This window comes from Geodermatophilus sp. SYSU D00705, assembly GCF_054050135.1.
On sequence record NZ_JBJGYT010000002.1, the window covers coordinates 1 to 55969 of the forward strand.

Consider the following 55969-nt stretch of genomic DNA (forward strand, 5'->3'; position numbering starts at 1 on the left):
CGCCCGACGGGACCCCCGGTTGGCCCTGGGGGGGCGGGCGGCACCGGCGGGGCCCGACCGGCACCGCACGCTGCGCGCGACGATGGCGTGGAGCGCGGACCTGCTCGACCCGCCCGAGCGGGTGCTGTGGCGGCGCGCCGCGGTCTTCGCCGCGGGGTTCGACCTGGCCGCGGCCGAGGCGGTGTGCGCGGACGGCGACCTCCGGCGGGACGACGTCCTCGACGGCCTCACGCGGCTGGTGGAGGCGTCGCTGCTCGTCGTCGACCGGACCGGCGCGGGAACGACGTTCCGCATGCTGGAGACGGTCCGGGCGTTCGGCCGCGAGCTGCTCGACGCCTCGGGGGAGTGCGACGCGGTGCGCCGGCGGCACCGGGACCGGTACGCCGAGGTGGTGGCCGGGGCGGCCGCGGAGTTCCTCGGGCCCGGTCAGGTGGCCGCGTTCGACCGGCTGGCCGCCGTCCACCCGGAGCTCGCGACCGCGCTGGAGCACTGCCTGCGGACGCCCGGTGAGGCGCCGGCGGGCCTGGCCGTCGCCGCCGACGCCTGGCTGTACTGGGCCGCCCGCGGCCGCCTCGGCGAGGGCCGGCACTGGCTGGACCTGCTGCTGCGCGCGGTGCCCGCAGCCGGTCCGGAGCGGGCGCGGGGGCTGGTGGTGGCCGGCTACCTGGCGCTCGTCGCGACCGACCCGGAGGCCGCCGTCCCCCTGCTGGAGGAGGGCCGGTGCACCGCGGCCGCGCCGGAGGTGGTCGCGCTGGCCACCCAGTACCTCGGCCAGGCGGCGCTGTTCCGCGGGGACCTGCCGGCCGCCGACCGCCTGCTGCGGGAGGCGGCCGCGGCCGGCGGGCAGACCGCGCCCTTCTGCTGGGCCGACGTCGGGGTCGTGGCCCTCCTCGCCGATGACCTCGCCGCCGCCGACACGGCGTTCGCGACGAGCCTGGCGGCCGCGGCCGACCCGTGGACCCGCTCGCACGCGCTGTGGGGCCGCGGCCTGGGCCGGCTGGCCGCGGGGGACCCTGCCGCGGCCGCCCGGCTGGAGCAGGAGGCCCTGCGGCTCATGCGGGAGGTGGACGACCGCAGCGGCATCGCGCTGTGCGTGGCCGCGCTCGGCTGGGCCGCGGCCGCGGGCGGGGACGCCGACGCCGCCGCCCGGCTGGCCGGTGCGGCGGACGCGGTGTGGCGGTCGATCCCGGCGCGGCTGCCCGCGCCGCTGACCGCGGTGGACGACCGCTGGAGGCGGGCCGCCCGGCGCGCCCTCGGGGAGCGGCGGTGGGCCGCGGGGTACGCCGACGGCAGCGCCCTGGACCGGGCGGGCGCGGTCGCGCTGGCCCTCGGCGAGACGCCGGTGACGGAGCCGGCCGGACCGTCGCCGTCCGGCCCGCTCACCCGGCGCCAGCTGGAGGTCGCCGGGCTGGTGGCGCAGGGGCTCACCGACCGCGAGATCGCCGCCCGGCTGGTCATCTCCCCGCGGACGGCGGAGTCCCACGTCGAGCAGATCCTGACCCGGCTGGGCTTCCGCTCACGCGCCGAGATCGCCGCCTGGGCGGTGACCCGGGCCTGAGCGGAGTGCCACGGGCCTGGATGGCCCTGTCCCGAGGCTCGCCGCGAGCTCGCGAGCGGTGAGGAGGACGGGTCCTCTCTCAGTCGGCCGGCTCGTCGACCCAGTCGGGGCCGTTGACCTCGCCCGGGCCGGCCAGGTCGTCGGCGTCGACGATCGTGTAGGCGTAGCCCTGCTCGGCGAGGAACCGCTGCCGGTGCGCGGCGTACTCGGCGTCCAGGGTGTCGCGGCTGACCACGGTGTAGAAGTGTGCCTGCCGGCCGTCGGCCTTGGGGCGCAGCACCCGGCCGAGCCGCTGGGCCTCCTCCTGCCGTGAGCCGAACGTGCCCGACACCTGGACGGCGACGGCCGCCTCGGGCAGGTCGATGGAGAAGTTGGCCACCTTGGAGACCACCAGGGTGCGGATCTCCCCGGCGCGGAAGGCGTCGAAGAGCTTCTCCCGCTCCCGGTTGGTGGTCGAGCCCTGGATGACGGGTGCGTCGAGGGCCTGGCCGAGCTCCTCGAGTTGGTCGAGGTAGGCGCCGATGACGAGCTTCTGCTCCTCGGGGTGGCGCTCCAGCACCCGCCGGATCACCGGCAGCTTCGACGTCGCCGTCGCGGCGATCCGGTAGCGCTCCTCGGGCTCGGCGACCGCGTAGGTCATCCGCTCCTCGTCGTCGAGCGACACCCGGACCTCGATGCACTCGGCCGGCGCGATGTAGCCCTGCGCCTCGATGTCGCGCCACGGGGCGTCGTAGCGCTTCGGGCCGATCAGGGAGAAGACGTCGTCCTCCCGGCCGTCCTCGCGCACGAGCGTGGCGGTCAGGCCCAGCCGGCGGCGGGACTGCAGGTCGGCGGTGAGCCGGAAGATCGGCGCGGGCAGCAGGTGCACCTCGTCGTAGACGATCAGGCCCCAGTCCTGCGCGTCGAAGAGGTCCAGGTGCCGGTACTCGCCCTTCCGGCGGGTGGTGATCACCTGGTAGGTCGCGATGGTGACCGGGCGGATCTCCTTGCGCTCCCCGGAGTACTCGCCGATCTCGTCCTCGGTGAGCGTGGTGCGCGCGATCAGCTCCCGCTTCCACTGCCGCCCGGCGACGGTGTTGGTCACCAGGATCAGCGTGGTCGCCTTGGCCTCGGCCATCGCCGCGGCGCCGACCAGCGTCTTGCCCGCGCCACACGGCAGGACGACGACGCCCGAGCCGCCGGCCCAGAAGCCGTCCACGGCCTCCTGCTGGTAGTCGCGCAGGTGCCAGCCGCTCTGGTCCAGGTCGATCGGGTGGGCCTGGCCGTCGACGTAGCCGGCGAGGTCCTCGGCCGGCCAGCCGACCTTGAGCAGCGCCTGCTTGAGCCGCCCGCGCTCCGACGGGTGGACGACGACGGTGTCGGCGTCGATCCGCGGGCCGAGCATCGGGGCCACCCGCTTGGACCGGACGACCTCCTCGAGGACGGCGCGGTCGGAGCTGGTGAGGACCAGCCCGTGCACCGGGTTGTTGGCCAGCGTCAGCCGGCCGAAGCGGTCCATGGTGTCGGCGACGTCGACCAGCAGCGCGTGCGGCACCGGGTAACGCGAGTAGCGCACGAGGGCGTCGACCACCTGCTCGGCGTCGTGCCCCGCGGCGCGGGCGTTCCACAGCGCGAGCGGGGTGACCCGGTAGGTGTGCACGTGCTCGGGGGAGCGCTCCAGCTCCGCGAACGGGGCGATCGCCGCCCGGCAGTCGCGGGCGAGCGGGTGGTCGACCTCGAGCAGCAGGGTCTTGTCCGACTGGACGATGAGGGGTCCGTCGTTCACGGGCACCTTCCGGCAGCAGGCGTCCTGCCGACGGGCGCGGCCAGCAGGGGTAGGCGGTCGCTCCGACCACCGCACCGAAGGTAACCGCACCCGCCGACGAGACCTTCCCGTCAGCCGCCGACCGGCTGCTCCAGCGGCTGGGGGGTGAACATCGGCGGCTCCTGGTCCGGCGTCAGGGCGGTCGGCCCGTACAGCCAGTCCACGAACGAGTAGTCGTGCACGTCGCGGTGCCGCAGGAGCTCGTTGCGGGCCAGCCGCGGGCCGTCGGTGAGGTGCCACAGCTCACCCCACGCGCGGGCCGTGGTGAGCACCCGCCGGCAGTGCTCGGGCCGCACCGCGTCGTAGGCGGCCAGCGCGGCGTCCCAGTCGAGTGCGCCCGCGGCCAGCTGCGCGCCGACGTGCTCGGACAGCACCCACGCGTCCTCGATCGCCATGACCGCGCCCTGCGCCAGGTACTGCAGCGGCGGGTGGGCGGCGTCCCCGATCAGCGCCAGCCGCCCCTGGACCCAGTGCGGGATCGGCTCCCGGTCGAACATCCGCCACCAGCGGTCGCGCCACATCAGCGGCAGGCCCGCCCGGACCTGCTCGCAGGTGTCGGCGAAGGCCGCGTCGAGCTCGTCCGGCGTGCCCCAGTCCTCGCGGCCGGCGAGGGCCTTCGGCGAGCGGAACACCGCCACCTGGTTGAACATCTCGCCCTGCCGCAGCGGGTACTGCACGAAGTGGCAGTGCGGCCCCACGTACACCACGACGTCGGACATCGAGACGTCCATCTGCGCGACCTGCTCGGCGGGGATCGCCCCGCGGTAGGCCACGTAGGCGGAGCTGACCGGCTGGTCGTCGCTGATCATCCGCCGGGCGACGGAGTACAGGCCGTCGGCGGCGAGCACGACCGGCGCGGTCTCGCGCCTGCCCTCGGAGAGCACCGTCACGCCGCCGTCCACGTGCTCGTAGCCGGTGACCTGCACGTCGGTGACCAGGTCGACGCCGGCGTCGCGGCAGGCGCGCAGCAGCGTGCCGTGCAGGTCGCTGCGGTGGATCACCACGTACGGCGACCCGTACCGCTGCCGGGCGTCGGCGAGGTCGAGGCGGGTGAGCACGGTGCCGTCGACGGCGTCCTTCATGACGAGGTTCTCCGGCTGCACGCCGAGGCGCAGCACCTCGTCGAGCAGGCCCCAGGAGTCGAGGATCCGGGTGCAGTTCGGCGCGATCTGCAGGCCGGCGCCGACCTCGCCGAACTCGGCGGCGCGCTCCAGGACGCGCACCCGCAGCCCCTTCCGGGTCAGCGCGAGGGCGTTGGCCAGCCCGCCGATGCCCCCGCCGACGACGAGGACGTCGACGTCGCTCACGACGAGGCCTCCGCGGCCACCAGGTCGTCGACCACGGGGTTCTCGCAGCGGCCGAGGCCGGCGATCTCGGTGGTCACGACCTGGCCGGACCGCAGGTAGCGGGCCGGCTTGCGGGCGTGGCCGACGCCGCCGGGGGTGCCGGTGGCGATCACGTCGCCCGGGCGCAGCGTGATGATGGTGGAGACGTACTCGACCAGGGCGACGGGGTCGAACAGCAGGTCACCGGTGGTGTCCTTCTGCACGGTCTCGCCGTCGATCCTCGTGCTGATCTCCAGCGTGGGCCGGACGCCGCCGGGCAGCTCGTCGGGGGTGACCAGGTACGGGCCCAGCGGGGTGGTCGCCTCCCAGTTCTTGCCCTGCAGCCACTCGCGGGTGCGGAACTGCCAGTCGCGGCAGGTGATGTCGTTGAGCACCGCGAACCCGGCGATCGCCTGCTCCGCCTCGACGCCCCGCGCCCGGCGGACCGGCGCGCCGATGACGACGGCCAGCTCGCACTCCCAGTCGAACTCGTCGGTCTCCGGGGGCTTGACGATGTCGTCGTTGGCGCCGACGAGGGTGTCGGCGAACTTGGAGAACAGCGTCGGGTGCTCCGGGAGGTCCCGCCCCATCTCCAGGATGTGGTTGCGGTAGTTGAGGCCGACGCAGACGACCTTGCCCGGCCGGGGGACGACGGGGGCGTAGGCGGCGCCCCGCACCTCGGCGACCCGCTCGGTGGCCGCCGCCGCCCGCTCCTCCCACCCGGGGGTGGCGAGGAACTCGCCGAGGTCGGCGGCGCCGAGGTCGACGAGGTGGTCCTCGTCCACGCGGACGGCGCGGGTGCGGCCCTCCAGGGTGCGGATGGTGGCCAGCTTCATCGGTCGGTTCCTCCCACGGAGACGCGGTCCAGGTGCAGTGCCTCGAAGATCGGGCCGTCGCTGAACCGGAACAGGTCCAGCGCGCCGGAGTCGGAGTCCGACGCCGAGGCCTCCGAGCGCACCGACAGCGGCTCCCAGGAGGGGACGACGAACAGGTCACCGCGCTCGACCCGCCAGGAGACCTCCCCGACGGTGACCGTGCCGGTGCCGTCGAAGACCTGGTAGACCGACGACCCGGCCTCGCGCCGCGGCGCGGTCTCGGACCCGCTGCGCACGCGGTGCACCTCGGCGCGGATGGTGGGCAGGACGTCGCCGCCGGTGGTCGGGTTGGTGAAGCGGACCGCGGCGTGGCCGGGCTCGACGACCCCCGGGTGACCCTCGGCCTCGAGCTCGAGCTGGTCGGTCAGCGCGGCGTCGGTGTCGACCCAGCGGTAGTTCAGCAGCGGCGTGCCGGCGGTCGCGCCGGGTGCGGACACCGGACGCAGGCCGGGGTGCCCCCACAGCCGCTGCGAGCGGGACCGCTCGGGGGTGGTGCGCTCGGCGTCGCTGATCTGCTCGCGGCCGAACTCGAAGAACTGCGACTCGGTGGCGTACTGGAACGGGATGTCCAGGCCGTCGATCCAGGCCATCGGCTTCTGCGCGGCGTTGTGGTGGGCGTGCCAGTTCCACCCGGCCTGCGGGAGGAAGTCGCCGCGGTTCATCGGGACCGGGTCGCGGCCGACGACGGTCCACACGCCCTCGCCCTCGACGACGAAGCGGAAGGCGTGCTGGGTGTGCCGGTGCTCGGGGGCGTCCTCACCCGGCATCAGGTACTGGATCGCCGCCCACAGGGTCGGGGTGGCGTAGGGCTTGCCGCCGAGGGAGGGGTTGGCCAGCGCGATCGCCCGGCGCTCCCCGCCGCGCCCGACCGGCACGAGGTGCCCGGCCTGGTCGGCCAGCCGAACCAGGTTCTGCCAACGCCACACGTGCGGGACCGCCTTGGACCGCGGGTGGGCCGGCATGAGTTCGCCGATCTCGGTCCACAGCGGCACCAGCAGCTCCTGCTCGAAGCCCCGGTACAGCTCCTCGAGCGCGGGCGTGGGGGTCGGCTGGCCGGGCGCGTCGACCGCGGTCAGCGAGACCGGGGAGGCGAGTTGGGTCATGGCGGGCATCCCTCCGATGCGGCGTTCTCCGGTGGACAGGGGCGTCGACCCTGGTCCGGTGGCCGTCCGCGGCGGCGGGGCAGCGCCGCGGCACGGACGGGCCATCACGGTCGAGGGTGCGCGCGTGCTCCGTACCCCGCCCGCACATTCTGGACCGCAGAACGCGCGGCGCCGAGGGTCAGCGCCAGTCACGCAGGCGCAGCGGTGCCTCGTCGCCGCCCGGACGCCGCACCAGCACCTGGTTGACGCCCATGACGCCCCGCTCGAAGGCCAGCGCACTGGCCGCCATGTACAGCCGCCAGACCCGGACGCGGCCCTCCGAGCTGAGCGCGACGGTGGCGTCCCAGTGCTTCTCCAGCCGCTCCACCCAGGCGCGCAGCGTCAGCGCGTAGTGCCGCCGCAGGGCCTCGACGTCGAGCACCTCCAGGCCGCCGGCCTCCAGGGCGGAGACGGTGCCGGCCAGGCTGAGCAGCTCCCCGTCGGGGAAGACGAACCGGGTGATGAAGGTGTCGGGGTCCCAGGCGGCGGTCGCCGCGTCGTTCCAGGCGATGGCGTGGTTGAGCAGCCGGCCGCCCGGGCGCAGCAGGTCGCGCAGGGTCGAGGCGTACCGCGCCATCTCGGCCGCGCCGACGTGCTCGGCCATGCCGATCGAGCTGATCGCGTCGAACGGCCCGTCCGGGACGTCGCGGTAGTCCTGCACCCGGATCTCGACCCGGTCGGCCAGCCCCGCCTCGACCACCCGCGCCCGGGCGAGCTCCGCCTGCGCCCGCGAGAGGGTGACGCCGACGACGGTGACCCCGTACTGCCCGGCGGCGTGCAGCGCGAGGCTGCCCCAGCCGCAGCCGACGTCGAGCAGCCGGGTCCCGGGGGTCAGGCCGAGCTTGCGGCAGACCAGGTCCAGCTTGGCCTCCTGCGCGGCGTCCAGCCCGGTGGCGGGGGACTCCCAGACGGCGCAGGAGTAGACCATCGTCGGGCCCAGGACCAGCCGGTAGAAGTCGTTGCTGACGTCGTAGTGGTGGGCGATCGCGGCGGCGTCCCGGGCGCGGGAGTGCCGCCGTCCGAACCGGCGCAGCCGCACCTCCTCCGGCGGGGGCGCGGGCGCCGGGCCCAGGGCGCCGAGCCGGGCGGCCGTGCCGAGCAGGTCGAGCCGCTCGCGCAGGGTGGGGGCGACGGTGGCGTGGCCGGCCGCCAGCCGCCCCGCCGACGTCAGCGCCTCCAGGGTGGCGAAGACGTCGCCCTCCACGTCGAGGTCGCCGGCGACGTAGGCGCGCCCCAGGCCGAGCTCGCCGGGTGCCCAGGCCAGCCGCCGCAGCGCGCGCGGCGACCGGACGGCGACCACCGGCGCCCCCTCGGGCCCGGCGACCGAGCCGTCCCAGGCGCGCAGCCGCACGGGCACCTCCTCGACGCCCAGGACCCTCTCCAGGGCCGTGACCAGGGCTGCGGCGGTGCTCTCCTCGCTCCCCATGGGGAGGCAGGGTGGCCGCCGCCCGCGAGCTGATCAAGCGGTTGCCGCGCACGTCACGAGGACGCGGCCGGCTCCTCGTCCTCGACCAGCGCCACGGAGGTGATCCGGTGGACGGCGAACGTGCGGCTCTCGCCGCGCCGCTCGTCGTACCCCTGGAGGAAGCCCCCGGCCAGGGACACCGGCTGGACGACGCGCTGGCTGCCGCTGCCCTGCGCGTCGACGTACCCCAGCCACACGGGCACCCCCTCGCGGACCGCGCGGGACAGCAGTTCCAGCGTGCCCGCGGTGGTCACGCCGGGCACCTGGCGCACCGCCTCGCCGCGCCGGGCGGCCAGTGCGGCGTCCCCGGCGCGGATCTCCCGCACCGTGGCGGCGACCTCGTCGCCGGTGAGCGGTCGGGGCGCGGCGGCGGTCGCGGCCCCGGGGCGGCGGCCGGCGGCGCGCGGGCGGGCCGGGGGCCGGGTGAGGACGGCGCCGCCCGGCGACTCCCCGGCAGGGGCGTAGCCGGCCTCGCGCAGCACGGTGAGCACCTCGTCGGCGCCCAGCCCGCTCACCAGCACGCCGGGTGCCAGGCGGCGCAGCTCGGCGCCGGCCGTCCGCCGGTCGTTGAGCACCTGGGAGAGCAGCCCGTGGTCGTCGGAGCGCACGTAGCTCTCGATGGCGCCCACGCGCAGCCGGCCGTGCTGGCGGGCCACGTCGTCGACCAGGTAGTCCAGCGCCTGCGGCACCGGGGTGCGGGAGGCGCGGCCGAAGAACTCGTGCAGGTCGGTGGCCGACCAGCCGGCGTCGAGGGCCCGGCGGACGCTGGCCTCCGACACCCGGAACACCGTCGCCCCGCCGGAGGACTCGACGTCGGCGACGACGGCGAGGGTGTCGGCGAGCTCGGCGACCAGGGGCCCCGGCGCGACCAGCGAGAGGTCGGGCTGGGCGAGCACGTGGTCGACCGGCTCGGGCAGCAGGCCCCGCATGCCGTCGGCCGCGCCGTCCTCGCCGGAGGTCAGCAGGCCGCGCCCGCCGGTGGACAGCACCCCGCCCATCAGCACCCCGAGCCGGGTGGCCTCGGCCAGCAGGTCGGGGACCGGGGCGAGCCGGTCGGCCCGCCGCGGGGTGCGCCAGCGCAGCAGGGCGACCAGGTCGTCGGGGGCCACGCCGCTGCCGCGCGGGTACTCGGCCAGGGCCGTGAGCGCCGAGCGCCGGATCGCCGGTGCGGTGTGCCGCACCAGGTCGGGGGAGAGCGCGTTGACCGCCTTGCCGTTCAGGTCGCGCTGCCCGGCCAGCGAGGGCAGCCGGACGGCGTCCAGCCAGCCGCCGGCCAGGGTGGCCCACCGGTCGGGGAGGTCCTGCTCACGCCACACGTCGTAGGCGCGGGTGGGCAGCCACTCGTCGCGGTGCGGCCCGCCGACGTCGAGCAGGCCCGCCACGTGCGCCAGTTCCAGCAGCCACCCGGCCTCGGGTTCGGAGACGTGCAGGGCCCGCGCCAGCCGCTTCTGGTCCCGGACGGCGACCCCGCCGCTGCGCAGCAGCCCCGCGGGCTCCTCCTCCAGCAGGGCGAGCAGCTCGCCGACCCGGCCCACCGTCTCCATGGCCGCCCCGGCCGCCTGCCGGTCCACCACCGCCGGGTCCCGGGTGACGCGGGCCGGCTCGGGGCGCACCCGCGGGGCGCCGTAGGGGCGGTCGCCGCGCAGCAGCAGCCCGATCTCCCGCGGCAGCTCGACGTTGAGCGCGTCGATCCGGGCCAGCAGGCCCTGCTGCACCAGCCGGCGGGCCGGGGAGACGCCGTTGCCGGTGGTGTCGGGCAGGTGGCCGACCGGCCGGTCGCCGGCCAGCCGCTCCAGGACCCCGCGCTCGTCGGTGCCCAGCTCGCCGATCGCCCGCGGCAGGTCCGACGGCAGCGCCAGCCGCAGCTCGGTCGCCCGCCGGCCCAGCCCGGCGGGGTACCGCACCGCCCGGCGCACCGGGTCCGGCGCGTGCAGGACGTCGTCGCCCCACAGCAGCGCCCGCGTCGCCAGCCGCTCCAGCGCGGCGGTGAGCACGTCGTCGGGCACCTCGGGCAGCGCGGCGGGCAGGTCCGCGGCGTCCACCCCGTCGGTGCCGGCCAGCAGGACCACGTCGAGCACCTGCAGCGTCGCGGCGTCGAGCTCGTCGAGCGCGCGGTCGACCGACACCGGGACCGCCAGCCGGCTGGCCAGGGCCACGACGTCGGACGGCGCCGGGCGGGCCACGTCGGGACGGGCGGCCAGCAACGCGCCGAGCTGCTCGTCGCTGCGGGTGCGCAGCCAGGCGGCCAGCGTGGCCGGGCGGTCGGCAGACATCCGGTCAAAGTTACGTCGCCCGCGCCACCCGGTGCCGCCGTGTCCCCAGGTCCTGGGCCAGCATGACCGCGTGCACCCGGCCGCCGACGACCCGCAGACCAGCAGCGCGCTGACCGGCTACCAGGCCGGGGCGCTGCGCTGGCTGGTCGGCGGCGCGATCGCCGTCGTCCTCGGGGTCCTGCTGGGCGCCGCGGCGGTCACCATCGCCCGCGACCGCGGCCAGGGGATCCCCGGCCTGGGCCTGGTCGTGGTGGTGCTGGTCATCTCGGGCACCGTCGCCGCCGTCGCCGGTGCCGGGGCGCTGGTGCGGCACCGCCGCTGGCGGCGGGCGCTGCAGACGGTGCGGTGGCAGACCGGGGTGCTGCGCATCGCCGGCCCCGCGGTGCTGGCGTTCGAGCCGGAGGGTTACGACGAGACCGACCCGCTCGCCGAGCCGGTGCGGCTGCGCCTGGAGAGCACGAACGTCTTCCGCACGCGGGCGGTCCAGCACCTGCACGACGCGGTGGTGCGGGCCGCGCCCGTGGGTGCCCGGGAGTGGGTGATCACCGCCGACGGGGTGCCCACGGTGTACGGCGCCCGGGCGGTCCGGCGCCGCTGAGCCACCCACCCGTGGCGTAGTGCGTGCGTTCTGGGTACCGCGTCCGAGAAGATGTCCAGCGACGCGGCACCGCGTGGTGTCCGCAGACACGGCAACGGAGGCAACGGCGACATGGCCAAGCGGAAGACCAAGCACGCGCACCTGGTGGAGCCCACCTGGGGCCGGTCCGACGACGGCGGTCCCCCGCTGACCGAGTTCACCGCCGAGCCGGCCGGCCCGCTCAACCCCTTCGGCGAGGACCACCAGTTCCCGCTGCCGCTCAGCCGCCTCCGGTACGCGCACCCCACCGACAAGCCCAACCGGGCCGGCGTCATGGCGGGCGAGTAGGCATGACCACTCCCGCGCTGCCGTCCTACAGCAGTGGCACCTCCACCGTCCCCCTCCTCGGGGACACGATCGGGGCGAACCTGGACCGGACGGCGGCGCGGGTGGGCGACCACGAGGCGCTCGTCGAGTGCGCCACCGGCCGCCGGTACAGCTATCCGCAGTTCGTCGCGGAGGTCGACGCGGTCGCCCTCGGCCTGGACGCCCTCGGCGTGGCCAAGGGGGACCGCGTCGGCATCTGGGCGCCGAACTGCGCGGAGTGGGCGTTCGTCCAGTTCGCCACCGCCAAGCTCGGCGCGATCCTGGTCAACATCAACCCGGCCTACCGCACCCACGAGCTGGCCTACGTGCTGAAGCAGGCCGGCATCTCGGTGCTGGTCAGCGCGCCGGAGTTCAAGAGCAGCGACTACCGGGCCATGGTGGGCGAGGTCCGCGACCAGTGCCCCGACCTGCGCGAGGTGCTGTTCCTCGGCTCGCCGGAGTGGGAGCAGCTGGTGGCCACCGGCCGGGCCGGGGACCGCGGCCTGCTCGCCGAGCGCGAGACCCAGCTGTCGGCCGACGACCCGATCAACATCCAGTACACCTCCGGGACGACGGGCTTCCCCAAGGGCGCCACGCTCACCCACCACAACCTGCTCAACAACGGGTTCTTCGTGGGTGAGGGCTGCGGCTACACCGAGGCCGACCGGATCTGCATCCCGGTGCCCTACTACCACTGCTTCGGCATGGGCATGGGCAACCTCGCGGCCACCTCCCACGGCGCGACGATGGTCATCCCGGCACCCGGCTTCGACCCGGCACTGACGCTGAAGGCGGTGCAGGAGGAGCGCTGCACCTCGCTGTACGGCGTCCCCACGATGTTCATCGCGGAACTGGCGCTGCCCGACTTCGGCACCTACGACCTCTCGTCGCTGCGGACCGGCATCATGGCCGGCTCCCCGTGCCCGGTCGAGGTGATGAAGCGGGTGGTCGCCGAGATGGGCATGACCGAGGTCACCATCTGCTACGGCATGACCGAGACCTCACCGGTCTCCACCCAGACCGGCGCCGACGACGACCTCGACCGGCGCACCTCCACCGTCGGCCGGGTGCACCCGCACCTCGAGGTGAAGGTGATCGACCCCGAGACCGGGCTCACCGTGCCCCGCGGGACGCCGGGGGAGTTCTGCACCCGCGGCTACTCGGTGATGCTCGGGTACTGGGAGCAGCCGGAGAAGACCGCCGAGGTCATCGACGCCGCCCGCTGGATGCACACCGGCGACCTCGCCGTCATGGACGCCGAGGGCTACCTCAACATCGTCGGCCGGATCAAGGACATGGTGATCCGCGGCGGCGAGAACGTGTACCCGCGGGAGGTCGAGGAGTTCCTCTTCACCCACCCGGACATCATCGAGGCCCAGGTCATCGGCGTCCCCGACGAGCGGTTCGGCGAGGAGCTCATGGCGTGGGTGCGGCTGCGGGCCGGTGCCGAGCCGCTGACCGCCGACGCCCTGCGCGAGTTCTGCACCGGCAAGCTCGCCCACTACAAGATCCCCCGCTACGTGAAGATCGTCGACGCCTTCCCGATGACGGTCACCGGCAAGGTGCGCAAGGTCGAGATGCGCGAGGTCTCGGTCGAGGAGCTGGGCCTGCAGGCGGCCGCCGCCGTCCGCAACGCCTGAGGCGCCGTCCGGCCCCGGTCGGCCTCAGGGGTGGCCGGTGGGGACGACGAGCGCGCGGTGGTCCGACAGCGGCAGCCGCACCGACTCCGCCGGCCCGGTCGCGGCGATCGGACCGCGGGCGAGCACGTGGTCCAGCTGCCGGGTCGGGGTGTCCACCGGGAAGGTGGCGGCCCGGCCCAGCGGTCGCAGGCCGCTCACCCGCACCGCCTGGGGTGCCTGCATGTTCAGGTCCCCCATGAGGATGAGCGGCTCACGGGTGCCGGTGAGCGAGCGCACCAGCTTCGACAGCTGCAGCGCACCCCAGCCGGGGACGAACGACAGGTGCGTGTTGCAGACGGTGAACTGCCCGTGCGGCCCGTCCAGGACGGCGGCGACGGCGACCCGTGGCTCGTCGCCGACCATCGTCGGGCGGGGCGCGCCGCGGAACCACACCGGCACCCGGCTGCGCAGGGCCGGCAGCCGCACCACCCGCCAGGACACGACGGGGTAGCGCGACAGCAGCGCGATGCCGTAGGTGGCCGACCCGGGCTGCTCGTCGCCGGTGGCGGCCATCCAGGTGCCCCCCGGCGTGCCGTGCAGCGCCGCCACGAACTGGGAGTCCACGGCGCCCATCGCCTCGGCGGCGACCGCGGTCAGGTCCGCGCCCATGGACCGCGGCTGGTCGCGGTCGACCTCCTGCAGGCCGAGGACGTCGGCGTCGAGGGTCTTCACCGCCGCGGCGAGGCGCTCGACGTCGACGCGGTCGTCGGCGGGGGAGCGGCCGTGGAGGATGTTGAACGTCGCGATCCGCACGCACTCCCAGTGCCCCGACCGGCGGCGTCCACACCGCCACGTTCCGACATCGCAACGCCGGGTAGCAGTTCCGCGTGCTGCCAGACGACCGGGACGAGATCCGTGACCTCCTCAAGCGCACCGCCGTCGCGCTCAAGCAGGGTGATGTGCCCTTCGCGCTGTGCGGGGGCTACGCCGCGTGGGTCCGCGGCGCACCGGAACCCGACCACGACGCGGACTTCCTCGTCCCGGCCGCGGAGTCCGAGCGGGCGGCGAAGGTGCTGGCCGAGGCCGGCCTGGAGGTCGTCGACCCGGCGGAGGACTGGCTGACCAAGGTCGTCCAGGGCAACTCGTTCGTCGACGTGCTGTGGCGCACCTGCGGCAGCCCGGTGGAGATGGACCTCATCGACCGTGCCGAGGAGCTGCCGGTGCTCTCGGTGCACATGCCGGTGCTGGAGGCCACCGACATCGTCGTCACCAAGCTGATGGCCCTCGACGAGCACTACTGCGACTACTCGCGGCTGCTGCCCGTGGCCCGCGCACTGCGCGAGCAGGTCGACTGGGCGCGGGTCCGCCGGGACGTCGCGAGCAACGACTTCGCGGCGGTGTTCCTCGTCCTGCTCGACCGGCTGGGGGTCGTGGAGGGGGTCCTCAGCGAGGGCTGAGCACCGCGACGAGCGCCGCCAGGGCCACGAGGACGACGACGGCGGTGACCAGCGCCGCCATCCCCGGCACGGCCACACCACGGTGGCGGTCGAGGGCCCGGCGTGTCTGGCGGGCGCGCAGCGGAGCCAGACCGCCGAGCACACCGAGGCCCAGCAGTGCGACGCCTCCGGACAGGGCGAGCCGACCCGGCGCCGCGGCCTCGGCCGACGAGTGCGCGAGCAGACCGGCCATGGCGAGCACGCCCAGGCCGGTGCGCCGCCACGCGAGGTCGGTGCGCTCGGGCTGTGTCTCCCGGAGCGGGCTCACCGGCCGACCACCTGGACGCCGACGAGCACCGCCACCACGACGAGGACGGCGGCCACCGCCGCGACCAGCGTGGGCAGGACCCAGCTGGACGGGAGCGGGCGGTCCGCGGCGATCGCCTGCTCGTTGCACCGCCAGCGCCGGTACCCGCCGAGCGCGGCGCCCAGGCCGGTCAGCACGAGGGCCACCGCGACCGCCGCGCTGCCCCAGCGCACGCCCAGGTCGGGGGCGAACTGGGCCACCGCCACCCCACCGGCGACCAGGGCCAACCCCGTCCGCAGCCAGGCGAGCAGGGTCCGCTCGTTGGCCAGCGTGAACCGGTAGTCCGGGTGGCCGGCGGGCTCGTCGGCGGTCGGCACCCGGTCAGGCTAGGGCGAGAGCGGAAAGGGCGCGGAGTCCCGGGACGGGGGCGGCTAACCTGGCAGGCGGCGGCCCCGTGCCGCGACCGTCCGCCCGGCCCGGTGCCGGGACCGTCCGCGACCGACTGAGGGATCAACGTGCCCACCGGCAGAGTCAAGTGGTTCAACCCGGAGAAGGGTTTCGGCTTCCTCTCTCGCGAGGACGGTCCCGACGTCTTCGTGCACAAGGACGCCCTGCCGGCCGGCACCAGCGAGCTCAAGCCCGGCCAGCGGGTGGAGTTCGGCATCGTCGCCGGCCGCCGCGGGGACCAGGCGCTGCAGGTGCGGGTGCTCGACCCGCTGCCCTCGGTCGCGGCGGCGCACGCCGAGCGGACGCGCAAGAAGCCCGACGAGCTGGTCCCGATCATCGAGGACCTCATCAAGCTGCTCGACGACGTCTCCAACGGCCTGCGCCGCGGCCGCCACCCCGACAAGGCGGTGGCCCGCAAGGTCGCCTCGGTGCTCCGCGCGGTCGCGACCGACCTGGAGCACTGAAGAAGGACCCCGTCCTCCTCACCGCTCGCAGGCTCGCGGCGAGCCTCTGGACGGGGCCGTTCCAGCACGTCACCCAGAGGGGCCGTTCCAGTACGTCACCCGGCGGGCGTCGCCGTCCCGCCGGTGGCGCCTCCGGCGCGCAGGAAGCCGACCGGCCACGCCCCGCTGAAGCCGTCGCAGTCCTCGTCGGGGTCCTCGACGACGACGAGGTAGAACGCCGGCGGGACGACGTCGGAGCTGTTGATCTCGTCGAACACCGTCGCGGCGCCCTCGACGTCGACCTCTCCGAGCTGCTCCTCCAGCTTCTCGTCGAAGACCTGCACGCTCCACCCCTGCTCGGCGACCGACTCGGGCACGGTGAGCCGGATCGTCGTGTCGGGGGAGACCTCGAGGATAGGCGGGGTGGTCGAGTAGCGCTGCCCCTGGCCGTCCAGACACGCCTGGGTCGGCGAGACGCTGACCTCCTGCGCGCCCGCCACGACCTCGACGTCCTCGGGACCGGAGGGCTCCGAGCCGCAGCCGGCCAGCAGCAGGACGCCGACGGCCAGCCCCGCCACCGGCCTCACTGCTGCCACTCCGGGGCCGGCTCGGCGGTGCCCGGCGACCACGCCTCCGGGGCGGCCGCGGTGCGGCGGCGCGGCCCCCACAGGACCAGCCCGACGGCGAGCACGAGCAGCGCGGCGGCCACGGTGAACCCGAGCCAGCCGGTGGGCGGCAGGGCGATGCCGAGAGCGCCGCCGACCACCCAGGACAGCTGCAGCATCGTCTCCGAGCGGGCGAAGGCCGAGGCGCGCAGGCTCTCGGGCACCTCCCGCTGGATGATCGCGTCGAGGGCCACCTTGCCCAGCGCGTTGGCCACGGCCGCCACGCCGGCGACGACGGCGGCCATCGTCAGGCTGTAGAAGACCGCGGCCAGCACGGTGATCGCGGCCGCGGTGCCGGCCGACCAGAGCACGATCGGGTCCGGGCTCACCCGGTGCAGCCGGGAGCCGACCGCCGTCCCGAGCACGCTGCCCACACCGGCGGCGCCGGCGATCGCGCCGAGGGCGAGGGTGGCCTGCCAGCCGTCGTCCACCGTGGCCTGCACCAGGAACGCGGAGAAGATGGTCAGGAAGCCGCCGAGCCCGCGCAGCGCGGCGTTGGCCCGCAGCGCCACGACCACGTGCGGGCTGACCGGACGCCGCCGCCGTCCGCCGGTCACCGGCTGCGGGGCGGTGGTGAGCACGTCGGCGGGCAGCTCCCCGGTCGGGACGTCGACGTGGTGCGGCAGCCGCACCGCGGCCACCGCGCCGGCCACGAACACCGCCGCGGTCGCGTACAGCAGCCACTCGAAGCCCAGCGCCCAGGCCAGCCCCGCCCCGATGCCGCCGAACGCACCGGCGGTGAGCAGCCCGAACACCGACGTCCGGGCGTTGGCCGAGGTCAGCGACATCGCACTCGGCAGCACCCGGGGGACCACCGCCGCACGCAGCACGTTGTGCGCCTTCGACAGCACCAGGACGCCGAGGGCGGCCGGGTAGAGGACGAAGTCGTCGAAGTGGGCGGCCATCACCAGCGCGAGCACGGCCCGGCCGAGCAGGCTCGCCGCCATCGCCCAGCGACGGCCGCGCTGGAGCCGGTCCAGCAGCGGCCCGATCACCGGGGCGACGACGGCGAACGGCGCCATCGTCACCAGCAGGTAGAGCGCCACGTTGCCGCGCTGGGCGTCGGTGGTCGCGGCGAAGAACAGCGTGCCGGCCAGCGAGACGGCGATCATCGCGTCGCCGGCCATGTGGAGGGCGTTGACCCACAGCAGGTGCGTCAGCCCGCTCTCGCCCGCGCCGTCGGCCCGGCTGGCCGCGCGGACCCGGCGCACCGCCGCGCCGGTCAGCTGCCGCGACCGCGCCGCGGCCACGCGGGTGACGGTCAGCTTGCGCGGCGGCAGCGGCGCGGTCGGCGGCGGGGCGGGCGGCCCCGGCGGCAGCGCGGGAGGCGGCGCACCGGCCCCCCCCGCCTGTGCCTCGGGCAGCGGCCGGGTGGCCGGCCGGGGGACGTCGATGGGGGTGGTGTCCATCCGCTCCGCGGCCGGTGGCAGCGGACGCCCGCGCAGGACGCCGCGCCGGGGCGCGGGTGGGCGGGGGCTGGGCACCCGCCCATCGTGCCGCACCCGTCTGAACAGGCGGTCGGCGAACCGCCCCCGTGCCGACGGCGGGAGCGCCCCCGTCAGGGACAATGGGGGCGTGACCGACTTCTCCGACCCCGCCCCGACGGGGAACGACGTGCTGTCCGCGGCGGTCGAGCAGGCCCGGGCGGCGGCGGTCGAGACCGCCGGCTCGCCGGACGTCGTCGGTGAGCACCTGGGCGCGACCCCCGAGGTGGGCGGAGCCCCTGAGCTCGGCGACGTGGTCACCCACTCCTTCGCCAGCCGGCTGCCGGGCTACGCGGGGTGGCACTGGGCGGTGACGCTGGCCCGGGTGCCGGGGGAGGACGCCGTCACCGTCGACGAGGTCGTGCTGCTGCCGGGGGAGCAGGCCCTGCTGGCCCCGGCCTGGGTGCCGTGGCACGAGCGGCTGCGGCCGGGTGACCTGTCGGTCGGCGACGTCCTGCCCGCGACGGAGGACGACCCCCGCCTGGTCCCGGCCTACGCGGTCGACGACGACTCCGCCGACGACCCGGAGGGCTCGGTGGTCGCCGCGGAGATCGGGCTCGGCCGGGAGCGGGTCATGTCCCGCGACGGGCGCAACGAGGCGGCCGCCCGGTGGAGCGCGGGGGAGTTCGGCCCGGGCTCGGCGATGGCCCGGCACGCACCCGGGCCGTGCGGCACGTGCGGCTTCTTCCTGCCGCTGGCCGGCTCGCTGCGGCACGGCTACGGCGCCTGCGGCAACGTCTACGCCCCGGCCGACGGGCGCGTCGTGGCGGTCGACTACGGGTGCGGCGCGCACAGCCAGGCCACGCTGGTCGCCGACGAGGCCGCCGAGGTGGTCACCTCGGCGCGCTACGACACCGGCGCCTTCGACGTCCTCTGACGTCGCGCCCCTCCGGGCCGCACGGGCTCGGCCGCTCCTGCGGTGTCCTGACCGGTCCGGCGGCGGTGCAGCACCGCAGCCGCGGGCGGAACACCGCAGGAGGGGTGAGACCGGCCGCGGGCGGGGTACCCGTCCCGGCGGCAGACCGCGAGGCGCTCAGTCCCGGCGGCGGTCCCCGAGCTGGCCCTGCCAGCGCATGATGCCGAGCCCGGCGGCGGCCAGGGCGATGCCGGCGACGCAGGTCCAGGTCCAGACCCGGTCGACGCGGTCGCCGAGCAGCAGGAGCACGAGGAGGGCGACCACCCACACCGCCGTCACGGCCAGCACCACGCGGACGGTGTCCACCCGCAGCGGGGGCGGGGCCTGCTTCGTCGGACCGGGCACCCCCCGACCCTAGGCGCTGCGCCCGACCTGCCTGCACAGCGCCGTCATCCGCGTGTGGCACTCTGTCGCCGCTCGTCCGCAGACCTCACCGGCCGGCCGGCGCGCGCTTCCCCCGCCGCTCGCCCGCCCGTCCACCCGTCCGGGAGTCGTTTCCATGGTTGAGAAGACCGGTCCGTCCACGGGCCGCATCGCCTCCGGTGACACACCGGCCGACGTCGCCGCCGGGGTGCGCACGCCACGCCGGACCGACGGCCCGCGCGTGAAGCCGAGGAACGGCCTGGACCGCTACTTCGAGATCAGCGCCCGCCGCTCGACGGTCGCCCGCGAGCTGCGCGGTGGCCTGACCACCTTCTTCACGATGGCCTACATCGTGATCCTGAACCCGATCATCCTGTCGGGCACGGACGTCACCGGCGGCACGCTGCCGTTCGCCTCCATCGCCGCGGTGACCGCGCTCATCGCCGGCGTCATGACGATCCTCATGGGCGTCGTCGGCCGGTACCCGTTCGCGGTGGCCGCCGGGCTGGGCATCAACGCGATCGTCGCGGTCTTCGCCGCCACCCAGCTGTCCTGGCCGGAGATCATGGGCCTGGTCGTGCTGGAGGGTCTGCTGATCACCGTGCTGGTGCTCACCGGCTTCCGCCGCGCGGTCTTCGAGGCCATCCCGCCGCAGCTGAAGACGGCGATCGCGGTGGGCATCGGCTTCTTCCTCACGATCATCGGCCTGGCCGACGCCGGCGTCGTCCGCCCGGGCTCGCCGCTGATCAGCTTCGGCGTCAACGGTCAGCTGGCCGGGTGGCCGCTGCTGGTGTTCGTCGTGGGCCTGCTGCTGACCGCGGTGCTCGTCGTCCGCCGGGTCAAGGGCGCCCTGCTCATCGGCATCGTCGTCTCGACCGTGCTGGCGATCGTCATCGAGGCCGTCGCCGAGATCGGTCCGCGCGTCGGTGAGGAGAACCCGCACGGCTGGGCGCTGCAGGTGCCCACGCTGCCCGAGGACGTCGTCGGCACGCCGGACCTCTCGCTGCTCGGCAACTTCTCGCTGTTCGGCGGCTTCGAGCGGATCGGCGTCGTCGCCGCCCTGCTCATCGTCTTCTCGATCATGATCGCCGACTTCTTCGACACCGTCGGCACGGTGACCGCCGTCGGCGCCGAGGGCGACCTGCTCGACGAGGACCGCAACCTGCCGAAGTCGCAGCCGGTCCTGCTGGTCGACTCGCTGGCCGCGGCCGCCGGTGGCGCGGGCAGCGTCTCCTCCAACACCACCTACGTCGAGAGCACCGCCGGTGTGGCCGACGGCGCCCGCACCGGCCTGGCCAGCGTCGCGACCGGCGTGCTGTTCCTCCTGGCGATGCTGTTCACGCCGCTGGTGCAGGTCGTGCCGTCGGAGGCCGCGGCGCCGGCGCTGGTCATCGTGGGCGCGCTGATGATCAGCCAGATCCGCAACCTCGAGTGGGACGACATGTCCCTGGTCATCCCGGCGTTCCTGACCATCGCGCTCATGCCGTTCACCTACTCGATCACCAACGGCATCGGCGCGGGCGTCATCAGTTACGTGTTGCTGCGCTCGGTCGTCGGACGGCGCCGCGAGGTGCACCCGCTCATGTGGGTCATCGCCGTCCTGTTCCTCGTCTACTTCGCCCTGGAGCCGCTGCAGCAGCTGTTCTGAGCCGCCCGAGAGACCGTTAGCTAGGCTGAGGAAGTGAGCCGGACGACGCTGGAGACCGCGGCGCTGGCCCACGACCTCCGCCTCGCGGTGATGCGGTTCTCGCGGCGGCTGCGCAGCCAGCGGGTCGACCAGTCGGTCACGCTCACCCACCTCGCGGCGCTGTCCACGCTCCAGCAGCACGGGGCGATGAGCCCGGGGGAGCTGGCGGCGCACGAGCGGGTGCAGCCGCCGTCGATGACCCGCGTCGTGGTCGCCCTCGAGGGGATGGGCCTGGTCACCCGGAGCCCGCACCCCACCGACGGCCGGCAGGTGGTCATCGACCTCACCCCCGCCGCCGAGGAGTTGCTCGCCGTCGAGGCGCGCGCCCGCGAGGCGTGGCTGTCCGGGCGGCTGCAGGAGCTGACCGCCGAGGAGCGCGCGGTCCTGCGCGAGGCGGCGGCGATCATGGGCAAGCTGGCGAGTGGGTGAGCGCTCGCACCGACAGCACGGGCATGTTCCGGTCGTTGCGCGTCCGCAACTACCGGATCTACGCCTCCGCCAACCTGCTCAGCCTCACCGGCACGTGGATGCAGCGGATCGGCCAGGACTGGCTGGTCCTGCAGCTCTCCGGTGACAGCGGCATCGCGCTGGGGCTGATCACCGCCCTGCAGTTCGGGCCCACCCTGCTGCTGAGCATGTACGGCGGGGTGCTGGCCGACCGCTACGCCAAGCGCCGCGTGCTCGTGGTCACCCAGGCGCTGATGGGCCTGCTCGCCCTCGTCCTGGGGCTGCTGGTCGCCGCCGACGGCATCGAGCTGTGGCACGTGTTCGTCCTCGCCGGGGCGCTGGGGGCGGTGTCGGCCATCGACGCACCGGTGCGGCAGGCCTTCGTGTCGGAGATGGTGGGGCCCGAGCTGCTGACCAACGCGGTCAGCCTCAACTCCACGATCTTCAACGGGGCGCGGCTGGTGGGCCCGTCGATCGCCGGCCTGCTCATCGGCGCCGCCTCGGGGGACACCGCGCCGGCCTTCTTCGTCAACGCCGCCAGCTTCGCCTTCACCATCGGCGCGCTGCTGAGCATGCGGCCCGGCGAGCTGCACCCGAGCCCCCGGCTGCCCCGGGCGAAGGGGCAGCTGCGCGAGGGGCTGGTCTACGCCTGGGCCCACCCGGACCTGCGGCTGGCCATGGGGCTGGCCTTCGTGCTGGGCACCTTCGCCTTCAACTACCAGGTGACGATCGCGCTGATGGCCCGCGAGGTGTTCGACCTGGGCGCCGAGGCGTTCGGGCTGCTGTCGACCTGCTTCGCCGTCGGCTCGCTGTCGGGCGCGCTGCTGTCCACCCGCCGCAGCACCCGCCCGCGGCAGCGCTTCCTCGTCGTCTCCGCCGCCGTCTTCGGCCTGCTGACGATCGCCTGCGGGCTGGTGCCCGGCTACTGGGCGTTCGCGGTGCTGCTGGTGCCCACCGGCGCGGCCGGGCTGGTGTTCAGCGTCGCCAACAACAGCTTCGTGCAGCTCGGCGCCGACCCGCAGATGCGCGGGCGGGTGATGGCGCTGTACTTCATGTGCTTCATGGGCGGCACCCCGCTGGGGGCGCCGACGATCGGCTGGATCTCCGAGCACCTCGGGGCGCCGTGGGGGCTGATCATCGGCGGTGCGGTCGCCGTCCTCGCCGGGTGCGTGGGTGCGGCGTGGCTGGCCCGGGGGCGCCGGGTCCGGCTGGAGGCCTCCCTCGCGCCGCCGCGGCTGCAGCTGCACGTGGGCCCGCGCGCGGTGCCGGCGCCCCCGGTGCGCGCCGCGGCGGCGGCCGCGCCGCAGGCACCCGGCCAGCGGGCGGCCAGCGGCGGGTGAGCGCGCGGCTGCCGGTGGACGCCGCCCCAACGTACCGTGACGCAGGTCCCCGTCGAGTCGTCCGCGGAGGCGACATGGCCGCGTCACTGCTGTACCTCGGGTCGATCGTGGCGGGCGTGGTCGGTGCGGTGGCCGGCCTCGGTTGGCTCGCCCGCTGGCTGTTCGGGTCCGCGCGGCTGCCGGTGTCCCACCGGCGGCGGGTGCCGGAACCGCCGGCGCCGGTGCACCGCCCGCTGGAGGCGGTTGCGGCGGACCTGCGCCGGCTGGGCCGCCAGCTGGCCCGCGTGCCGGCCGGCGTCCCCATGGCGCGCCGCCGCGGGCTGCAGGCCGCCTACGACGACGTCCTCGTCGAGGCGGCGGAGCTGCTGCAGGTGCCGCACACGATGACCGGCACCCCGCCCGGGCGGCCCCGCGACGTGGAGCGGCTGCGGGTACGGGCGGCGCTGGCCGACGCCGGCCTCGTGGAGCAGGACTGAGCGGCCTGGCGACGCGGCGGCTGTTCTTCGCGGTGACCCCGCCGCCCGCGGCGCGCGACGACCTCGACCGGGCACTGGAGCCGCTGCGCGACGCCCCCGGCGCCCCCCGCTGGACAGCTCCCGGCCGCTGGCACCTCACGCTGCTGTTCCTCGGTGCCGTGCCCGACGCGACCGTGGAACCGCTCGTCGCGGCCGCCGGGCCGGCCGTGGCCGGCACGCCGCCGCTGCGCCTGCAGCTGGCCGGTGCCGGCCGGTTCGGCTCGCGACGGCGGCCGCAGGTGTGCTGGGCCGGGCTCGGAGGGGACGTCGGCGAGCTGGGCGCGCTCGCCGTCCGGCTGGCCCGTGCCGCCCGCCGGCTGCGCCTGGCGGTGGAGGACCGGCCGTTCCGGGCGCACCTCACCCTGGGGCGCTGGCGACCGGGGCGTCCGGGGGACGGCGACCTGCCCGACCGGCTGGCCGGCTACCGCGGGCCGAGCTGGCCGGTGACCGAGGTCGAGCTGCTGGAGAGCCACCTCGGACCGGCGGCGCGCTACGACCGGCTCGCCGCCTGGCCCCTCGAGGGGTGACCGGCCTCAGACGACGGGGCCCTCCACGGGGGACGTCGCGTCGGGGTTGATCTCCTCGCCGGGCTCGAGCGGCTCGGGCTCGAGCGGCTCTCCCTCGTCGACGTGCTCGCCCTCCTCCTCGCCCTCTTCCTCCTCGCCCTCCACCTCGGGCGGCACGACCGCCCGCGGGTCGATGGCGTCGGCCCGCAGGATGAAGTGGCCCATCGTGGGGCCCGCGCTCGGGGTGTAGGTCGGCTTGGCGTTGAAGTACGAGGTGGGGTCGCAGGCCAGCAGGCCGAGGATCACCTCGGCGACGATCGTCGCGCCGACGGGGCCCAGGCGGTTGCCCCCGAGCAGCTCGGACTCCTTGAGGATGTAGAACCACAGCGGCGCCTTGCCGCCCCATCCCGGCTCGGTGAGGCCGAGCTCCGCGTTGGTGTAGACCTTCTTGGCCCCGATGGCCGTGGCGACGTCCTGGCCGGCGGGCAGCCCCAGCCGCTTCCCGCGCAGCAGGTTCCGCTCGATCAGCGAGACGATCGCGCCCGCGGTGGGGGCGACGACCGTGGGTGGCAGCTTGGTGAGCGGCAGCGACAGGTGGGTGTCGATCTTCCGGGCCATGTTGCGGTCGTCCGGCGCGCTCATGCCGGGGATGTCGAAGAAGTAGTTCCAGTCGATCCACAGGTCGGCGGGGACCGGGCGGTGCCCGCGGAGGTCCTGGTAGCCCTCCTGGGCGAAGATCGGCACGGTGCGCAGGTCCTGCACCTCGTACTCCGCGCGGATCATGCTGTGCCCGAAGCGGTAGGCCGCCCCGGAGTGCTCGATGGGCATGTAGGGGCGCTGCCGGTCGCGGGGCTTGTAGAACTTGCCCACGAACTCGATGGGGCCGCCGCGGCGCTGGGCGATCTTGCTCCGCACGACCTCGCCGCCGACGATGCGGGTCAGGAAGTCGTTGACGATCAGCCACTGGAAGTTCCACCGCAGCTCCTGCTGGGCCTGCTCGAAGGTCTTGCCCTCGTCCCGCAGCTTGTTGTGCATGCGCAGGAAGACCGCGTGCAGTTGGGCGACGATGAGGTTCTCGTCGTTGCGGGGGTCGCCCAGGTACGCCGCGCCCGTGTCGTCGCGGGGCAGGTCGTGCACCCCGTCGTGGTCGTTGACCCGGAGGTACCCCGGCCGGGCCGGGTCGTAGAGCTCCGGGCTGAGGACGGGGCCCTTGCCGTAGACGCTGGCCAGGTCGAAGCGGGGCGTGTCGTAGTTGGTGACGCCCCGGGGGTCGTACTCCTGCTCGGTCAGCGGTGTGGTGTCCAGCGTCATGTCGTGGTCGATGAACTGACCGAGGTAGATGTACCCGGCGGGGATGTTCGAGATGTCGAACTCCGCGTCGGAGAGGGCGACGTCGCTGAGCGGCAGCTTGCCGTCGTTCATCTTCGCGGCGAGCGCCGTGAGCAGCGCGTCCGGCGGGCTGAACGCCGGCAGCTGCTTGAACATGACGCCGAAGCGGGCCTCGCGGTCGCGCCCGACGCGCACCGCGATGTCCGAGCCGCGCGGGTTGCCCACCGCGTGCTCGGCGCGGGCGGCCGGTGGCAGCCGGCGCGTGGGCTGGAGCGTGGTCGTGGTCGCCGGCGCCGCGGTGGTCGCGGTCCGCCGCTCCGGTGCCGCGAACGCCGTCCCGCCCATCGCCGGGACCGCGGCCAGACCGGCCAGCCCGGCGGCCAGCACCGACCGCCGGGACAGCCGTCCGGGCGCACCCCCGTCGTCCCTGGCGCCTGCTCCGCTGAAGGGGCAGCCGCCCCCGGACCCGTCCCCGAACTCGCGCATGAACGCCCCCCGGCGCAGTGAGAGCCCGCCCCCAGCAGCAGCTCTCGGTGCCGTCGACCCTCCCTGGAGCCGAAACCGCAGGCCACACACGGAAGCGGGGGCGGGGAGCCCCCAGAGTTGGGGAGAGAGGGGACGGCGTGTCGCGCTTCGTGCTCAGCCGGTCACGATGGGTGCGGCGAACTCACCAGGCGTACTCCATGGGCGCCGCACGGTAGCCGGGGAAGATCTCGTCCAGCCGGGCCAGCTGGGCGTCGTCCAGGCGGACGTCGAGGGCACCGAGGGCGCCCTCCAGCTGCTGCGTGGTGCGCGGGCCGACGATGGGTGCGGTGACCGCCGGCTGGTGCAGCAGCCAGGCGACGCCGACGTCCGCCGGGGCCAGGCCCCACTCCCGGCAGGCGTCCTCATAGGCCTGCAGCGCCGGCCGGTGCCGCTCGACCCGCTCCTCGGCGGCGCGGCGCCGGTCGCCGCCCTCCTTCGCGAGGACCCCGGCGAGCAGGCCGCCGGCCAGCGGGCTCCACGGGATGATCCCGACGCCGTAGTGCTGCGCGGCGGGCAGCACCTCCAGCTCGACGTGCCGGGTGAGCAGGTTGTAGTGGGACTGCTCGCTCACCAGGCCGAGGAAGTGCCGGCGGGCGGCCGCCTCGTTGGCCGCCGCGATCTGCCAGGCGGCGTGGTTGGACGAGCCGACGTAGAGCACCTTGCCCTGGGCGACGAGGGTCTCGCAGGCCTGCCAGACCTCCTCCCACGGCGTGGCCAGGTCGACGTGGTGGAACTGGTAGAGGTCGATCCAGTCGGTCTGCATCCGGCGCAGGGAGGCCTCGCAGGAGCGCACCAGGTTGCGGGCGGACAGGAACGTGTCGTTGGGCCAGTCGGTCATCGAGCCGTAGACCTTGGTCGCGAGGACCGTCTTCTCCCGCCGCCGGCCGCCCCGGGCGAACCAGGTGCCGAGCACCTCCTCCGTGCGCCCCTTGCCGGCGTCGAAGCCGTAGGTGTTGGCGGTGTCGAAGAAGTTGACGCCGTCGGCCTGCGCGCGGTCCATGATCGCGTGCGCGTCGGCCTCCTCGGTCTTCCACCCGAAGTTCATCGTGCCCAGGCAGAGGCGGGAGACCGACAGGCCGCTGCGCCCCAGGTGCGTGTACTCCACGGGGGTCCACCCTGGCAGTCTCGGAGACGTGCCGCAGACCGACCCCGTGCTCGCCGCGTTCGACGCCGCCACCGCCGTGACCCGCACCGAGGGCGGCGGCCTGGCCGCGGAGCTGGACCCGGGATGGGACGTCGGGCCCGGCATCCTCAACGGCGGCTACCTGCTCGCGGTGGTGGCCCGGGCCGCCCTGACCGCGAGCCCGCACGCGCACCCGGTCGCGCTGGCCGCGAGCTTCCTGCGGGCCACCCCGCCGGGGCCGGCCACGCTGACGGTCACCCCGGGCCCGGCCGGCCGCACGCTGGCGCACTCCTCGGTGCTGCTCGCCCCGGCCGGTGGGCCGTCGCTGGCGGTCCAGGTCACCACCGCGACGCTGACCGACGAGCCGCCGGTGTACTCCGGCTGGTCCGCGCCGGTGGCCACCCCGGTGGCCGACTGCCTGCCGGCGGTGGACGACGGCACGCTGGCCCACCCGCTGCCGGAGGTCGGGCTGCGGACCCGCGTGCACACCCGGCTGGACCCGGAGACCGCCGGCTGGGCGATGGGCCGGCCCGGGGGTGAGCCGTACCTGCGCGGCTGGGTGCAGCTGGCCGACGGGCGGGAGCCGGACCCGCTGGCGCTGCTGCTGTTCGCCGACGTGCTGCCGCCGACCAGCTGGGCGACCGGGCGGTTCGGCTGGGCGCCGACGGTGCAGCTGCAGGTGCTGGTCCGCGCCCTGCCGGCGCCGGGCTGGTGCCTGGTGGAGGCCCGGGCGAACGAGGTGGCCGGTGGCTGGCTGGACGAGGACTACCGCATCTGGGACTCCACGGGCCGGCTGGTGGCGCAGAGCCGGCAGCTGGCCCGCCTGCCGCGCTAACGGACCTGCGGCAGCTCGACGTCCCCGGTCAGGTACCGCTGCACGGTCGGCCCGACGGCGGCGACCAGCTCCTCCCGGGGCGCGGAGGCCAGCGGCTCGAGGCGGAACACGTAGCGGGCCATCACCAGCCCCATCAGCTGCGAGGCGACCAGCGCGCCGCGCGCCTCCCGCTCGGCGACGGGCAGGTCGAGGGTGCCGACCACGCGGCGGATCACCCGCGCGACGAGGAACTCCCGCAGCAGCTTCGCCGTCCACTCGTTGCCGACGGCGGAGCGGATGAGCGCCAGCCCGGCCGGGCGGCCCGGGCCGTCCCACACCCGGAGCACCATGCGGACGACGGCCGCGCCGAGCTCGCCCGGGGCGGAGGCGAGTACCTCGGGCAGCAGCTCGCCGGGGTCGGCGGGCGCCTCCACCGCGGCGAGGAAGAGCTTCTCCTTGGTGCCGAAGTAGTGGTGCACCAGGGCCGGGTCGACCGCGGCGGCGGCCGCGATGCCGCGGATGGACGCACCGTCGTAGCCGCGCTCGGCGAAGGCGGTGCGGGCGGCGGCCAGCACCGTGTCGCGGGTGTCCGGGTTGCCGGGACGGCGGCCGGTGGGCCGGCGGCGGGCCTCGCTCAGCTGGTCCTCCTCCGCAGGGTCGCCGCCGCCAGCGCGAGGGCGAGCAGGGCGGCCCCGGCGACGACGCCGAGGTCGGCCCACGTGCCGCCCGTCGGCTCCGGGAAGCGCCCCACCTGCTGCACGGCGTCCACGGCGTAGGTCAGCGGCAGGACGTCGCTGACCCCCTGCAGCCAGCCGGCCATCTGCGCCCGCGGCACCAGCAGGCCGCACAGGAAGAACTGCGGCAGGACGACGACCGGCATGAACTGCACCGCCTGGAACTCGCTGCGGGCGAAGGCGCTGGCCAGCAGCCCGAGGGCCACCCCGAGGACGGCGTCGGCGACGGCGATGAGGACCACCGCCCACAGCGGGCCGGCCACGTCCAGGTCGTAGAGGGTGGTGGCGACCGCGACCGTGACCGTCGCCTGCACCGCCGCGGCGAGGCCGAACGCGATGCCGTAGCCGAGCAGCAGGTCCAGCCGGGCCAGCGGGGTGGTGAGCAGCCGCTCCAGCGTGCCGGTGGTGCGCTCCCGCAGCATGGCGATGCTGGTCACCAGGAACATGACGACGAACGGGAAGACGCCGAGCATCGTCAGGCCCACCCGGTCGAAGACGCCGACCTGCCCGGGCAGTGCCGGGACGTCGCGCCACAGCAGGTACAGGAGGCCGAGCAGCAGGCTGGGCAGGACGAGCATCATCGCGATCGTGCGGTGGTCGTGCCGCAGTTGGCGCAGCACCCGGGCCGTCGTCGCCGCCGTCAGCGACGGGCGCAGGACGCGCGGGGCGGTCGCCGTCGTCACGCCGCCACCTCCTCGGAGGCGCGGATCAGCCGGAGGAAGCCCTCCTCCAGGTCGTCGGTGCCGGCCTCGGCGCGCAGCCGGTCCGGGGTGTCGTCGAACAGCAGCCGGCCCTCGCGGAGCAGCAGCAGCCGGTCGCAGCGGGCCGCCTCGTCCATGACGTGGCTGGAGACCAGCAGGGTCGTGCCGGCGGCGGCCAGGTCGTGGAAGCGCGCCCACAGCTCCACCCGCAGCACCGGGTCCAGGCCCACCGTGGGCTCGTCGAGCACGAGCAGCTCGGGCTCTCCGACGAGCGCGCAGGCCAGGGAGACCCGCCCCTGCTGCCCGCCGGAGAGATCGCGCACGAGCCGGCCGCCGGCGTCGGCGAGCCCGACGGCGGCCAGCGCGGCGTCGGCCGCGGCCGCGCCCCGGCCGTACAGGGCGGCGAAGTAGCGGGCGTTCTCCCGGACGGTCAGGTCGGGGTAGACGCTCGGTGCCTGGGTGACGTACCCGACGCGGGTGCGGAGGGCCGGCGCGCCCGCCGGCTGCCCCAGCACGGTCACCTCGCCGGAGTGCACCTGCTGGACGCCGACGATCGCCCGCATGAGCGTCGTCTTGCCGCTGCCCGACGGGCCGAGCAACCCGGTGACGCGGCCGCGCGGGACGCCGGCGGAGACCCCGTGCAGCACGGGCCGGTGCCCCCGGTGGACCACGAGGCCGGTGAGGGTGACGGCGTCGGTCATGGTCGCCTCCTGCCGAGGAACTCAACGCCCGATGAAGTCAACGCCAGGTGACTTCGGTTGTCAACGGCTGCCGGCGTGGGGCTTGGCAGGATCAGGCCGTGTCGAGCGCGCCCGTCCTGATCACCGACCCCCGCGACGAGCGGGTCGCCGACTTCCGGGACCTCAAGGCCGGCGACCGGCCGCCGGGCACCGAGCGGGGGACCGGACCGGTGATCGTGGAGGGCGTGCCGGCGGTCGAGCGGCTGCTGGCCTCGCCCTACCGGGTGCGCGCGGTGTTCGGTGTGGCGGGCCGGGTGGCCGCCCTCGACCTGCCCGAGGGGGTGCCGGCCTACGAGGCCGACAAGTGGGTGCTCTCGGAGGTCATCGGCTTCCGGCTGACCCGCGGCGTGCTTGCCGCGGCCGACCGCCGCGCACCGGAGGACGTCGACGCGCTGCTGGCCGGGCCCGACCCGGCGGCGCCGCGGCGGCTGGCGGTCCTCGAGGCGCTCAACGACGCGGAGAACCTCGGCTCGATCGCCCGCTCGGCGGTGGCCCTCGGCGTCGACGCGCTGCTGCTGGACCCGCGCTGCGCCGACCCGCTCTACCGGCGCTCGGTGCGGGTGTCGATGGGCCACGTGCTCGCCCTGCCGTTCGCCGTCCTGCCCGACTGGCCCGGCGGGCTGGCGCGGCTGCACGACGCCGGCTACCTGACCGTGGCCCTCACGCCGGCCCCGGACGCCGTCGACCTCGGCGCGATCGACCCGCGCGCCCACCCGCGGACGGCGGTGCTGCTCGGCGCGGAGGGGCCGGGGCTCACGCCGGAGGCGCAGGCGGCGGCCCGGGTGCGGGCGCGGATCCCGATGCGGGCCGGCGTGGACTCCCTCGGCGTGGCCGCCGCCGCGGCCGTGGCGTTCGCGACCCTGCGCTGAGAGGAGATCTCTTCCTGCAGGGGCTGGTGCGGCCCCGTCCAGGGGCCCGCCCTGAGCGTGCGAAGGGCGGGGAGGACGGGGTCCTTCATCAGCGGGGCCGGACGCCGGGCAGCGCGGCGGCCGCGGCGACCGACAGCGCCCCACCGATCGCGGTCAGCCAGAAGACCCCCGTGCCGGCGCCGCCGGCCATGAGGAGGGCCAGCAGGCTCGTGCCGGTGATGCTGCCCAGGTAGCGGCAGGTCGACCACACACCCGAGGCCAGGCCGGCGCGCTCGGGCGGCAGGGCCTCCAGCCCCGCCGTCTGCACCGCGGCCGCCGCCATCCCCTGGCCGATCCCGCACAGTGCCAGCAGCACCGCGGCCGCCGGCACCTGCCGGGCGGGGTCGACGGCGACCAGCGCCACCGCCGGGACGGCCACCAGGACGCCTCCCACGACGGCGGGGCGGCGACGTCCCCAGCGGTCACTGAGCCGGCCGCCGAGGAGCGCGGCGACGCTGGCCCCCACGAGGGCGGGCAGCAGCAGCGCGACGGCCGGGCCGGTACCCACCAGGAGCGGGACGGCGAGCACGACGGTGTAGAGCGCCAGGTTGCCTGTGGCGACCGCGGCGCCGGCCGCCAGGACCGGGCGCAGCCGCAGCACCCGCACGTCGAGCACCGGCGCCGCCTGGCGCAGCTCGCGCCGGGTGAACGCGACGGCGACCAGCGCGAGCGCGCCCGCGGCGGCGCCCAGCCAGCCCGCTTGGAGCCGCCGGGCCTCGCTGAGGAGGGCTGCCCCACCGCCGAGCACGGCGAGCAGCAGGAGCGCGCCGGGGACGTCGAACGGCGCGCGTGCGGCCGGCTGCTCGCCCCGCGGGTCGGGCGGGAACCACGCCCGGACGGCCACGACGCCGAGCACGGCCACCGGCAGCGTGACGAGGAACGCGCCCCGCCAGCCGGCCAGGTGCACGGCGAGGCCGCCCAGCGGGGGGCCGGCCGCGGCCGCCGCGGTCGCGCTCGCCCCCACCGCGCCGAACGCCCGGCCACGGCGGACGGCGGGGACCGCTGTCCGGACCGTCGCCGCGGCGTTGACCAGGGCCAGGGCCCCGAACGCCGCCTGCCCGCAGCGCAGGACGCCGACCGCCGGCAGCGCCGGGACGGCGGTGGCGAGCGCGGTGCAGACGCCGAACCCCGCCGTGCCGAGCAGCGCGCAGCGCCGGCGACCCCACCGGTCACCCAGGGCCCCGGCGATGGACTGGCAGGCCGCGGTGACGACCAGGTAGGCGGTCACCAGGGCCACCACCCCGGCGACGCCGGCACCCAGGGCCGCGCCGATCCGGGGCAGCGCGACCGCCACGGAGGTCGAGCCGAGCGGGACGAGCGTGGTGGCCAGGCACGCGGCCGCCACGACCGGTCGCTCGCCCGTGCGTGCCCGGGCGGCGGGCTCCGGTCCCGCGGTCACGCCGGGGTCAGCCGGCGGTGATGGGCCGGCGCTGGAGCAGGGCCACGCCGGCGGCTCCCCAGGCCCACTCGACGTCGGAGGGGCCGCCGAACAGCTCGTCGCAGCGGCGCGCCAGCTGAGCCAGCACGGTCAGCTCGGACTCGTCCAGGCACGGCCGGCCGGCGCGCTCGGGGTCGACGTCGACCGTCGCCGTCCCGCCCCCGGGGCGGGGGACGACCGCCCGGTCCTTGCGCCCGACGACGCGGTGCAGCAGCCGGCCATCGCGGTCGAGGCGGAACAGGTCGGGGACGACCATGCCCTCGACCACGGCCTCGCCCAGTGCCCAGCTGGCCTCCACGACCAGTTCGTCGGCTCCGCTGACGGGGTCGTGGGAGAACAGCACCCCCGCGGCCACGGCGGGCACGAGGCGCTGCAGCACCACCGCGCAGCGCGGCGGGGACCGGTCGCCCCGGGCGTGGCGGTAGGCCAGCGCCGACTCGGCGCAGGCCGACGCCGCCACCCGGACGACCGCGTCGACGACGTCCTGCACCGCCACGTTGAGCAGCGACAGGTGCTGGCCGGCGTAGCTCGACGCCGTGCCGTCCTCGCCGACCGCCGAGGAGCGGACCGCCAGCGGCTCGCCCAGCTCCGCGGCCGCGGCCCGGACGGCGGCGACCGCCTGCTCGTCCCCGGCGGACACGGCCCCGACGAGACCGGCGGACAACGCCGTCCCCGGCGGGACGGGCAGGCCGCTGCGCAGCGCCCGGCCCAGGGCGACCGCCTTGCCGCCGTAGCCGTCCTCGTCCTCGACCGCGGCCAGCGGCAGCAGTGCGACGGTCACAGGACCGTGACCGTGCCGGTGGCGCCCTCGACGCGGACCCGGGCGCCGTCCGGCACCGCCCGGGTGGCCTCCGAGCAGCCCACGACGGCGGGGACGCCGAACTCCCGCGCCACGATCGCCGCGTGGGACAGCAACCCGCCGCGGTCGGTCACGATCGCCCCGAGGCGGGGGAGCACCAGGTTGAACGCCGGCCCGGTGGACGACGCGACGAGCACGTCACCGGCCTGGATGCGGGACAGCTCGTCAGCGCCTGACACCACCCGTGCGGTGCCCTCGTAGCTGCCGGAGCTGACCCCCAGGCCGTGCAGCACGCGCCCCTCCGGCGGCCGGGCCGCGTCGCGCAGCACGGCGGTGACACCGAAGCCGACGGCCTCGTGGATGCGGGCCGCCGCCGGCGGCAGCCAGGCCGGCGGTACCGGCTCGGCCGGTGGGGGCCCGAAGAAGGGCGGCATGTCCCGGTAGTCGGCGGTCCGCCTCCGGTGCACCCGGGCGGCGACCTCCTCCCGGCTCGGACCGCGCCCCTCGACCAGCAGCGACCGGACCTCCCCGGGTTCGAGGTCGACGGCGTCCTCGGCGTCCGCCAGCAGGCCGCGGTCGGCCAGCCGGCGACCGACCTCCAGCAGCGCCGTCCGTGCGGTGCTGCCCATCAGCCGGTCGCTGTGGACGGCGCGCTCGTCCCGCAGCCGGTACAGCAGCCGGGCCTCGCCGAGCAGGTCGTCGAAGGCCTCGCGGTGTTCCGGCGGGACGGCCGCCCGCACGTGGGCCTCCGCCTGAGCGGCCGCGGTGTCGTCGCGCGGGCGGTCAGGGGAGAGTGCGCCGCGGATGCGGGCCAGCACCAGCCCCGGGGCCTCCAGGGACCCGGGTTCGGCGACGGAGTCCTCACCGTCGACCGGCAGGGCCGCGAGTGCGGCGAGGTACGCCCCGGCCCGCTCGCCGACCGCACCGGGCCGGCGCAGCAACGCGCTGAGCACGGCATCCGGCTCCGCAGCCTCGTCCTGCAGCAGGGCTGCGGCGTCGGCGTCCTCGCGGAGGGCGGTGACGAGGTCGGCCAGCTCGTCGGGTGCGCCCTCGGTGACCGGGCTGGCGCCGGCGAGGCAGGCCAGGACGTCGGCGGGAGGCAGGCCCGTCCAGCGCACGGCGTGCACGGCGAAGTCCGAGACCGGCAGCAGCGCGGGCACGCTGTACCGGTGGTGCTGCTTCCACCCCTCGACGAGGGCCTGGGCGCACCGGTCGACGTGGTCGGCCAGGCCGGCGTCGTCCAGCGCGCCGAGGTCCATCGCGGACAGCGCCCGGTGCACGCCGTGCAGTGCCGGCTTCACCTCCTCGTCCCACTCCCGCAGCGCCGCCCGCCAGCGGCGCTCGGCGAGGGTCGCCTCGGCGGTGGTCATCCGGTCCCGCAGCGCCGGGTCCTCCTCCAGGAGCCGGCGGAACACCGGCTCCGGCGGCGGGCCGGCGGCGTCCGGGGGTGCGCCCACGGGCCGCAGCCGCTGGTAGAGGAACCCGCCGACGACGGCGGTGTCGAAGTGCTCCAGGAGGGTGCCGTAGCGCGCCAGGCCTTCCTCGAAGCCGGCGGAGAACCCCTGCAGGACCGCCACGGCGGTGAACCGGCACAGCGGCCTCGGGACGTGGCTCGCATCCAGCGTCCAGGTGCCCGGACCGGGGGCGACCCACGTGGGCGCGCTGTCGACCTGCTGGGCGTGGACGTCGGTCATCGTCGCCTCCCGGGCACGTGGAGGCGGAAACGGTAGGGACCGGTCCGGGGACCGGGCCAGGGCCGGAGTGCCCTGCCCGGAGCGGTCAGCCGCGCAGGGAGAACCGGGCGAGCAGGGCCCGGGCGTCCTCGGCACGGGCCGGGTTGCACATGACGTCGTAGCGGCCGGCGACGATGGCGCTGGTGCTGGTGAAGTCCCGCCGTCCCCGGGTGGCGGCGTAGCCCATGGCGCCGAACAGCAGGCCGAACAGCAGGCCGACCAGCAGGCCGGTGAGCACCGAGCCGACCCAGTTGGCGCCGTCCTCGGCGAAGATGCCCAGCAGCAGGCCGACGAACAGCCCCCACCAGGCGCCCGCGGCCGCACCGGCGGCGACCGCGCGGCCCATCGTCAGCCGGCCGGTGACCTTCTCGACCTGCTTGAGGTCCGAGCCGATGATCGTGACGTTCTCGACGGCGAACTTCTCGTCCGACAGGTAGTCGACGGCGGCCTGGGCCTGCTCGTAGCTGTCGTAGGACCCGACCTGCACGCCGCCGAGCGGCATGGACACCGACGCTGCCATGGGCACCTCCTACCCCTGGACGGACGGCGGACACGCCACGGGCGTTCCGCTGGCCGCAGCCTAGGGCTCAGCGGTGGCGGCGGACCCCGAAGACGATGTCCTCCCACGCCGGGATGCGGGCGCGCGGGTCCTCGTCCTCGCCGTCGCCGTCCCCGCCGGGGCGGCCCAGGACGACGGTGTCGTGCTCGGCGATGTCGTCGTCGAACTCGACGTCGGTGCGCCGCTCCACGTCGGTGCGCCGCTCGCCGCCGGGGGAGCCGGCGTCGGGGAGGACCGGGCGGACGTGCTCGTCGTCGTCCTCCGCGCGGTCGTCGTCGGCCAGGCGGGCGGAGGACGCCGGCGCGGCCACGCCGTCGTCGTCGGGGACGACGGCGACCGGCCGGCCGCGGTACACCGGCACCGGCCGCTCGGTGGGCACGTGCGGGACGACGCGGACCAGGCGGGTGCCCTCGGCGAAGTCGGTGGTGGTGGCGTCGACCGGGGTGACGGTGCGGCCGGGGATGTCGTAGGCCCAGAGGGTGACGCCGGACTTCGCGCCGGCCTGCCAGGCCGCGGTCACCTGCCAGGTGCCGTCGGGGGAGCGGAACGCGTCCCAGCGGACGGCGTCGAGGTCGGCGCCGAGCAGCCGCAGCCGCTCGGACATGAACTGCTGCAGCGGAACGGCAGGGGCGCCGTCGGAGAGGCGGACGCGGGCCTCGCGGGCCTGCTCGGCGACCCGTTCGCGCTCCTGCAGGACCGGGTGGGCGAAGCGCAGGATCCGCTCGACCCGGATGCCGGAGGCCTGGGCGACCTGCTCGGGGGTCTCGCCGGCGCGGATGCGGGCCTGGATCACCCGAGGCGGGAGGGTGGCGCCGATCTCGACGTCGATCTGGCCGAGGCGGCGCGCGTCGCCGCGGGCGGCGGCCCGGACCCGGTCGTCGATGGGCAGCTCGAAACGCTCACCCTCCTCACCCGGCTCGGCGCCGTCCACGGCGAGCACGAGGCTCGTGCCGTCGTCGGAGAGCGCCACGAGGCGCAGCGTGCGCATGGCGACCTCCTGGGGACTGCGGCAGCGGGTGGAGCGGCTCGGGCGAGACAGGCTGGCTCCCGAGGCTATCCGCGGACGGCGGACGGGACCGGCAGGCTCGCCCGGCGTGGCGCGATGCCGGCGGGAACGTCCCCGGTCTCCGTGTCCTCCCTCAGAGCTTCCCGACGACGAAGTCGATGCACGCGGTGAGGGCGCTGACGTCGTCCGGGTCGACGGCGGGGAACATGCCGACCCGCAGCTGGTTGCGGCCCAGCTTCCGGTACGGCTCGACGTCGACCACGCCGTGGGCCCGCAGGACCTTCGCCACCGCGGCCGCGTCGACGGACTCGTCGAAGTCGACCGTGCCGACGACGTAGGAGCGGTGGTCGGGGTCGCGGACGAACGGCGTGGCGAACGAGGACTGCTCGGCCCACCCGTACAGGCGGCGCGAGGACTCCTGGGTGCGGGCCACCGCGCCGGAGAGCCCGCCGAGCGACAGCAGCCAGCGGATCTGGTCGGCCAGCAGGAACAGCGTGGCGACCGCCGGGGTGTTGTAGGTCTGGTCCTTGCCGGAGTTGTCGACGGCGATCGACAGGTCGAGGAACCCGGGGACCCAGCGGCCCGAGGCCTTGATCTCGCTGATGCGCTGCAGGGCGTCACCGGACATGAGGGCGATCCACAGGCCGCCGTCCCCGCCGAAGTTCTTCTGCGGCGCGAAGTAGTAGACGTCGGTCTGCGAGACGTCGACCGGCAGGCCCCCGGCGGCGCTGGTGGCGTCGATGAGCACGAGGGCGTCGTCGGTGCCCGCCGGCCGCTGCACCGGGGCCATGACGCCGGTCGAGGTCTCGTTGTGGGCCCACGCATAGACGTCCACCCCGTCGGTCGCCGTGGGCAGCGCCAGGGACCCCGGCTCGGCCGTGGCGACCACCGGGTCGGCGAGGAACGGTGCCTCGGCCGCGCCGGACGCGAACTTGGCGGAGAACTCGCCGTAGGTGCCGTGCGCGCTGCGCTCCCGGATCAGCCCGATGATCGCGGCGTCCCAGAAGGCCGTCGTCCCCCCGTTGCCGAGCACGACCTCGTAGCCGTCCGGCAGGTCGAACAGCGCGGACAGGCCCTCGCGCACCTGGCGGACCAGGCCCTTGACCGGGGCCTGCCGGTGGGAGGTCCCCATCAGCGAGGCGCCGCTGGAGGCCAGCGCCTCGAGCGCCTCGGGACGGACCTTCGACGGGCCGCAGCCGAAGCGGCCGTCGGCGGGCAGGAGGTCGGCGGGGATGGTGATGCTCATCCGGGGGGTGTTGCCTCTCAGATCAGGTCAGGGCGGGGCGGTGTTCAGGCCGGCGCGGACTCGGTGACGGCCTTGGTCCGGATGGTGTCCCAGCCCTCGACCTCCTCGGGCCGGCGCGGCTCGGGGCCGATGTAGCGGGCCGACGGGCGGACCAGCCGGCCGGTGTTCTTCTGCTCGAGGATGTGCGCGCACCAGCCGGCGGTGCGGGCACAGGTGAACATCGAGGTGAACATGTGGCTGGGCACCTCGGCGAAGTCCAGGACGATCGCCGCCCAGAACTCCACGTTGGTCTCGATCGGGCGGTCCGGACGGCGCTCCCGCAGCTCCTCCAGGGCCGCCTGCTCCAGCGCCCGGGCCGCCTCGAACCGCGGCGCGCCGAGCTCCTCGGCGGCCCGGCGCAGCACGCGGGCGCGGGGGTCCTCGGCGCGGTAGACGCGGTGGCCGAAGCCCATGAGGCGCTCGCCGCGGTCCAGCAGGTCCTTGACGTACTTCTCGGCGTCGCCCTCCTTCTCCACACCGTCGAGCATGTGCAGCACCCGGGACGGCGCCCCGCCGTGCAGCGGGCCGGACATGGCCCCGATCGCGCCGGAGAGGGCGGCGGCGACGTCGGCACCGGTGGAGGCGATCACGCGGGCGGTGAAGGTGGAGGCGTTCATGCCGTGCTCGGCGGCCGACGTCCAGTAGGCGTCGACGGCGGCGACGTGGCGGGGGTCGGGCTCGCCGCGCCAGCGGACCATGAACCGCTCGACGATGGTGGCGGCCTCGTCGATGCGCTTCTGCGGAACGGCCGGGACGCCGATGCCGCGGGCGGACTGGGCGACGTAGGACAGCGCCATCACCGCGGCGCGCGCCAGCTGCTCGCGGGCCTCCTCGGAGCTGATGTCCAGCAGCGGGCGATAGCCCCAGAACGGGGCCAGCATCGCCAGCGCGGCCTGCACGTCGACCCGCACGTCACCGCTGTGCACCGGGATGGGGAACGGCTCGGCCGGGGGCAGGCCCGGGCCGAACTTCCCGTCGACGAGCAGCGCCCACACGTTGCCGAAGGTGACCTTGCCGACGAGGTCCTCGATGTCGACCCCGCGGTACCGGAGCGCGCCGCCGTCCTTGTCCGGTTCGGCGATCTCGGTCTCGAAGGCGATGATCCCCTCGAGGCCGGGCACGAAGTCGTCGGCCATCTCGCATGCTCCTCTGCGCGCGGGACACGTGCGCACACCGGTGATGGCGCACGACTGCGCCTGCGACCCTAGGCCGTGCCGACACGCCGGGCACAGCGGGGGCGGAGGCCCCGCGCCCTGCGCGCCGGTCACCCCCGCCGGTGACAGCATGGAGTCGTGCCCGACCTCTCCCGCATGCGCAGGGACTACGAGACCAGGGGTCTCCGGGAGTCCGATCTCGCCCCCACGTGGGTCGAGCAGTTCGACCGCTGGTTCGCCGACGCGGTGGCCGCCGAGCTCCCCGAGCCCAACGCCGTCGTCGTGGCGACCGCGGACGCCGACGGCGCCCCCGACGCGCGCATCGTGCTGGTGAAGGGCTACGACGAGTACGGCTTCGTCTTCGGCACCAGCTACGCCTCGGCCAAGGGCGCCCAGCTGGCGGTCAACCCGCGGGCGGCGCTGGTCTTCCCCTGGCACGCGCTGCAGCGGCAGGTGCGGGTGACCGGCCGCGTGGAGCGGGTCGGCCCCGGGGCCTCCGACGACCTGTGGGACCCCCGTCCCCGCGGTGCGCAGCTGGCCGCCGCCGCGTCGGTCCAGTCCACCGTCGTCGACTCCCGCGAGGAGCTGGTCGAGCGCCTGCGCCGGCTGGACGCCCAGACGCCCGACGGAGGGGTGCCCCGGCCCGAGGTGTGGGGCGGTTACCGGGTCGTCCCGGACCGGGTGGAGTTCTGGCAGGGCGGCACCGACCGGCTGCACGACCGGCTCCGGTTCGTGCGGGACGACGAAGAGGGCGGCGGCTGGATCGTCCAGCGGCTCGCCCCATGACCTCGCCCGTCGACCCGGTCGAGGGCGCCGGCCCGGTCGAGGAGCCGGTCCCGCTGCCCCCGCCGGCCCCCCGCCGCGCCTGGGCCATCGACACCACCCCGCTGCGCAACCCCGACTACCGGCGGCTGTTCTGGGGCGTCGCGGCCACGATGCTCGGCCAGCAGATGACGCTGGTCGCCGTCCCGTACCAGGTCTTCGCCCTCACCGGCTCCTCGCTGCTGGTCGGCGTCACCTCGATCGTGGCGCTGGTCCCGCTGATCGTGTTCGGCCTGCTCGGCGGCGCGATCGCCGACTCGATGGACCGCCGCCGGCTGATGCTCATCACCGGCGTGGGCTCGGCGGTGACCAGCGCGCTGCTCGCCGTCCAGGCGCTGCTGCCCGGGGGCGGCAACCTGTGGCTGCTGTGGCTGCTCACCGCCTGCGTCTCCGGGTTCAGCGCGGTCAACCAGCCGACCCGCAGCGCGGTCATCCCCGCGGTGGTCGGGGCGGAGGGGGTGCCGGCGGCCAACGCGCTGGCGATGACGGTCCGCCAGGTCGGCGTCATCGTCGGCCCGCTGCTGGCCGGGGTCCTCATCGCCGTGGGCGACCTGTTCATCACCTACACCGTCGACGCGCTCGGGTTCGTCATCGCCGTCCTGCTGCTGCGCGGGCTGCCCCCGTTGCCGCCGGGTCGCGTCGCCGGGCCGCTGCGGCTGGGCGCCGCCGTCCGCGGGGTGGGGGAGGGCTTCGCCTTCCTGCGCACGCAGCCGGTGCTGCTCATGACCTTCGTCGTCGACGTCATCGCGATGTGCTTCGCGTGGCCTCAGGCGGTGTTCCCCGAGCTGTCGGAGGGGCGCTACGCCGACTCGCCGAACAGCCTCGGCTGGCTGTTCGCCGGGATCTCCATCGGCGCGCTGCTCATGGGCCTGACCTCGGGCTGGGTCTCGCGGGTCGACCGGCAGGGCGCGGTGGTGCTGGGCGCGATCGTCGTCTGGGGGGTGGCGATCATCGGCTTCGGCCTCGCCCCGTCGCTGTGGCTGGCCGTGCTGTGCCTCGCGGTCGCCGGGGCCGGCGACATGGTCAGCGCCGTGCTGCGCTCCTCGATGCTGCAGCTGGCCGCCCCGGAGGAGATGCGCGGCCGCATGCAGGGCGTCTTCCTCGTCGTCGTCGCCGGCGGGCCGCGCCTGGGTGACCTGCGCGCCGGGGCGATCGCCAGCGCGGCGGGGGTCAGCGCGGCGATGGTGTCCGGCGGGGTGGTGGTCGTCGTCGCGATGGCGGTCGTCGCGCTGGTCGTGCCGTCGTTCTGGGCGTTCCGCGCCTCCCGCTCGACGTACGCGACGGTGCCCGCCGGGGAACCCCGGCCGTCCTCGCCCGCCCCCGAGAGTGGCGAGGGCCGGCCGGGGCCCGCCTCTTCCTAGCGGACCCGCCCGGTTCCGCCGGACGGGCCCTCAGGCCAGGGCGGACGCGACCACCCGGAGGTCGGCGACCAGCGCGTCGTAGGCGGCGTCGCGGGCCTCGTCCGGCGTGCGCAGGATGGCCGAGGGGTGCGTGGTGGCCAGCATCCACGTCTGGTGCGGGGCGTCCTCGTCGTCGTCGGCCGGGTCGGCGGCCTCGGTGCCCGGCGGGGTCCAGGGCACCAGCTGCCCGCGGTCCTTCGTGATCCGGAAGGACGGCGAGATCAGCGCCTTGGCCGCCGTCGCGCCCAGGCACACCACGACCTCCGGCTGGAGCACGGTGAACTCCGCCTCCAGCCACGGCCGGCAGGCGCGCAGGTGCTCCGGTCGCGGGGTCTGGTGGATCCGCCGCTTGCCCTTCACGGTGTGCGAGAAGTGCTTGACGGCGTTGGTGATGTAGGCGTCGCGGCGGTCGATGCCCGCCTCGGCCAGCGCCTTGTCCAGCAACCGCCCGGCCGGACCCACGAACGGCTCGCCCCGGCGGTCCTCCTGGTCGCCGGGCTGCTCGCCGACGAACACGATCCGGGCGGTCTCGGGCCCCTCCCCGAACACCGTCTGGGTGGTGTCCTGCCACAGCTCGCAGGCCCGGCATCCTGCGGCGGCCGTGCGCAGCCCCTCCAGTCCCACCCCGGTGGGCGGCTGGGCCGGGACGTTCTCCTCGGTCATGGAGCGATGAGACCGCAGGAACGGCGCTCGCGCAGGGCAGACTGACGCGGCCTCCCTTCCCGTCCCGCGAGGAGCCCGCCGTGCCCACCGTCCACCTCCTCGGCGGCGGCTGGGACCCGTCCGCGGCCGCGGCCCTGTACGGCCCGTTCCTGGAGTCCGCGGGCAGCACCCCGGTCGTCGCGACCGTCGTGCTGGACGAGGGGGACGGCGCCGCGCAGTTCGAGCGCTGGGCCGCGGTCCTCCGACGGACGGCGACCTGCGAACCGGTGCCCGTGCTCCTGCCGCTCGGCGGTCGGCTGGACGTGGCGGCCCTGGGCGACGCCGACGCACTGCTGGTCTGCGGCGGGCTCACCCCCGCCTACGCCGACGCGCTGGCCCCGGTGGCCGGGGAGCTGCGGGCCTGGCTGGCGGCGGGGGACCGTCCCTATGCCGGCTTCTCCGCGGGCGCCGCCGTCAGTGCCGGCCCCGCCGTCGTGGGCGGCTGGCGCGACGGCGGCGTCCCCGTCTGCCCGGAGGACGCCGCGGAGGACCTCGAGGAGGTGACGGTCGTGCCGGGTCTCGGGCTGGTGCCCTGGGCCGTCGACGTGCACTGCGCGCAGTGGGGCACCCTGCCGCGGCTGGTCACCGCGCTCGGCGGGGTGCCGGGCGGCCAGGGGCTCGCGCTGGACGAGGACACCGCCGTCCACCTCGCCGACGGCACCGGCCGGGTCGCCGGGCACGGCACGGCCTGGCGGCTGGAGCGGGCCGGGACGGCGACCACCGTGACCGCCCTGCGCGCCGGTGACCGGGTGGGACGGCTCCGTGGTGTGGACGGGGACTCGTCGTCCTGACCGATACGGTCGGCGGGACGAAGGGAGAACCCGCGCCGTGCTGGAGTTCGACGGGCTGTACAAGACCTACGGGTCCAACCGGGTGCTCGAGGGGGTGGCGTTCGCCGTCGCACCCGGCTCCATGTTCGGTTTCTGCGGGTCCAACGGCGCCGGCAAGACCACCACGATGCGCATCGCGATGGGCCTGGCCCGCGCCGACGCGGGCGAGGTCCGCTGGCAGGGCCGCGCCCTCGACCAGGCGGTGCGCCGGCGCATCGGGTACATGCCGGAGGAGCGCGGCCTCTACCCGAAGATGAAGGTCGCCGAGCAGGTCACCTACTTCGCCCGGCTGCACGGCATGGACCGGGCCGCGGCCCGGCGCGCCGCCGACGAGTGGGTCGAGGTGCTCGGGCTCGGGCCCCGCCGCGGCGACGCGGTGGAGAAGCTCTCCCTGGGCAACCAGCAGCGGGTGCAGCTGGCCGCCGCGCTGGTGAGCCGGCCGGAGGTGCTGATCCTCGACGAGCCGTTCTCGGGCCTGGACCCCATCGGGGTGGACTCGCTGGCCGGCGCGCTGCTCGGGCAGGTCCGCCAGGGCGTGCCCGTGGTCTTCTCCAGCCACCAGCTCGACCTGGTCGAGCGGCTGTGCGACTCCGTCGGCATCCTCGCCCGCGGCCGGATGGTCGCCACCGGGCCGGTCGCCGAGCTGCGCCGGCGGGAGGCCGGCCGGCTGCTGCGCGTCGTCGTCCCCGACGCGGCCCCGGGGTGGGCCGCCGACCTGCCGGGGGTGCGCGTGGTGTCCGAGCAGGCCGGCGACACCGTGCTGGAGCTGAAGGGCGACACCGACGACCAGGCGGTGCTGGCCGCGGCGCTGGCCACCGGCCGGGTCACCCACTTCGCCTGGCAGCAACCGACGCTGGTGGAGCTGTTCCGCGAGGCCGTGGCCGCACCGACCGCCCAGGAGGTGGCGGCGTGAGCGCGCCGCAGGAGGTCGGCAGCGCCGCCATGGTCCGGCTGGTCGCGAGCCGGGAGCTCTCGGCCCGGCTCCGGGACAAGAACTTCATCATCAGCTCGGTGGCCATCCTGGTGCTGCTGCTCGGCACCCTGGGCCTGCAGGTGGCGCTGAACTCCGGCAGCCAGGAGACGCGGATCGGCGTCGTCGGCGAGGTCCAGGGGCTGGAGCAGGCGCTGCAGGCGCAGGGGGAGGCCCTCGGCGTCGACGTCGTGGTCGAGCCGGTGGACGGCGCGGCGGCCGCCCGCGCCGCGATCGAGGACGGCGACGTCGACGGCGTGGTGCTCGCCGACGGCGGTCAGGAACCCGAGCTCCTGGTCGAGCAGTCGGCGGACGGGTCGCTGCAGGCCGTCGTCCAGGGCGCGGTCGGGCAGCTGGCCGTCGCCGAGCAGCTGGCCGAGGCGGGGGTGACCAACCTCGACGTCCCGGAGGTGGCGGTCACCGCGCTCGACCCCGACGCGGACCGGGACGGCCAGCGCGTCGTGGTCGCGATCATCGGCACGGGTCTGCTCTACGGCCTGCTGATCCTGTTCGGCCAGTTCGTGGCCCAGGGCGTGGTGGAGGAGAAGTCCAGCCGGGTCGTGGAGCTGCTCCTGTCGAGCATGAAGCCCTGGCAGCTGCTCGCGGGGAAGATCCTCGGCCTCGGCCTGCTGGGGCTGGCGCAGATCGTGATCATCGCGGCCGTGGGGGTGACCGGCGCGCTCGCCTTCGACCTCGTCGACATCCCGGGCGAGCTGGTCGGGACGGCGGTGTCGGTGGTGCTGTGGTTCGTCCTGGCCTACGCCCTCTACGCCTCGATCTTCGCCGTGGCCGCCTCGCTGGTCAGCCGGCAGGAGGACCTCGGCACCGTCCTCATGCCGACCACCCTGGTCCTCGTGGTCGGGTTCTTCATCGGCATCCAGGCCGCGGCCGACCCCGACGGCACCCTCGCCGTCGTCACCTCCTTCGTCCCGGGGCTCTCGCCGCTGGTGATGCCCGTCCGGATGGCGGCCGGCAACGTCGCCGCCTGGGAGGTCGGTGTGGCGGCGGTCCTGGCGGCCGTCGCGGTGGCGCTCGTCGTCCGGGTCGGCGGGCGGGTCTACGCCGCGTCGCTGCTGCGCACCAGCGGGAAGACCAAGCTGCGCGAGGCGCTGCGCGCCGAGCGCGTCTGAGGTCGGGTCACCCGGGTCGGGCGTGTCGTGCCCCCGGCCCGGGTAGCGCCGCCGCATGGCGATGCAGCTGGGCTACACGATGATGACCGAGCAGGCCGGGCCGAAGGCCCTGGTGAGCCACGTGGTCGGCGCCGAGGAGGTCGGCTTCGACTTCGCGGTCAGCAGCGACCACTACTTCCCGTGGCTGGACGAGATGGGGCACGCGCCGCACGCCTGGACGGTGCTCGGCGCCGCCGCGCAGGCCACCAGCCGCATCCCGCTGATGACGTACGTGACCTGCCCGACCTTCCGCTACCACCCGGCCGTCGTCGCGCAGAAGGCGGCGACGCTGCAGCTGCTCTCCGACGGCCGCTTCACCCTCGGCCTCGGCGCGGGGGAGAACCTCAACGAGCACGTCGTGGGCGCCGGCTGGCCCCCGGCCGACGTCCGGCAGGAGATGCTCGTCGAGGCGATCCAGATCATCGGCGACCTCTTCGACGGCGGGTACACCAACTTCCGCGGTGAGCACTTCGACGTCGAGTCGGCCAAGCTGTTCGACCTGCCCGAGAAGCGGGTGCCGATCGGGGTCGCCGTCTCCGGTGCGCAGTCCTGCCAGATCGCCGGGGAGCTCGCCGACGCGATGATCGCCGTCGAGCCGGACGCGGAGCTGGGGGAGCGGTTCGACGCCGCCGGCGGGGCCGGCAAGCCCCGGATCGGGCAGATGCCGATCTGCTTCGATCCCGACCGGGACGCCGCCGTCACCCGGGCGCACACGCTGTTCCGCTGGTTCGGCCTCGGGTGGAAGGTCAACGCCGAGCTGCCCGGCACCCAGGCGTTCGACTCCGCCAGCCAGTTCGTGCGGGAGGAGGACGTCGCCGGCAGCATCCCCTGCGGGGACGACGTCGACGCGGTGGTCACGGCGGCGAAGGCCTACGCCGACGCCGGGTTCACCCACCTCGCGCTGGTGCAGATCGGCGGCGACCACCAGGCCCCGTTCCTGGAGTGGACGCGACGGCAGCTGCTGCCCGCCTGGCGGGAGGCGTTCGGCGGGTGATCGCCGGCACCGCCTCCGAGGGGTGAGAAGCCACCGTCGGGGGACGACGCGGCGACGGCACCCGGTGATGATCACCGCATGGGGAAGGACCTCGACGGGCGCCTCCGTCGGCTGCGCGCCTGCCGGGACGCCGACGCGATCATCGAGCTGGGCTGCGACCTGGCCGATGCCGGGCGTGACCAGGACGCGGAGCGCTGCTTCCGGCGCGCGGCCGAGCTGGGTGCCGCCCTCGGGTGGTTCAACCTGGGCAACTCCCTGGCCGCCCGCGGTCGCGTCGAGGAGGCCGTCGACGCCTACGAGCAGGCGCTGGCCGGCGGGGAGGCCGAGGCGTGGGTCAACCTCGGGCTGGTGCTCGAGGAGCTCGGGGACCTCGCCGGCGCCATGCGGGCCTACGAGGGTGCCGGCGCCGCCGGGGACGCCCTCGGTGGCCTGCAGGTGGCCTTCCTGCTGCACGACCAGGGGGAGCGGGCCGAGGCGCTGACCGTCGCCGACGAGCTCGCCGCCGCCGGGGACCCGCTGGCCGCCGCCGTCGCCGCGACGTGGCGGTGGGGCGCGACCCTGGACGCCGACCTGGAGGCGGACCTGCGCGACGGCCAGGACCTGTTCCCCGGCGCCCGCGTCGCCCTCGCCCAGCTGCTGCGGGAGACCGGCCGGCCGGAGGAGGCGCGGTTCGCCCTCGAGCGGGGGGCCAAGCGCGGCGAGCTGCAGTCCTGGCTGCCCCTGGGCAACTTCTACGCCGACCAGCTCGGTGACGTGGAGGCCGCCGAGGAGGCCTACCGGGCCGGCATCACCGCCGGGGACACCTACTGCCACCACAACCTCGCCGTGCTGCTCGCCGACCGCGGCGACCTCGAGGGCGCCGTCGAGCACTTCCGGCTGGGGGCGGCCGACGGGGATGCCCTCGCCGCGCAGGCGCTGCGCGAGCTGGGGGACTGAACTCGCCCCACCGCCGCGCCGGTGTGGGGGTGCGCCCACTCCTGCGGTGTCGCGCCCACTCCTGCGGTGTCGCGCACGCTCCTGCGCCGTCGCAGCAGCGCAGGAGGGTGCGGAACGCCGCAGGAGCCGGCGTCAGACCACCTGGCGGAGGGCGCCGAGCGGCCCGCGGTAGGGCGATGCCGGCGGCCCGGTGACCCCGGCGGGCACGGTGAACAGGCGGCCGGCGTCGGGCTGGGCCGCCCGCGCCGCGTCGTCCATCCCCTCGGCCGAGGTGCTGACCACCAGCAGGTCGCGGCCGGGCCCGGCGAACGCGCAGCTCGACGTGTGGGCCACCGGCACCTCGACCACGGCGAGGAGCTCGCCCTCGGGGGACCAGCGGCGCACCTGCCCGGCACCCCACAGCGCCGTCCAGAGGCAGCCCTCGTCGTCGACGGTGAGCCCGTCGGCGACCCCGTCGTCCCCCTCGAGGTCGAGCAGGACCCGGCTCCTGCTGAAGCTGCCGTCGGCCGGGTCGTAGTCGAACGCGTGCACCAGACCGGGGCCGGAGTCGGCCAGGTAGACCGTGCGCCCGTCGGGGGCCCAGCCCAGGCCGTTGGAGACGGTGAGCGCGTCGTGCACGGTGGTCACGGTGCCGTCGAGGTCCAGGCGGTAGAGCGCGCCGGCGCCGGACCGCTGGTCGAAGGCCATGGTGCCGGCGTAGAACCGGCCGACCGGGTCGCACTTCGCGTCGTTCATCCGCGTCCCGCCGCCGGTCTCCGTGCCGCCCTCGCCGGCCAGGTCGAGCAGGACCCGCGCGGTGCCGTCGGCCGCCAGGTGCGTGAACCCGCCGCCGGCGGCGAGCAGCCACCCGCCGGCCGCGGCCGGGACGACGGCGCCGACGGTGTCCCCGCCGCGCAGGGCGGGCCCGGTCTCGGTGAGGGTGCCGTCGGCCGCGACGCCGGCGCGCCGGACGAGTCCGGCCGGGATGTCCACCCAGAGCAGCTCGTTCCGGTCGGCGTCCCACGTCGGCCCCTCCGCGTGGGCGGCGGGCGTGGGAGCGGCCGGGACGGCGGTGAGGGTCTGCACCGGCTCATCGTGGCGGACGACCGGCGGTCCCCGCCGGGGGAACGCGTGTGGCCGCCGGGGTGGGTGGGCGTACCGGCGCAGGTGCGCCCTGGTCGTCGGCGTCGCACCGACACGCACTCGACACACGGACGGTCGATACTGCAGCGATGTCCGAAGCCACCGTGGACGTCGCAGACCTGCGCCATCACGGCGCCGACGAGGGGGACGGCACCGACGCCCCGCTGCGGGAGGACATCCGGTTGCTCGGCCGCGTCCTCGGCGAGGTGATCGGCGAGCAGTCGGGGGCCGACGTCCTCGACCTCGTCGAGTCCACCCGGGTGGAGGCCTTCCGCATCCGCCGCTCGGAGGTCGACCGGGCCGAGCTCGCCGGCCGCCTGGGTGACCTCGACGTCCGGTCGGCCAACCACGTCATCCGCGCGTTCAGCCACTTCTCGCTGCTGGCCAACCTCGCCGAGGACATCCACCACGAGCGGCGGCGCCGCTTCCACCGGCGGGAGGGCTCACCGCCGCAGAAGGGCAGCCTGGCCGCCACCTTCGACCTGCTGGACGCCGAGCCGCTCGACCCCGACGTCGTCGCCCGCGAGCTCACCGGCGCACTGGTCTCCCCGGTGGTCACCGCGCACCCGACCGAGGTGCGCCGCAAGACGATCTCCCGGGTGCAGCGGCAGGTCACCGAGCTCATCCGCCGCCGCGACCTCTCCGCCCCCGGGGCGGCCGAGGACGCCGAGTGGTCCGCGCAGCTGCAGCGGGCGGTGCTCACCCTGTGGCAGACCGCCCTGCTGCGGCTGTCCCGGCTGCGGCTGGCCGACGAGATCGACGAGGCGCTGCACTACTACGACCTGTCCCTGTTCCAGGTGGTCCCCGCGCTCAACGCCGAGCTGCGCCGGGCCCTGCGCGAGCGGTGGCCGCACGCCGGCCTGATGGCGCAGCCGATGCTGCTGCCGGGGTCGTGGATCGGCGGGGACCGCGACGGCAACCCCTTCGTCACCGCCGACGCCGTCCGCCGCGCCAGCACCCGGCAGGCCGAGACGGCGCTGGCCCACCACCTCGCCGAACTGCTCGTGCTGCACGACGAGCTGTCGATGTCCGACCGGCTGGTCACCCCCACTCCGGCGCTGTACCACCTCGCCGAGGTCTCCCGCGACGACTCCCCGTTCCGCGCCGACGAGCCCTACCGGCGGGCGCTGTACGGCATCCACGCGCGGCTGGCCGCGACCGCCCAGAGGGTGCTCGGCTCGGTCCCCGGGCAGCCGCCGCACCACGAGCTCGCGCCCTACGAGGCCCCCGAGGAGCTGCTGGCCGACCTCGCCACGATCGACGCGTCGCTGCGCAGCCACGGCGCCGGGGCACTGGCCGACGACCGGCTGACCCGGCTGCGCGACGCCGTCGAGGTGTTCGGCTTCCACCTCTGCGGGCTGGACATGCGGCAGAACGCCGCCGTCCACGCCGACGTGCTCGCCGAGCTGCTGGCCTGGGCGGGCGTGTGCCCCGACTACGCGGCGCTGGACGAGGAGCAGCGGGTCGAGCTGCTGGTGGGGGAGTTGCGGATGCGCCGTCCGCTGACCCGGCCGGACGCCGAGCTGTCGGAGACGGCCCGCGGCGAGCTCGACGTGCTGATCGCCGCCGCCGAGCAGGTGGGGAAGCTGGGTCCGCGGGCGATCCCGAACTACGTCATCAGCATGTGCGAGTCGGTCAGCGACGTCCTGGAGGTCGCCGTCCTGCTCAAGGAGGTCGGCCTGCTCGACCCGGACGGCGAGGACGGCCCGACCTGCCCGGTCGGCATCTCCCCGCTGTTCGAGACGATCGGCGACCTGCAGCACGCCGCGCAGACGGTGTCCGCCGTCCTCGAGCAGCCGCTCTACCGGGCCCTGCTGGCCAACCGGGGCGACGTCCAGGAGGTCATGCTCGGCTACTCCGACAGCAACAAGGACGGCGGCTACCTCGCCGCCAACTGGGCGCTGTACCGGGCCGAACTGGCGCTGGTCGAGGTCGCCCGCCGCGAGGGCATCCGGCTGCGGCTGTTCCACGGCCGCGGCGGCACGGTCGGCCGCGGCGGCGGGCCGAGCTACGACGCGATCCGCGCCCAGCCGCCCGGCGCGGTCGCCGGCGCGCTGCGGATCACCGAGCAGGGCGAGGTCATCGCCGCCAAGTACGCCGATCCCGACCTCGCCCGGCGCAACCTGGAGGCGATGGTGGCGGCCACCCTGGAGGCCAGCCTGCTCGACGTCGAGGGGCTGGGGGACGACGCCGAGCCGGCCTACGTGCTGCTCGACGACCTCGCCGAGCGGGCCCAGGCCGCCTACCGCGCGCTGGTGCACGAGACGCCGGGCTTCGTCGACTGGTTCCGCGCGGCGACGCCGATCGGCGAGCTGGCCGAGCTGAACATCGGCAGCCGGCCGCCCTCGCGCAAGGCCGGCACCTCGATCGCCGACCTCCGCGCCATCCCGTGGGTGTTCAGCTGGTCGCAGGCCCGCATCATGCTGCCCGGCTGGTACGGCACCGGCACGGCGCTGGAGGACTGGGTGGGCGGGGACGACGCCAGGCTCGCCCGCCTGCAGGAGCTGCACCGGCGCTGGCCGTTCTTCCGCACGGTGCTGTCCAACATGGGCATGGTGCTGGCCAAGACCGACCTGGACCTGGCCGCCCGCTACGCCGAGCTGGTGCCCGACCCGGTGCTGCGGGTCCGGGTGTTCGGCGAGATCACCGCCGAGCACGAGCGCACCTGCCGGATGCTGCTGGCCGTCACCGGCGACGACCGCCTGCTGGCCGACAACCCGTCGCTGGCCCGCTCGATCCGCAACCGGTTCCCCTACCTGGAGCCGTTGCACCACCTGCAGGTGGAGATGCTGCGGCGGCGCCGGAGCGGGGACGACGACGAGCTGGTCCGCCGCAACATCCAGCTGACCATCAACGGCATCGCCACGGCCCTGCGCAACAGTGGCTGAGCAGCTGGTGGGGACGCGCGCGCTGACCGTCGCCACGGGCCCGCAGCTCTCCCGCGCCGGCGCGGCCCTCGGGTTGTCGCCCGCGGCCCTGGCCCCCGCCGTCAGCGACCCGGCCTACCGCGTGCTGGTGGGGGACGACGGCGCGGCGGTGCTGCTGCGCCGGCAGTGGACCGCCGAGGGGGTGGCCGAGGCGGTGCTGCTCGCCGCCACCGGGATCGGGCCGGACGCCCCGGCCGTGCTCGCCACCGCGGCCGGCTGGGGCTGCGCACGGGTGCGGGACCGGCCCGGCGGCCGCGGGATCGTGCCCGTGGACGAGCCGCCGCCTGCGGCGCCGGTGGTCGACCGGTTCCTCCACCTGGCGGCACTGGCCGCCACCCGCGTCGAGACGGCGGTCGCGCTGGCCCGCGGCGCGGGGGAGGACCGGGTGAAGGCCGACGGCAGCCCGTCGCTGGCCGCCGACGAGGCGGCCCACGTCGCCGCGATGGAGGTGCTCGGCGGGGTCGGCGTCCCCCTGCTCAGCGAGGAGCGGCCCGACCGGCCGGTGGACGCCGCGCGCCCGTGGGTGGTGGTCGATCCGCTCGACGGCACCGGCAACTTCCGGGCCGGGCTGCCGCCGTGGGCGTTCTCCGCCGGGCTGGTGCAGGACGGCCGCGCAGTGGCCGGCGTCGTGGTGGACCTGTCCTCTGGGCGGCGCTGGTCGGGGGCGGAAGGGGCCGGCGCGGTCCGTGACGGGGTTCCGGTCCGGCCACGGCCCGGTGGCACCGTCGTCGTCCCGAGCGCGCCCTCGGGGGAGACCGTGATCGTGCCGCCGTCGGCCCGGCGGATCCGCGTGACCGGGTGCACCGCGGTCGAGCTGTGCCTGGTCGCCGACGGCTCGGCCACCGCCTGGCACGATCTCGACCGCAGCGGCACGCACGTGCACGACGTGGCCGGCGGGCTGGCCGTGCTCGCCGCCGCCGGCGGGGTCGCGCTCACCTCGGACGGCGAGCCGCTGCTGCTGCGGCCCGACACCGAGTCGCTGGTCCGGCTGGTCGCCGCCGGGAGTGAAGAGGCCGCTGGGGACCTGCTGCGGTCGTTCGAGTCGTCCCCGTCGCTGCACGAACGCTGAGGCGCCTCGTCGGCCGCGGCGAGCAGACCGCCGGCGTTCCCGCGGGAACGTCCCGGGCGCCGGCCGGTCAGCGGGGGTGCGCGGCGGCCTCCCGCACCGCGGCCAGCAGCGACTCCCACTCGTGCAGCGTGGTGCGGGCCCGCCCTCGGGTGGCGCCGAGGGCCACCTCGGCGGCGTCGATGGCCCGCCAGTCGGACAGGAGCACCGGGTCGGCGCCGCGGGCCCGCAGCTCGGACACCAGGTCGTCGACCCCGCCGTGGCCCGGGCGGACCACCCCGGCGGCGACGTCCTCGAGCAGCACGGCGATCGTCTCCCGCGCGTCGTGCTTGTTGGTGCCGACGACGCCGGTGGGGCCGCGCTTGATCCAGCCGGCCACGTACTCGCCGGGGGCCGGCCGGCCGTCCCGCAGCACCCGGCCGCCGTCGTTGGGCACCACGCCGCGGCGGTCGTCGAGCGGCAGCTCGGGCAGTCCGCAGCCGCGGTAGCCGACCGAGCGCACGACGAGGTCGGCCGGCAGCACGCTGGTCTCCCCGGTGCCGGAGGCACGGCCGTCCTCGTCGACGACGGTGCGCTCCACCTCGATCCCGGTCACCCGGTCGGTGCCGAGCAGCCGCACCGGTCTGGTGTAGAAGCGCAGCCGCACCGGCGTCCGGCCCGGCGAGAGCGTGTGCCGGGCCCACTCGCGCAGCACGTCGAGGTTGCGGTGCACGACCCGGTCGGCGGCGGCGCGCTCCTCCGCCGCGGGGTCCAGCTCCAGGTCGGCGGGGTCGACCAGCACCGTGGCCTGCGCCAGCTCGTCGAGCTCCCGCAGCTCCTGGGTGGTGAAGCTGGCGTGCACGGGGCCCCGGCGGCCGAGGACGGTCACCTCCTGCACCGGCGCCGCGGCCAGCGCGTCGAGCACGTGCTGGGGCATGTCGGTCGGCTCCAGCTCGTCCGGGGTGCGGGCCAGGACGCGGGCCACGTCGAGGGCCACGTTGCCCACGCCGACCACCACGACCGACCGGGCCCCGGCCAGCGCGGCCTCGACCTTGGTGCGGTCGGCGTCGGGGTGGCCGGTGTACCAGGCGACCAGCTCGGTGGCGGCCAGGCTGCCGGGCAGCTCCTCGCCGGGGATGGCCAGCTGCCGGTCCAGGGCGGCCCCGTAGGTGTAGACGACGGCGTCGACCGCGCCGTGCAGCTCCGCGCACGAGAGGTCGCGGCCGATCTCCACGTTGCCGACGAACCGCACCCGCGGGTGGTCCAGCGCCCGGTGCAGGGTGTCGCGGATGGCCCGCATCTTCGGGTGGTCGGGGGCGATGCCGTGCCGCACCAGACCGAAGGGCGTGGGCAGCCGGTCGATCAGGTCGACGGCGACCGGCACCTCCTGCTGGCGGGTCAGTGCCTCCGCGGCGTAGATGCCGGCCGGGCCCGCGCCGACGACGGCCACCCGCAGGGGTGACGCAGTGGACGGGGGACCGGGGTCTTCGTCGACCGACACGACAGGCATCCTGACGGGCACACGGGGCGCTGCACCAGGCATACGCCCCCACCGCACCCGAGGAGCAGCCCGTGGCCGTCGTCGTCGTCGCGACCATCACCCCCCAGCCCGAGCACGCCGACGCCGTCCGGGAGGCCGTGCTGACCGCGATCCCGCAGGTGCACGAGGAGGACGGGTGCCAGCGCTACGCGCTGCACGAGGGCCAGGACGGCCGGCTGGTGATGATCGAGCAGTGGGCCAGCCCCGAGGCGCTCGCCGCCCACGGCAAGGGGGAGCCGTTCGCCGCGCTGAGCAAGGCGCTGGAGGGCCGGCTCGCCGGCACCCCGGAGCTGCAGGTGCTCTCCGCGGTCCCGGCGGGGGAGCAGGGCAAGGGCGCCCTCTGAGGAGGTCCACCCGGGCTGCTGCCGGCGCACCGTCTCCGTGATCCAGGTCGGCGCGAAGGGAGAGGTGCGCGTCGGGTGTTCCTCCGGCCCGCGCCCGCTCTAGTCGCAGGCGTGGTCGTGGTCCAGCCCGTCGGAGACGTACTGGGTGAGGACCACCTCGCCGCCGCCGGTCAGCGCCGGCCGCCCGCAGGCGGCCTCGGCGCCGGCGAGGGTGGTGGCCCCGGCCAGCCAGCTGTCCAGCTCGTGGAGGGGGCTGCCCGGGGGGACGTCGCCGGCGATCAGGCTCCACTGGGCGCCGGTCGAGTAGAGCCCGACCTCGGCGCCGCGGTCGGTCAGGTAGGTGGTCATGCCCTCCAGCGCCGCGCGGTTGCGCGCCCGGGCGGCCGCGGAGCCGTACTGCCAGGTGTTCATCGTCTCGACGTCGAGCCACCAGCGGTGCGCGGCCGGGTCGGCGACGACCCCGGCCTCCTGCGCCGCCCGCACGAAGAACGCCTCGACGGTCACGTAGGCGCGCAGCCAGCCGTACTGCCAGGAGCACGCGGTGCTGTTGCCGCCCTGGCAGGCGCCGTACGGGGTGCTGCCGCGCAACGGCCAGGTGTGCAGGACGTCGATGAACTCCCCGGGGTTGGCCGTGTTGACGTAGAGCTGCAGGCCGGGCTGCCCGTCCACCGCACCGGTCGCGTCCGCGGCCCACTCGAGCTGCTCGGCCAGGCAGGGGTTGGGCCGGGTCGCCAGCCCGCCGTTGACGCCGACGATGGCGAAGGCGTGGTCCTCGGGGAGGTCGTCGCCGCACTGCGGGTGCGAGACGTCGTACCCGACGGCCGAGGGCTCGTCGGGGGTGGACGCCGCGGCCGCCGGCAGCCCCAGGGCGAGACCGGCGCACGCCAGCACGGCGACGACCACAGCGCGCGCCGTACCGACCATCCCGCCACGATAACCACGGCTGTGGCGGCGGTCACTCACCCCGCGGAGGGTCACCCGCGGGCGGTCACGCGGCCTGGCAGACGGGGCACCAGTGCAGGTTGCGGCCGACCATCTCCTGGGTCCGGACCTCGGTGCCGCAGATGCGGCAGGGGAGGCCGGTGCGGCGGTACACGTAGTGCGCGTCCTCCCGGACCACCGCGCCGCGACGGCGGGTGCGGTCCTCCGGGCGGGTGGTCACGATCCGGCCCATCCGGACCCCGGCCCGCATGAGCACCACCAGGTCGGCCCACATCCGCGCCCACAGGTCGGCGTCGACGTCCCGGCCCGGGCGGAACGGAGAGACCCGGTGCCGGAACAGGAGCTCGGCGCGGTAGACGTTGCCGACGCCGGCCAGCACCGACTGGTCCATGAGCAGCGCGCCGATCGCGGTGCGGCTGCCGGAGATCCGGCGGTGGGCGCGCATGCCGTCGGTCCGGGGCCGCAGCGGGTCGGGGCCGAGGCGGTCCAGGATCCGGTCGACCTCGGCGGTGGTGAGCACCTCGCACGCGGTCGCGCCGCGCAGGTCGGTCCACACGCCGAGGCCGTCGGGGCCCTCGCCCTCCCAGCGCATCCGCAGCGCGCCCCGCGGCGCCGGGGGGACGCCGGTGCCCGACGTGTAGGTGCCGTAGAGCCCGAGGTGCACGTGCAGGGTGTCGGCGCCGAAGCAGGCGAACAGGTGCTTGCCGTAGGAGGTCACGTCGTCGAGCACCCGCCCGTCCAGCAGCGCCGCACCCGCGGCGAACCGGCCCTGCGGGCTGGTGACGTGCACCGGGCGACCGGCGAAGGCCAGCGACTGGTCCCGGGCCAGCCGGAACAGGGTGTGTCCCTCAGGCACGGGCGGCTCGACCGGTCACGTCTCCAGCTTCGCGCCTGACCTGCGCATCCGCCACGATGCCCGTGTGACACCGGTGACACCGCAGCTGGCGCGGGCGGCCTGGGGCTCGCTGGAGACCGTGCACGTCGTGGGGTTCTTCGCCCCCGAGGTGCAGGAGGCCTACGACGGGTTCGGCGTGCCCGCGACCCGCGCCGGCTACTTCGCCGCCCGCGCGTCCGCCCTCGGGCCGGTCGACCCCGCCGTCGTCGTCGCGACCTTCTACGTGTTCTCGCGCGACCTCGTCGCCGGTGCGGTGCCGGCGGTCTGGGCGGCCGGGACGCCGGAGCAGTGGGCCGCCGCCCGCGTCCGGGGCGTCGCAGCGGCCCTGCACCGGGTGCTCGGCGAGCCCGACGTCGGGGAGGCGCTGGCGCTGGCGCGGGACGCCTGCGCAGGGCTGTCCGCCGCCGGCCGCCCGCTCTACGCGGCCTGGAGCGGCGCCGCGTGGCCCGACGACCCGCTGCTGCAGCTGTGGCACGCCGGCCTGCTGCTCCGCGAGCACCGCGGCGACGGTCACGTCACCGCGCTGATGGCCGCCGGTCTGGACCCGGTGGAGGCCCTGGTCACCGGCGGGCTGGCGTCGGACAGCACCGACTTCGTGCGCACGACCCGCGGCTGGTCCGACGACGAGTGGACGGCCGGTGTCGAGCGGTGCCGATCGCGCGGGCTGGTCGACGACGGCGGCCTGACCGCGGCCGGGCGGGCGCTGCGCCAGGAGGTGGAGGCGACGACCGACGTCCTCGCCCTGCCCGGCTGGGCGCATCTCGGCGCGACCGGCGCGCAGCGGCTGGTCGAGCTGGTGACGCCGCTGCGGGAGCGGCTGTTCGACTCCGGCCTGCTGCCCGGCTGGATCCGCTCGCGGGGCTGAGTTCCGCGAGGCCGGGTCAGGCCCCGCGCAGCCGGGCGTAGCGGTCCAGTGCCACCCG

General features: G+C 75.7%; 55 protein-coding genes (1 of these 55 cut by a window edge). 25 read left to right on the forward strand and 30 right to left on the reverse strand.

Features of this window, described 5'->3' with window-relative positions:
• On the forward strand, positions 1-1558 hold a 1558-nt coding region (locus ACI78Q_RS01415), incomplete at its 5' end, for an ATP-binding protein (RefSeq protein ID WP_456921523.1).
• Positions 1559-1637: 79 nt separating this feature from the next.
• Here ACI78Q_RS01415 and ACI78Q_RS01420 read toward each other — a convergent pair.
• From ACI78Q_RS01420 to ACI78Q_RS01445, 6 genes are all read right to left on the reverse strand, one after another.
• A complete protein-coding gene (locus ACI78Q_RS01420) occupies positions 1638-3323 on the reverse strand; it encodes a DNA repair helicase XPB (RefSeq protein ID WP_456921525.1) in 1686 nt (561 codons plus the stop codon).
• Positions 3324-3433: 110 nt separating this feature from the next.
• A complete protein-coding gene (locus ACI78Q_RS01425; RefSeq protein ID WP_456921526.1) occupies positions 3434-4669 on the reverse strand; it encodes an FAD-dependent monooxygenase in 1236 nt (411 codons plus the stop codon).
• A complete protein-coding gene (locus tag ACI78Q_RS01430; RefSeq protein WP_456921527.1) occupies positions 4666-5523 on the reverse strand; it encodes a fumarylacetoacetate hydrolase family protein in 858 nt (285 codons plus the stop codon). The genes ACI78Q_RS01425 and ACI78Q_RS01430 overlap by 4 nt, the downstream gene beginning before the upstream one ends.
• Complete coding sequence (locus tag ACI78Q_RS01435) at positions 5520-6665, reverse strand: cupin domain-containing protein (protein WP_456921528.1); 1146 nt, start codon at positions 6663-6665, stop codon at positions 5520-5522. The genes ACI78Q_RS01430 and ACI78Q_RS01435 overlap by 4 nt, the downstream gene beginning before the upstream one ends.
• A 178-nt stretch (positions 6666-6843) precedes the next feature.
• On the reverse strand, positions 6844-8130 hold the full coding sequence (locus tag ACI78Q_RS01440) for a class I SAM-dependent methyltransferase (protein ID WP_456921529.1): 1287 nt from the start codon (positions 8128-8130) through the stop codon (positions 6844-6846).
• A gap of 53 nt (positions 8131-8183) precedes the next feature.
• On the reverse strand, positions 8184-10442 hold the full coding sequence (locus tag ACI78Q_RS01445) for a helicase-associated domain-containing protein (protein ID WP_456921530.1): 2259 nt from the start codon (positions 10440-10442) through the stop codon (positions 8184-8186).
• Between the two features lie 70 nt (positions 10443-10512).
• Here ACI78Q_RS01445 and ACI78Q_RS01450 point away from each other — a divergent pair, with 70 nt between their 5' ends.
• From ACI78Q_RS01450 to ACI78Q_RS01460, 3 genes are all read left to right on the forward strand, one after another.
• Positions 10513-11040 (forward strand): hypothetical protein, encoded by a 528-nt coding sequence (locus ACI78Q_RS01450; protein ID WP_456921531.1) that lies wholly within the window; start codon positions 10513-10515, stop codon positions 11038-11040.
• A gap of 111 nt (positions 11041-11151) precedes the next feature.
• Positions 11152-11367 carry a hypothetical protein gene (locus ACI78Q_RS01455; RefSeq protein ID WP_456921532.1) on the forward strand — a complete coding sequence of 72 codons (216 nt, stop codon included), beginning with the start codon at positions 11152-11154 and terminating at the stop codon, positions 11365-11367.
• A gap of 2 nt (positions 11368-11369) precedes the next feature.
• A complete protein-coding gene (locus ACI78Q_RS01460; RefSeq protein WP_456921533.1) occupies positions 11370-13025 on the forward strand; it encodes an AMP-binding protein in 1656 nt (551 codons plus the stop codon).
• A gap of 24 nt (positions 13026-13049) precedes the next feature.
• Here ACI78Q_RS01460 and ACI78Q_RS01465 read toward each other — a convergent pair whose 3' ends face one another.
• On the reverse strand, positions 13050-13817 hold the full coding sequence (locus ACI78Q_RS01465; protein ID WP_456921534.1) for an endonuclease/exonuclease/phosphatase family protein: 768 nt from the start codon (positions 13815-13817) through the stop codon (positions 13050-13052).
• Between the two features lie 74 nt (positions 13818-13891).
• On the opposite strand from ACI78Q_RS01465, the gene ACI78Q_RS01470 reads away from it, so the two are divergent.
• Positions 13892-14461: a hypothetical protein gene (locus ACI78Q_RS01470; protein WP_456921535.1), complete on the forward strand. Its 570-nt coding sequence runs from the start codon at positions 13892-13894 to the stop codon at positions 14459-14461.
• On the opposite strand, the gene ACI78Q_RS01475 is transcribed toward ACI78Q_RS01470, so the two are convergent.
• Positions 14448-14768, reverse strand: a complete 321-nt coding sequence (locus ACI78Q_RS01475; protein WP_456921536.1) for a DUF202 domain-containing protein — start codon at positions 14766-14768, stop codon at positions 14448-14450. The genes ACI78Q_RS01470 and ACI78Q_RS01475 overlap by 14 nt on opposite strands.
• Positions 14765-15124 (reverse strand): YidH family protein, encoded by a 360-nt coding sequence (locus tag ACI78Q_RS01480; protein ID WP_456921537.1) that lies wholly within the window; start codon positions 15122-15124, stop codon positions 14765-14767. Before ACI78Q_RS01480 ends, ACI78Q_RS01475 begins: the two co-directional genes overlap by 4 nt.
• 138 nt (positions 15125-15262) lie before the next feature.
• On the opposite strand from ACI78Q_RS01480, the gene ACI78Q_RS01485 reads away from it, so the two are divergent.
• Positions 15263-15658: a cold-shock protein gene (locus ACI78Q_RS01485; protein ID WP_456921538.1), complete on the forward strand. Its 396-nt coding sequence runs from the start codon at positions 15263-15265 to the stop codon at positions 15656-15658.
• A gap of 95 nt (positions 15659-15753) precedes the next feature.
• On the opposite strand, the gene ACI78Q_RS01490 is transcribed toward ACI78Q_RS01485, so the two are convergent.
• Together ACI78Q_RS01490 and ACI78Q_RS01495 are read right to left on the reverse strand one after the other, a co-directional pair.
• Positions 15754-16224, reverse strand: coding sequence for a DUF2771 family protein (locus ACI78Q_RS01490; RefSeq protein WP_456921539.1), 471 nt, complete (start codon positions 16222-16224; stop codon positions 15754-15756).
• Entirely contained in the window at positions 16221-17786 is a 1566-nt protein-coding gene (locus ACI78Q_RS01495; RefSeq protein ID WP_456921540.1) for an MFS transporter, read from the reverse strand. Before ACI78Q_RS01495 ends, ACI78Q_RS01490 begins: the two co-directional genes overlap by 4 nt.
• A gap of 91 nt (positions 17787-17877) precedes the next feature.
• Between ACI78Q_RS01495 and ACI78Q_RS01500 the strand changes: the two genes are divergently transcribed.
• The gene (locus ACI78Q_RS01500; protein ID WP_456921541.1) at positions 17878-18663 is read left to right on the forward strand and encodes a DUF3027 domain-containing protein; all 786 of its coding nucleotides are present in this window, start codon (positions 17878-17880) and stop codon (positions 18661-18663) included.
• Positions 18664-18819: 156 nt separating this feature from the next.
• Here ACI78Q_RS01500 and ACI78Q_RS01505 read toward each other — a convergent pair whose 3' ends face one another.
• Positions 18820-19047, reverse strand: coding sequence for a DUF2530 domain-containing protein (locus ACI78Q_RS01505; RefSeq protein ID WP_456921542.1), 228 nt, complete (start codon positions 19045-19047; stop codon positions 18820-18822).
• 154 nt (positions 19048-19201) lie between these two features.
• Here ACI78Q_RS01505 and ACI78Q_RS01510 point away from each other — a divergent pair, with 154 nt between their 5' ends.
• The 5 genes from ACI78Q_RS01510 to thpR all read left to right on the forward strand — a co-directional run bounded on the left by ACI78Q_RS01510 (position 19202) and on the right by thpR (position 23581).
• Complete coding sequence (locus ACI78Q_RS01510; protein WP_456921543.1) at positions 19202-20713, forward strand: NCS2 family permease; 1512 nt, start codon at positions 19202-19204, stop codon at positions 20711-20713.
• A 33-nt stretch (positions 20714-20746) separates the two neighbouring features.
• On the forward strand, positions 20747-21181 hold the full coding sequence (locus ACI78Q_RS01515) for a MarR family winged helix-turn-helix transcriptional regulator (protein WP_456921544.1): 435 nt from the start codon (positions 20747-20749) through the stop codon (positions 21179-21181).
• The gene (locus ACI78Q_RS01520) at positions 21178-22539 is read left to right on the forward strand and encodes an MFS transporter (RefSeq protein ID WP_456921545.1); all 1362 of its coding nucleotides are present in this window, start codon (positions 21178-21180) and stop codon (positions 22537-22539) included. The genes ACI78Q_RS01515 and ACI78Q_RS01520 overlap by 4 nt, the downstream gene beginning before the upstream one ends.
• 74 nt (positions 22540-22613) lie before the next feature.
• Complete coding sequence (locus ACI78Q_RS01525; RefSeq protein ID WP_456921824.1) at positions 22614-23015, forward strand: hypothetical protein; 402 nt, start codon at positions 22614-22616, stop codon at positions 23013-23015.
• A 20-nt stretch (positions 23016-23035) separates the two neighbouring features.
• A complete protein-coding gene (thpR, locus tag ACI78Q_RS01530; protein WP_456921821.1) occupies positions 23036-23581 on the forward strand; it encodes an RNA 2',3'-cyclic phosphodiesterase in 546 nt (181 codons plus the stop codon).
• Between the two features lie 6 nt (positions 23582-23587).
• Here the strand turns inward: thpR and ACI78Q_RS01535 are convergent, their stop codons facing one another.
• Entirely contained in the window at positions 23588-25375 is a 1788-nt protein-coding gene (locus ACI78Q_RS01535) for a peroxidase family protein (RefSeq protein ID WP_456921546.1), read from the reverse strand.
• Between the two features lie 181 nt (positions 25376-25556).
• Entirely contained in the window at positions 25557-26519 is a 963-nt protein-coding gene (locus ACI78Q_RS01540) for an aldo/keto reductase (RefSeq protein WP_456921547.1), read from the reverse strand.
• 28 nt (positions 26520-26547) lie between these two features.
• Here ACI78Q_RS01540 and ACI78Q_RS01545 point away from each other — a divergent pair, with 28 nt between their 5' ends.
• Entirely contained in the window at positions 26548-27372 is an 825-nt protein-coding gene (locus ACI78Q_RS01545; RefSeq protein ID WP_456921548.1) for a thioesterase family protein, read from the forward strand.
• Here ACI78Q_RS01545 and ACI78Q_RS01550 read toward each other — a convergent pair.
• The 3 genes from ACI78Q_RS01550 to ACI78Q_RS01560 are packed head-to-tail and all read right to left on the reverse strand — an operon-like array spanning position 27369 to position 29487.
• Positions 27369-27926: a TetR/AcrR family transcriptional regulator gene (locus ACI78Q_RS01550; protein ID WP_456921549.1), complete on the reverse strand. Its 558-nt coding sequence runs from the start codon at positions 27924-27926 to the stop codon at positions 27369-27371. The two genes, ACI78Q_RS01545 and ACI78Q_RS01550, sit on opposite strands and share 4 nt — an antisense overlap.
• Before the next feature lie 59 nt (positions 27927-27985).
• Complete coding sequence (locus ACI78Q_RS01555) at positions 27986-28768, reverse strand: ABC transporter permease (protein ID WP_456921550.1); 783 nt, start codon at positions 28766-28768, stop codon at positions 27986-27988.
• On the reverse strand, positions 28765-29487 hold the full coding sequence (locus ACI78Q_RS01560; RefSeq protein ID WP_456921551.1) for an ABC transporter ATP-binding protein: 723 nt from the start codon (positions 29485-29487) through the stop codon (positions 28765-28767). The genes ACI78Q_RS01555 and ACI78Q_RS01560 overlap by 4 nt, the downstream gene beginning before the upstream one ends.
• A gap of 98 nt (positions 29488-29585) precedes the next feature.
• Between ACI78Q_RS01560 and ACI78Q_RS01565 the strand changes: the two genes are divergently transcribed.
• Positions 29586-30395, forward strand: coding sequence for a TrmH family RNA methyltransferase (locus ACI78Q_RS01565; RefSeq protein ID WP_456921552.1), 810 nt, complete (start codon positions 29586-29588; stop codon positions 30393-30395).
• 88 nt (positions 30396-30483) lie between these two features.
• Here the strand turns inward: ACI78Q_RS01565 and ACI78Q_RS01570 are convergent, their stop codons facing one another.
• The 7 genes from ACI78Q_RS01570 to ACI78Q_RS01600 form a co-directional block, all read right to left on the reverse strand.
• Positions 30484-31833, reverse strand: coding sequence for an MFS transporter (locus tag ACI78Q_RS01570; RefSeq protein WP_456921553.1), 1350 nt, complete (start codon positions 31831-31833; stop codon positions 30484-30486).
• 7 nt (positions 31834-31840) lie between these two features.
• Positions 31841-32653, reverse strand: a complete 813-nt coding sequence (locus ACI78Q_RS01575) for a PEP/pyruvate-binding domain-containing protein (RefSeq protein WP_456921554.1) — start codon at positions 32651-32653, stop codon at positions 31841-31843.
• Positions 32650-34365: a PEP-utilizing enzyme gene (locus ACI78Q_RS01580; protein ID WP_456921555.1), complete on the reverse strand. Its 1716-nt coding sequence runs from the start codon at positions 34363-34365 to the stop codon at positions 32650-32652. Before ACI78Q_RS01580 ends, ACI78Q_RS01575 begins: the two co-directional genes overlap by 4 nt.
• A gap of 85 nt (positions 34366-34450) precedes the next feature.
• Positions 34451-34924, reverse strand: coding sequence for a general stress protein (locus ACI78Q_RS01585; protein WP_456921556.1), 474 nt, complete (start codon positions 34922-34924; stop codon positions 34451-34453).
• Positions 34925-34991: 67 nt separating this feature from the next.
• On the reverse strand, positions 34992-35951 hold the full coding sequence (gene sepH, locus ACI78Q_RS01590) for a septation protein SepH (protein WP_456921557.1): 960 nt from the start codon (positions 35949-35951) through the stop codon (positions 34992-34994).
• Positions 35952-36102: 151 nt separating this feature from the next.
• Positions 36103-37215 carry a phosphoserine transaminase gene (serC, locus tag ACI78Q_RS01595; protein ID WP_456921558.1) on the reverse strand — a complete coding sequence of 371 codons (1113 nt, stop codon included), beginning with the start codon at positions 37213-37215 and terminating at the stop codon, positions 36103-36105.
• A 44-nt stretch (positions 37216-37259) separates the two neighbouring features.
• Positions 37260-38390 (reverse strand): citrate synthase 2, encoded by a 1131-nt coding sequence (locus ACI78Q_RS01600; protein WP_456921559.1) that lies wholly within the window; start codon positions 38388-38390, stop codon positions 37260-37262.
• A gap of 156 nt (positions 38391-38546) precedes the next feature.
• Here ACI78Q_RS01600 and pdxH point away from each other — a divergent pair, with 156 nt between their 5' ends.
• Both pdxH and ACI78Q_RS01610 read left to right on the forward strand, forming a co-directional pair.
• The gene (gene pdxH / locus ACI78Q_RS01605) at positions 38547-39194 is read left to right on the forward strand and encodes a pyridoxamine 5'-phosphate oxidase (RefSeq protein ID WP_456921560.1); all 648 of its coding nucleotides are present in this window, start codon (positions 38547-38549) and stop codon (positions 39192-39194) included.
• The gene (locus tag ACI78Q_RS01610) at positions 39191-40591 is read left to right on the forward strand and encodes an MFS transporter (RefSeq protein ID WP_456921561.1); all 1401 of its coding nucleotides are present in this window, start codon (positions 39191-39193) and stop codon (positions 40589-40591) included. Before pdxH ends, ACI78Q_RS01610 begins: the two co-directional genes overlap by 4 nt.
• 30 nt (positions 40592-40621) lie before the next feature.
• Here ACI78Q_RS01610 and ACI78Q_RS01615 read toward each other — a convergent pair whose 3' ends face one another.
• Positions 40622-41293 (reverse strand): UdgX family uracil-DNA binding protein, encoded by a 672-nt coding sequence (locus tag ACI78Q_RS01615; RefSeq protein WP_456921562.1) that lies wholly within the window; start codon positions 41291-41293, stop codon positions 40622-40624.
• Positions 41294-41373: 80 nt separating this feature from the next.
• Between ACI78Q_RS01615 and ACI78Q_RS01620 the strand changes: the two genes are divergently transcribed.
• From ACI78Q_RS01620 to ACI78Q_RS01640, 5 genes are all read left to right on the forward strand, one after another.
• Entirely contained in the window at positions 41374-42123 is a 750-nt protein-coding gene (locus ACI78Q_RS01620) for a hypothetical protein (RefSeq protein WP_456921563.1), read from the forward strand.
• A gap of 37 nt (positions 42124-42160) precedes the next feature.
• Positions 42161-43075, forward strand: coding sequence for an ABC transporter ATP-binding protein (locus tag ACI78Q_RS01625; RefSeq protein WP_456921564.1), 915 nt, complete (start codon positions 42161-42163; stop codon positions 43073-43075).
• Positions 43072-44262, forward strand: coding sequence for an ABC transporter permease (locus ACI78Q_RS01630; protein ID WP_456921566.1), 1191 nt, complete (start codon positions 43072-43074; stop codon positions 44260-44262). The genes ACI78Q_RS01625 and ACI78Q_RS01630 overlap by 4 nt, the downstream gene beginning before the upstream one ends.
• Positions 44263-44317: 55 nt before the next feature.
• A complete protein-coding gene (locus ACI78Q_RS01635; protein WP_456921567.1) occupies positions 44318-45295 on the forward strand; it encodes a TIGR03557 family F420-dependent LLM class oxidoreductase in 978 nt (325 codons plus the stop codon).
• 78 nt (positions 45296-45373) lie between these two features.
• Positions 45374-46231, forward strand: coding sequence for a tetratricopeptide repeat protein (locus ACI78Q_RS01640; protein WP_456921568.1), 858 nt, complete (start codon positions 45374-45376; stop codon positions 46229-46231).
• 132 nt (positions 46232-46363) lie between these two features.
• Here the strand turns inward: ACI78Q_RS01640 and ACI78Q_RS01645 are convergent, their stop codons facing one another.
• Positions 46364-47296 carry an SMP-30/gluconolactonase/LRE family protein gene (locus ACI78Q_RS01645; protein ID WP_456921569.1) on the reverse strand — a complete coding sequence of 311 codons (933 nt, stop codon included), beginning with the start codon at positions 47294-47296 and terminating at the stop codon, positions 46364-46366.
• Between the two features lie 146 nt (positions 47297-47442).
• Between ACI78Q_RS01645 and ppc the strand changes: the two genes are divergently transcribed.
• Positions 47443-50241 (forward strand): phosphoenolpyruvate carboxylase, encoded by a 2799-nt coding sequence (gene ppc, locus ACI78Q_RS01650; RefSeq protein ID WP_456921570.1) that lies wholly within the window; start codon positions 47443-47445, stop codon positions 50239-50241.
• Complete coding sequence (locus ACI78Q_RS01655; RefSeq protein WP_456921571.1) at positions 50234-51349, forward strand: inositol monophosphatase family protein; 1116 nt, start codon at positions 50234-50236, stop codon at positions 51347-51349. The genes ppc and ACI78Q_RS01655 overlap by 8 nt, the downstream gene beginning before the upstream one ends.
• Positions 51350-51416: 67 nt before the next feature.
• Here the strand turns inward: ACI78Q_RS01655 and ACI78Q_RS01660 are convergent, their stop codons facing one another.
• Positions 51417-52826 (reverse strand): FAD-dependent oxidoreductase, encoded by a 1410-nt coding sequence (locus tag ACI78Q_RS01660; protein ID WP_456921572.1) that lies wholly within the window; start codon positions 52824-52826, stop codon positions 51417-51419.
• A 71-nt stretch (positions 52827-52897) separates the two neighbouring features.
• Between ACI78Q_RS01660 and ACI78Q_RS01665 the strand changes: the two genes are divergently transcribed.
• Entirely contained in the window at positions 52898-53209 is a 312-nt protein-coding gene (locus tag ACI78Q_RS01665) for a putative quinol monooxygenase (RefSeq protein WP_456921574.1), read from the forward strand.
• A 99-nt stretch (positions 53210-53308) separates the two neighbouring features.
• Here ACI78Q_RS01665 and ACI78Q_RS01670 read toward each other — a convergent pair whose 3' ends face one another.
• Together ACI78Q_RS01670 and ACI78Q_RS01675 are read right to left on the reverse strand one after the other, a co-directional pair.
• Positions 53309-54133: a hypothetical protein gene (locus ACI78Q_RS01670; protein ID WP_456921575.1), complete on the reverse strand. Its 825-nt coding sequence runs from the start codon at positions 54131-54133 to the stop codon at positions 53309-53311.
• Between the two features lie 64 nt (positions 54134-54197).
• The gene (locus tag ACI78Q_RS01675) at positions 54198-55007 is read right to left on the reverse strand and encodes an Fpg/Nei family DNA glycosylase (RefSeq protein ID WP_456921576.1); all 810 of its coding nucleotides are present in this window, start codon (positions 55005-55007) and stop codon (positions 54198-54200) included.
• 64 nt (positions 55008-55071) lie between these two features.
• Between ACI78Q_RS01675 and ACI78Q_RS01680 the strand changes: the two genes are divergently transcribed.
• Entirely contained in the window at positions 55072-55911 is an 840-nt protein-coding gene (locus ACI78Q_RS01680) for an SCO6745 family protein (protein WP_456921577.1), read from the forward strand.
• Between the two features lie 16 nt (positions 55912-55927).
• On the opposite strand, the gene ACI78Q_RS01685 is transcribed toward ACI78Q_RS01680, so the two are convergent.
• A protein-coding gene (locus ACI78Q_RS01685) for a cryptochrome/photolyase family protein (RefSeq protein WP_456921578.1) crosses the window boundary here: on the reverse strand, positions 55928-55969 show its 3' end. Its footprint extends 1323 nt past the window's final position; 42 of the gene's 1365 nt are visible here — the last part of the coding sequence; its start codon lies beyond the right edge, outside the window; its stop codon occupies positions 55928-55930.

Excerpts from the sequence above, each read along its gene's own strand:
- ACI78Q_RS01435 (WP_456921528.1), bottom strand. The coding sequence starts at position 6,665 with ATGACCCAACTCGCCTCCCCGGTCTCGCTGACCGCGGTCGACGCGCCC.
- ACI78Q_RS01635 (WP_456921567.1), top strand. The coding sequence starts at position 44,318 with ATGGCGATGCAGCTGGGCTACACGATGATGACCGAGCAGGCCGGGCCG.
- ACI78Q_RS01560 (WP_456921551.1), bottom strand. The coding sequence starts at position 29,487 with ATGACCGACGCCGTCACCCTCACCGGCCTCGTGGTCCACCGGGGGCAC.
- ACI78Q_RS01600 (WP_456921559.1), bottom strand. The coding sequence starts at position 38,390 with ATGGCCGACGACTTCGTGCCCGGCCTCGAGGGGATCATCGCCTTCGAG.
- ACI78Q_RS01640 (WP_456921568.1), top strand. The coding sequence starts at position 45,374 with ATGGGGAAGGACCTCGACGGGCGCCTCCGTCGGCTGCGCGCCTGCCGG.
- ACI78Q_RS01670 (WP_456921575.1), bottom strand. The coding sequence starts at position 54,133 with ATGGTCGGTACGGCGCGCGCTGTGGTCGTCGCCGTGCTGGCGTGCGCC.
- ACI78Q_RS01510 (WP_456921543.1), top strand. The coding sequence starts at position 19,202 with ATGGTTGAGAAGACCGGTCCGTCCACGGGCCGCATCGCCTCCGGTGAC.
- ACI78Q_RS01440 (WP_456921529.1), bottom strand. The coding sequence starts at position 8,130 with ATGGGGAGCGAGGAGAGCACCGCCGCAGCCCTGGTCACGGCCCTGGAG.
- ACI78Q_RS01460 (WP_456921533.1), top strand. The coding sequence starts at position 11,370 with ATGACCACTCCCGCGCTGCCGTCCTACAGCAGTGGCACCTCCACCGTC.
- ACI78Q_RS01445 (WP_456921530.1), bottom strand. The coding sequence starts at position 10,442 with ATGTCTGCCGACCGCCCGGCCACGCTGGCCGCCTGGCTGCGCACCCGC.
- ACI78Q_RS01455 (WP_456921532.1), top strand. The coding sequence starts at position 11,152 with ATGGCCAAGCGGAAGACCAAGCACGCGCACCTGGTGGAGCCCACCTGG.
- ACI78Q_RS01525 (WP_456921824.1), top strand. The coding sequence starts at position 22,614 with ATGGCCGCGTCACTGCTGTACCTCGGGTCGATCGTGGCGGGCGTGGTC.
- ACI78Q_RS01615 (WP_456921562.1), bottom strand. The coding sequence starts at position 41,293 with ATGACCGAGGAGAACGTCCCGGCCCAGCCGCCCACCGGGGTGGGACTG.
- ACI78Q_RS01535 (WP_456921546.1), bottom strand. The coding sequence starts at position 25,375 with ATGCGCGAGTTCGGGGACGGGTCCGGGGGCGGCTGCCCCTTCAGCGGA.
- ACI78Q_RS01580 (WP_456921555.1), bottom strand. The coding sequence starts at position 34,365 with ATGACCGACGTCCACGCCCAGCAGGTCGACAGCGCGCCCACGTGGGTC.
- ACI78Q_RS01610 (WP_456921561.1), top strand. The coding sequence starts at position 39,191 with ATGACCTCGCCCGTCGACCCGGTCGAGGGCGCCGGCCCGGTCGAGGAG.
- ACI78Q_RS01585 (WP_456921556.1), bottom strand. The coding sequence starts at position 34,924 with ATGGCAGCGTCGGTGTCCATGCCGCTCGGCGGCGTGCAGGTCGGGTCC.
- ACI78Q_RS01430 (WP_456921527.1), bottom strand. The coding sequence starts at position 5,523 with ATGAAGCTGGCCACCATCCGCACCCTGGAGGGCCGCACCCGCGCCGTC.
- ppc (WP_456921570.1), top strand. The coding sequence starts at position 47,443 with ATGTCCGAAGCCACCGTGGACGTCGCAGACCTGCGCCATCACGGCGCC.
- sepH (WP_456921557.1), bottom strand. The coding sequence starts at position 35,951 with ATGCGCACGCTGCGCCTCGTGGCGCTCTCCGACGACGGCACGAGCCTC.
- serC (WP_456921558.1), bottom strand. The coding sequence starts at position 37,215 with ATGAGCATCACCATCCCCGCCGACCTCCTGCCCGCCGACGGCCGCTTC.